Annotated in this window: 56 protein-coding genes and 1 pseudogene (2 of these 57 only partly in view); 41 read left to right on the top strand and 16 right to left on the bottom strand. The window is 70.3% G+C overall.

What is annotated here, in order from left to right:
• Both ACGFJ7_RS02225 and ACGFJ7_RS02220 read right to left on the bottom strand, forming a co-directional pair.
• A protein-coding gene (locus tag ACGFJ7_RS02225; RefSeq protein WP_360242023.1) for a PQQ-binding-like beta-propeller repeat protein crosses the window boundary here: on the bottom strand, positions 1–506 show its beginning. The gene continues 835 nt to the left of window position 1, outside the view; 506 of the gene's 1,341 nt are visible here — the first part of the coding sequence; it begins with the start codon at positions 504–506; its stop codon lies beyond the left edge, outside the window.
• Positions 496–1,002 (bottom strand): SigE family RNA polymerase sigma factor, encoded by a 507-nt coding sequence (locus ACGFJ7_RS02220; RefSeq protein WP_360242020.1) that lies wholly within the window; start codon positions 1,000–1,002, stop codon positions 496–498. Before ACGFJ7_RS02220 ends, ACGFJ7_RS02225 begins: the two co-directional genes overlap by 11 nt.
• Positions 1,003–1,077: 75 nt before the next feature.
• Here ACGFJ7_RS02220 and proS point away from each other — a divergent pair, with 75 nt between their 5' ends.
• From proS to ACGFJ7_RS02155, 13 genes and pseudogenes are all read left to right on the top strand, one after another.
• Positions 1,078–2,484, top strand: coding sequence for a proline--tRNA ligase (proS, locus tag ACGFJ7_RS02215; RefSeq protein ID WP_360242017.1), 1,407 nt, complete (start codon positions 1,078–1,080; stop codon positions 2,482–2,484).
• Positions 2,484–3,140 carry a DUF402 domain-containing protein gene (locus tag ACGFJ7_RS02210; RefSeq protein ID WP_360242014.1) on the top strand — a complete coding sequence of 219 codons (657 nt, stop codon included), beginning with the start codon at positions 2,484–2,486 and terminating at the stop codon, positions 3,138–3,140. The genes proS and ACGFJ7_RS02210 overlap by 1 nt, the downstream gene beginning before the upstream one ends.
• A 170-nt stretch (positions 3,141–3,310) precedes the next feature.
• A complete protein-coding gene (gene rpsP, locus ACGFJ7_RS02205) occupies positions 3,311–3,826 on the top strand; it encodes a 30S ribosomal protein S16 (protein WP_360242011.1) in 516 nt (171 codons plus the stop codon).
• Positions 3,804–4,061 carry an RNA-binding protein gene (locus ACGFJ7_RS02200; RefSeq protein WP_014447131.1) on the top strand — a complete coding sequence of 86 codons (258 nt, stop codon included), beginning with the start codon at positions 3,804–3,806 and terminating at the stop codon, positions 4,059–4,061. Before rpsP ends, ACGFJ7_RS02200 begins: the two co-directional genes overlap by 23 nt.
• Before the next feature lie 3 nt (positions 4,062–4,064).
• Positions 4,065–4,631: a ribosome maturation factor RimM gene (gene rimM / locus ACGFJ7_RS02195; RefSeq protein ID WP_360242008.1), complete on the top strand. Its 567-nt coding sequence runs from the start codon at positions 4,065–4,067 to the stop codon at positions 4,629–4,631.
• Positions 4,631–5,389, top strand: a complete 759-nt coding sequence (gene trmD, locus ACGFJ7_RS02190) for a tRNA (guanosine(37)-N1)-methyltransferase TrmD (RefSeq protein WP_360242005.1) — start codon at positions 4,631–4,633, stop codon at positions 5,387–5,389. Before rimM ends, trmD begins: the two co-directional genes overlap by 1 nt.
• Positions 5,390–5,512: 123 nt before the next feature.
• Entirely contained in the window at positions 5,513–5,869 is a 357-nt protein-coding gene (gene rplS, locus ACGFJ7_RS02185; RefSeq protein ID WP_360242002.1) for a 50S ribosomal protein L19, read from the top strand.
• Positions 5,870–5,964: 95 nt separating this feature from the next.
• On the top strand, positions 5,965–6,852 hold the full coding sequence (lepB, locus tag ACGFJ7_RS02180) for a signal peptidase I (RefSeq protein ID WP_392640326.1): 888 nt from the start codon (positions 5,965–5,967) through the stop codon (positions 6,850–6,852).
• Positions 6,849–7,490: a signal peptidase I gene (gene lepB / locus ACGFJ7_RS02175; RefSeq protein WP_360241999.1), complete on the top strand. Its 642-nt coding sequence runs from the start codon at positions 6,849–6,851 to the stop codon at positions 7,488–7,490. Before lepB (ACGFJ7_RS02180) ends, lepB (ACGFJ7_RS02175) begins: the two co-directional genes overlap by 4 nt.
• Positions 7,491–7,534: 44 nt before the next feature.
• Entirely contained in the window at positions 7,535–7,978 is a 444-nt protein-coding gene (locus ACGFJ7_RS02170) for an NUDIX domain-containing protein (RefSeq protein WP_360241996.1), read from the top strand.
• Positions 7,978–8,793: a ribonuclease HII gene (locus ACGFJ7_RS02165; RefSeq protein ID WP_360241993.1), complete on the top strand. Its 816-nt coding sequence runs from the start codon at positions 7,978–7,980 to the stop codon at positions 8,791–8,793. The genes ACGFJ7_RS02170 and ACGFJ7_RS02165 overlap by 1 nt, the downstream gene beginning before the upstream one ends.
• Positions 8,790–9,113: a DUF2469 domain-containing protein gene (locus tag ACGFJ7_RS02160; protein ID WP_097318465.1), complete on the top strand. Its 324-nt coding sequence runs from the start codon at positions 8,790–8,792 to the stop codon at positions 9,111–9,113. Before ACGFJ7_RS02165 ends, ACGFJ7_RS02160 begins: the two co-directional genes overlap by 4 nt.
• Positions 9,114–9,167: 54 nt before the next feature.
• Positions 9,168–9,479: pseudogene (locus tag ACGFJ7_RS02155) on the top strand (murein hydrolase activator EnvC family protein); the annotation flags it as partial.
• 90 nt (positions 9,480–9,569) lie between these two features.
• On the opposite strand, the gene ACGFJ7_RS02150 reads toward ACGFJ7_RS02155, so the two are convergent.
• Both ACGFJ7_RS02150 and ACGFJ7_RS02145 read right to left on the bottom strand, forming a co-directional pair.
• A complete protein-coding gene (locus ACGFJ7_RS02150; RefSeq protein ID WP_360241988.1) occupies positions 9,570–10,757 on the bottom strand; it encodes an aminotransferase class V-fold PLP-dependent enzyme in 1,188 nt (395 codons plus the stop codon).
• Between the two features lie 17 nt (positions 10,758–10,774).
• Positions 10,775–11,761, bottom strand: coding sequence for a tyrosine recombinase XerC (locus ACGFJ7_RS02145; RefSeq protein WP_392640320.1), 987 nt, complete (start codon positions 11,759–11,761; stop codon positions 10,775–10,777).
• A gap of 77 nt (positions 11,762–11,838) precedes the next feature.
• Here ACGFJ7_RS02145 and ACGFJ7_RS02140 point away from each other — a divergent pair, with 77 nt between their 5' ends.
• On the top strand, positions 11,839–12,333 hold the full coding sequence (locus ACGFJ7_RS02140; protein ID WP_392640317.1) for a DUF6636 domain-containing protein: 495 nt from the start codon (positions 11,839–11,841) through the stop codon (positions 12,331–12,333).
• A gap of 40 nt (positions 12,334–12,373) precedes the next feature.
• On the opposite strand, the gene ACGFJ7_RS02135 is transcribed toward ACGFJ7_RS02140, so the two are convergent.
• A complete protein-coding gene (locus ACGFJ7_RS02135) occupies positions 12,374–12,778 on the bottom strand; it encodes a winged helix-turn-helix domain-containing protein (RefSeq protein WP_360243565.1) in 405 nt (134 codons plus the stop codon).
• Positions 12,779–13,368: 590 nt separating this feature from the next.
• On the opposite strand from ACGFJ7_RS02135, the gene ACGFJ7_RS02130 reads away from it, so the two are divergent.
• Together ACGFJ7_RS02130 and ACGFJ7_RS02125 are read left to right on the top strand one after the other, a co-directional pair.
• Positions 13,369–13,524 carry a hypothetical protein gene (locus tag ACGFJ7_RS02130; RefSeq protein ID WP_392640314.1) on the top strand — a complete coding sequence of 52 codons (156 nt, stop codon included), beginning with the start codon at positions 13,369–13,371 and terminating at the stop codon, positions 13,522–13,524.
• A 1,347-nt stretch (positions 13,525–14,871) separates the two neighbouring features.
• The gene (locus tag ACGFJ7_RS02125) at positions 14,872–15,057 is read left to right on the top strand and encodes a DNA-binding protein (protein WP_097318473.1); all 186 of its coding nucleotides are present in this window, start codon (positions 14,872–14,874) and stop codon (positions 15,055–15,057) included.
• Between the two features lie 71 nt (positions 15,058–15,128).
• Here the strand turns inward: ACGFJ7_RS02125 and dprA are convergent, their stop codons facing one another.
• From dprA to ACGFJ7_RS02110, 3 genes are read right to left on the bottom strand one after another with little or no spacing between them, the layout of a single operon-like run.
• Entirely contained in the window at positions 15,129–16,346 is a 1,218-nt protein-coding gene (gene dprA / locus ACGFJ7_RS02120; protein WP_360241977.1) for a DNA-processing protein DprA, read from the bottom strand.
• Positions 16,339–17,850 (bottom strand): YifB family Mg chelatase-like AAA ATPase, encoded by a 1,512-nt coding sequence (locus tag ACGFJ7_RS02115; RefSeq protein ID WP_360241974.1) that lies wholly within the window; start codon positions 17,848–17,850, stop codon positions 16,339–16,341. Before ACGFJ7_RS02115 ends, dprA begins: the two co-directional genes overlap by 8 nt.
• On the bottom strand, positions 17,850–18,209 hold the full coding sequence (locus ACGFJ7_RS02110) for a YraN family protein (RefSeq protein ID WP_360241971.1): 360 nt from the start codon (positions 18,207–18,209) through the stop codon (positions 17,850–17,852). Before ACGFJ7_RS02110 ends, ACGFJ7_RS02115 begins: the two co-directional genes overlap by 1 nt.
• A gap of 145 nt (positions 18,210–18,354) precedes the next feature.
• On the opposite strand from ACGFJ7_RS02110, the gene ACGFJ7_RS02105 reads away from it, so the two are divergent.
• From ACGFJ7_RS02105 to ACGFJ7_RS02070, 8 genes are all read left to right on the top strand, one after another.
• Positions 18,355–18,969, top strand: a complete 615-nt coding sequence (locus tag ACGFJ7_RS02105; RefSeq protein ID WP_392640309.1) for a hypothetical protein — start codon at positions 18,355–18,357, stop codon at positions 18,967–18,969.
• A 210-nt stretch (positions 18,970–19,179) separates the two neighbouring features.
• Entirely contained in the window at positions 19,180–20,094 is a 915-nt protein-coding gene (rpsB, locus tag ACGFJ7_RS02100) for a 30S ribosomal protein S2 (protein ID WP_392640306.1), read from the top strand.
• Positions 20,095–20,129: 35 nt separating this feature from the next.
• On the top strand, positions 20,130–20,960 hold the full coding sequence (gene tsf / locus ACGFJ7_RS02095) for a translation elongation factor Ts (protein ID WP_360241962.1): 831 nt from the start codon (positions 20,130–20,132) through the stop codon (positions 20,958–20,960).
• A gap of 104 nt (positions 20,961–21,064) precedes the next feature.
• The gene (gene pyrH / locus ACGFJ7_RS02090) at positions 21,065–21,781 is read left to right on the top strand and encodes a UMP kinase (RefSeq protein WP_360241959.1); all 717 of its coding nucleotides are present in this window, start codon (positions 21,065–21,067) and stop codon (positions 21,779–21,781) included.
• A gap of 53 nt (positions 21,782–21,834) precedes the next feature.
• Positions 21,835–22,392, top strand: coding sequence for a ribosome recycling factor (frr, locus tag ACGFJ7_RS02085; RefSeq protein ID WP_360241956.1), 558 nt, complete (start codon positions 21,835–21,837; stop codon positions 22,390–22,392).
• Positions 22,392–23,360, top strand: a complete 969-nt coding sequence (locus tag ACGFJ7_RS02080) for a phosphatidate cytidylyltransferase (protein ID WP_360241953.1) — start codon at positions 22,392–22,394, stop codon at positions 23,358–23,360. The genes frr and ACGFJ7_RS02080 overlap by 1 nt, the downstream gene beginning before the upstream one ends.
• Positions 23,361–23,391: 31 nt before the next feature.
• Complete coding sequence (gene rlmN, locus ACGFJ7_RS02075) at positions 23,392–24,567, top strand: 23S rRNA (adenine(2503)-C(2))-methyltransferase RlmN (protein WP_360241950.1); 1,176 nt, start codon at positions 23,392–23,394, stop codon at positions 24,565–24,567.
• 37 nt (positions 24,568–24,604) lie between these two features.
• Positions 24,605–25,828, top strand: a complete 1,224-nt coding sequence (locus ACGFJ7_RS02070; protein WP_392640300.1) for a DivIVA domain-containing protein — start codon at positions 24,605–24,607, stop codon at positions 25,826–25,828.
• Positions 25,829–25,873: 45 nt separating this feature from the next.
• Here the strand turns inward: ACGFJ7_RS02070 and ACGFJ7_RS02065 are convergent, their stop codons facing one another.
• Positions 25,874–26,110 (bottom strand): DUF2631 domain-containing protein, encoded by a 237-nt coding sequence (locus ACGFJ7_RS02065; protein ID WP_392640297.1) that lies wholly within the window; start codon positions 26,108–26,110, stop codon positions 25,874–25,876.
• A 133-nt stretch (positions 26,111–26,243) separates the two neighbouring features.
• On the opposite strand from ACGFJ7_RS02065, the gene ACGFJ7_RS02060 reads away from it, so the two are divergent.
• Positions 26,244–27,812: a Rieske 2Fe-2S domain-containing protein gene (locus ACGFJ7_RS02060; protein WP_360243561.1), complete on the top strand. Its 1,569-nt coding sequence runs from the start codon at positions 26,244–26,246 to the stop codon at positions 27,810–27,812.
• A gap of 106 nt (positions 27,813–27,918) precedes the next feature.
• Here the strand turns inward: ACGFJ7_RS02060 and ACGFJ7_RS02055 are convergent, their stop codons facing one another.
• On the bottom strand, positions 27,919–29,523 hold the full coding sequence (locus ACGFJ7_RS02055; RefSeq protein ID WP_392640294.1) for a phytoene desaturase family protein: 1,605 nt from the start codon (positions 29,521–29,523) through the stop codon (positions 27,919–27,921).
• Between the two features lie 41 nt (positions 29,524–29,564).
• On the bottom strand, positions 29,565–30,377 hold the full coding sequence (locus tag ACGFJ7_RS02050) for a YhjD/YihY/BrkB family envelope integrity protein (RefSeq protein WP_392640291.1): 813 nt from the start codon (positions 30,375–30,377) through the stop codon (positions 29,565–29,567).
• Between the two features lie 68 nt (positions 30,378–30,445).
• Between ACGFJ7_RS02050 and dxr the strand changes: the two genes are divergently transcribed.
• The 3 genes from dxr to ispG are packed head-to-tail and all read left to right on the top strand — an operon-like array spanning position 30,446 to position 34,114.
• Positions 30,446–31,654 (top strand): 1-deoxy-D-xylulose-5-phosphate reductoisomerase, encoded by a 1,209-nt coding sequence (dxr, locus tag ACGFJ7_RS02045; protein WP_360241935.1) that lies wholly within the window; start codon positions 30,446–30,448, stop codon positions 31,652–31,654.
• Positions 31,654–32,934 (top strand): M50 family metallopeptidase, encoded by a 1,281-nt coding sequence (locus tag ACGFJ7_RS02040; protein ID WP_392640287.1) that lies wholly within the window; start codon positions 31,654–31,656, stop codon positions 32,932–32,934. Before dxr ends, ACGFJ7_RS02040 begins: the two co-directional genes overlap by 1 nt.
• 7 nt (positions 32,935–32,941) lie before the next feature.
• Complete coding sequence (gene ispG / locus ACGFJ7_RS02035; RefSeq protein ID WP_360241929.1) at positions 32,942–34,114, top strand: flavodoxin-dependent (E)-4-hydroxy-3-methylbut-2-enyl-diphosphate synthase; 1,173 nt, start codon at positions 32,942–32,944, stop codon at positions 34,112–34,114.
• A gap of 94 nt (positions 34,115–34,208) precedes the next feature.
• Here the strand turns inward: ispG and ACGFJ7_RS02030 are convergent, their stop codons facing one another.
• Entirely contained in the window at positions 34,209–34,808 is a 600-nt protein-coding gene (locus ACGFJ7_RS02030; RefSeq protein ID WP_392640284.1) for a PadR family transcriptional regulator, read from the bottom strand.
• Between the two features lie 124 nt (positions 34,809–34,932).
• Between ACGFJ7_RS02030 and ACGFJ7_RS02025 the strand changes: the two genes are divergently transcribed.
• Together ACGFJ7_RS02025 and ACGFJ7_RS02020 are read left to right on the top strand one after the other, a co-directional pair.
• Positions 34,933–35,772: a GNAT family N-acetyltransferase gene (locus ACGFJ7_RS02025; RefSeq protein WP_360241923.1), complete on the top strand. Its 840-nt coding sequence runs from the start codon at positions 34,933–34,935 to the stop codon at positions 35,770–35,772.
• A gap of 106 nt (positions 35,773–35,878) precedes the next feature.
• On the top strand, positions 35,879–36,460 hold the full coding sequence (locus ACGFJ7_RS02020) for a hypothetical protein (RefSeq protein ID WP_392640281.1): 582 nt from the start codon (positions 35,879–35,881) through the stop codon (positions 36,458–36,460).
• Positions 36,461–36,464: 4 nt separating this feature from the next.
• On the opposite strand, the gene ACGFJ7_RS02015 is transcribed toward ACGFJ7_RS02020, so the two are convergent.
• Complete coding sequence (locus ACGFJ7_RS02015) at positions 36,465–37,427, bottom strand: LLM class F420-dependent oxidoreductase (RefSeq protein WP_360243558.1); 963 nt, start codon at positions 37,425–37,427, stop codon at positions 36,465–36,467.
• Between the two features lie 129 nt (positions 37,428–37,556).
• Here ACGFJ7_RS02015 and ACGFJ7_RS02010 point away from each other — a divergent pair, with 129 nt between their 5' ends.
• From ACGFJ7_RS02010 to ACGFJ7_RS02000, 3 genes are read left to right on the top strand one after another with little or no spacing between them, the layout of a single operon-like run.
• Positions 37,557–38,138 carry an ATP-binding cassette domain-containing protein gene (locus tag ACGFJ7_RS02010; protein WP_360241917.1) on the top strand — a complete coding sequence of 194 codons (582 nt, stop codon included), beginning with the start codon at positions 37,557–37,559 and terminating at the stop codon, positions 38,136–38,138.
• Complete coding sequence (locus tag ACGFJ7_RS02005) at positions 38,135–40,279, top strand: YhgE/Pip domain-containing protein (RefSeq protein ID WP_360241914.1); 2,145 nt, start codon at positions 38,135–38,137, stop codon at positions 40,277–40,279. The genes ACGFJ7_RS02010 and ACGFJ7_RS02005 overlap by 4 nt, the downstream gene beginning before the upstream one ends.
• Positions 40,280–40,316: 37 nt before the next feature.
• On the top strand, positions 40,317–40,901 hold the full coding sequence (locus ACGFJ7_RS02000) for a TetR family transcriptional regulator (protein WP_360241911.1): 585 nt from the start codon (positions 40,317–40,319) through the stop codon (positions 40,899–40,901).
• On the opposite strand, the gene ACGFJ7_RS01995 is transcribed toward ACGFJ7_RS02000, so the two are convergent.
• A complete protein-coding gene (locus tag ACGFJ7_RS01995; RefSeq protein WP_360241908.1) occupies positions 40,898–41,953 on the bottom strand; it encodes an ABC transporter permease in 1,056 nt (351 codons plus the stop codon). The genes ACGFJ7_RS02000 and ACGFJ7_RS01995 overlap by 4 nt on opposite strands.
• The gene (locus ACGFJ7_RS01990; RefSeq protein ID WP_392640276.1) at positions 41,953–42,846 is read right to left on the bottom strand and encodes an ABC transporter ATP-binding protein; all 894 of its coding nucleotides are present in this window, start codon (positions 42,844–42,846) and stop codon (positions 41,953–41,955) included. The genes ACGFJ7_RS01995 and ACGFJ7_RS01990 overlap by 1 nt, the downstream gene beginning before the upstream one ends.
• 39 nt (positions 42,847–42,885) lie before the next feature.
• On the opposite strand from ACGFJ7_RS01990, the gene ACGFJ7_RS01985 reads away from it, so the two are divergent.
• Positions 42,886–44,103, top strand: a complete 1,218-nt coding sequence (locus tag ACGFJ7_RS01985) for an MFS transporter (RefSeq protein ID WP_392640273.1) — start codon at positions 42,886–42,888, stop codon at positions 44,101–44,103.
• Between the two features lie 645 nt (positions 44,104–44,748).
• Here the strand turns inward: ACGFJ7_RS01985 and ACGFJ7_RS01980 are convergent.
• Complete coding sequence (locus tag ACGFJ7_RS01980; protein WP_360241899.1) at positions 44,749–45,123, bottom strand: MerR family transcriptional regulator; 375 nt, start codon at positions 45,121–45,123, stop codon at positions 44,749–44,751.
• Positions 45,124–45,841: 718 nt separating this feature from the next.
• Between ACGFJ7_RS01980 and ACGFJ7_RS01975 the strand changes: the two genes are divergently transcribed.
• The 7 genes from ACGFJ7_RS01975 to ACGFJ7_RS01945 form a co-directional block, all read left to right on the top strand.
• Entirely contained in the window at positions 45,842–47,365 is a 1,524-nt protein-coding gene (locus ACGFJ7_RS01975) for an amino acid permease (RefSeq protein ID WP_392640270.1), read from the top strand.
• 55 nt (positions 47,366–47,420) lie between these two features.
• Positions 47,421–48,767, top strand: coding sequence for a glutamine synthetase family protein (locus ACGFJ7_RS01970; RefSeq protein WP_360241893.1), 1,347 nt, complete (start codon positions 47,421–47,423; stop codon positions 48,765–48,767).
• Positions 48,768–48,943: 176 nt separating this feature from the next.
• Positions 48,944–50,305 (top strand): aldehyde dehydrogenase family protein, encoded by a 1,362-nt coding sequence (locus ACGFJ7_RS01965; protein ID WP_392640268.1) that lies wholly within the window; start codon positions 48,944–48,946, stop codon positions 50,303–50,305.
• The gene (locus ACGFJ7_RS01960) at positions 50,306–51,070 is read left to right on the top strand and encodes a 3-oxoacyl-ACP reductase (protein WP_360241887.1); all 765 of its coding nucleotides are present in this window, start codon (positions 50,306–50,308) and stop codon (positions 51,068–51,070) included.
• A 210-nt stretch (positions 51,071–51,280) separates the two neighbouring features.
• Complete coding sequence (locus tag ACGFJ7_RS01955) at positions 51,281–51,964, top strand: gamma-glutamyl-gamma-aminobutyrate hydrolase family protein (protein ID WP_360241884.1); 684 nt, start codon at positions 51,281–51,283, stop codon at positions 51,962–51,964.
• A gap of 21 nt (positions 51,965–51,985) precedes the next feature.
• Entirely contained in the window at positions 51,986–52,735 is a 750-nt protein-coding gene (locus ACGFJ7_RS01950) for a gamma-glutamyl-gamma-aminobutyrate hydrolase family protein (protein ID WP_392640265.1), read from the top strand.
• A 133-nt stretch (positions 52,736–52,868) separates the two neighbouring features.
• Positions 52,869–55,395 carry the 5' portion of a SpoIIE family protein phosphatase gene (locus tag ACGFJ7_RS01945; RefSeq protein WP_360243555.1) on the top strand. Its footprint extends 980 nt past the window's final position, so only the first 2,527 of its 3,507 coding nucleotides appear in the window; the start codon lies at positions 52,869–52,871; the stop codon falls past the right edge of the window.

Below are 55,395 nucleotides of genomic sequence, written 5' to 3'. Positions count from 1 at the left end.
CGGCGGATCGGGCTGCCGGTCGCCGGATCGTAGAAGGCGACCGACCTCTCCACCCGGACCATCACCGCGTCCGGCAGGGCGCGGACGTCGGTCACGGCGCCGGCGGCCTGTTCGGTGAACGTCCAGAGCACCGCCCCCGTGTGCAGGTCGGCCGCGTTCAGGCGCATCTCGCCGCCCGGCGTCGTCCAGGCCGAGAACAGCTTCCCGTCCCCGACCGCCTGGCCGACCGACGAGGCGGGGCCGCCGGTGTCGACCGGGGAGCCGACCTCGGTCAGGACCCGGCTCGACGGGGTCGGCGAGATCGTCCGGTCGGCGTCGTGCCGGGGGCGGGAGACGACCGCGCCCACGCCGACCGCGACCAGGCAGACCGCGAGGGCCGCCGAGAAGGCCGCCTGCCGGTGGGTGCGCTGCCGGCCGCGCCGGCGGGCCTGTTCGGCGCCGGCCAGCGGGATGGTGTCGGCCGCCCGGCCGAGACCGGTGAGCAGCTCGTCGAGGTCAGCGGGCATCGTGGCTCTCCTCCTTCGCCGGGACGGGGCCCAGGGCGGCGGCCAGGCCGGCCCGGCCGCGGGACAGCCAGGACTTGACGGTGCCGGTCGAGGTGCCGGTCTCGGCGGCGATCTCGGACACCGAACGGTCGAGCAGATAGTGCAGGGCGAGCGCCCGGCGGTGGATGGCGGGCAGGGTCTGCATGGCCTTCACCAGCAGCACGGTGTTCTCGGAGGGCGGCGGCGCGGGTGGTGGCGCCGGTGCGTTTCGGAGCCGGCTCCGGCGTACCCCCAATTGTCTCCACCGATCCGTGGCCAGACGGCTGACCACCAGGCGTAACCAGGCCTCAGGGTTCTCGTAGCCGGCTAACCGTCGCCAGCGTTGCCAGGCGCGGGCATAGGCCTCCTGCACAAGGTCCTGAGCCTCCGTGGCGTCGCCGGTGAGGCCGTACGCGTACCGGGCCAGCCGTCGCGAGGTGTCCCGGTAGAAGTCGTCGAAATCGTCTGTGGCCGTCATCCGCACCGCCCTTCCACCTAGGACACGGGATGCCTGTCGGAGTGGTTGCGCGACCCCTGACTAGAATGTCGCCTCGTGGCTCGAGTGCTCACTCCGCGTGCGGAGGACTTTCCTCGCTGGTACCAGGACCTGATCGCCAAGGCGAAACTGGCGGACAACGGCCCGGTGCGCGGCACCATGGTCATCCGACCGGTCGGTTACGCGATCTGGGAGCGGATGCAGGCGGACATGGACGCCCGCATCAAGCAGGCCGGCGTCCAGAACGCGTACTTCCCGCTCTTCATCCCGGAGAGCTACCTGCGCCGCGAGGCCGACCACGTCGAGGGCTTCTCGCCGGAGCTCGCCGTGGTCACCCACGCGGGTGGCAAGGAGCTGGCCGAGCCGCTGGTGGTCCGCCCGACCAGCGAGACCGTGATCGGCGAGTTCATGGCCAAGTGGGTCGACTCGTACCGTGACCTGCCCCTGCTGCTCAACCAGTGGGCCAACGTGGTCCGCTGGGAACTGCGCCCGCGGACCTTCCTGCGGACGACCGAGTTCCTCTGGCAGGAGGGCCACACCGCCCACGCCAGCGAGGCCGACGCCCGCGAACACGCCCGTGACGTGCACCGCAACGTCTACGAGGCGTTCATGACGGACTTTTTGGCCATCCCGGTCGTGCCGGGCCGCAAGACCCGCAAGGAGCGCTTCGCCGGCGCCACCAACACCATGACCGTCGAGGCCATGATGGGTGACACCAAGGCGCTGCAGATGGGCACGTCGCACGAGCTCGGGCAGAACTTCGCCAAGGCGTTCGACATCTCCTACTCGTCGGCCGCCGGCGGCGTCGAGCACGCGTGGACGACCTCGTGGGGCACGTCCACCCGCATGCTCGGTGGCCTGATCATGGTGCACGGCGACGACAACGGCCTGCGGCTTCCGCCGGTCATGGCGCCGGTCCAGGTCCAGGTCATGGTGGTCAAGGCCGGGGAGGGCGTGGCCGAGGCCGCGACTCAGCTGGTCAAGGACCTCAAGACGGCTGGTGTACGGGTGAAGCTCGACGACCGCTCCGACGTGCCGTTCGGCCGCCGCGCGGTGGACGCCGAGCTGCAGGGCATCCCGATCCGTATCGAGGTCGGCCCGCGCGACCTGGCCACCGGGAACGTCACGATCGCCCGGCGCGTCGACGGCTCGAAGACGCCGACCGCGATCGGCGACGTGGTGGGCGCGGTCACCAGCGCGCTCAAGGCCGACCAGCAGCGGCTCTACGACGAGGCGCTGGCCTTCCGCGCGGCCAACACGGTCGAGGTCAAGACGCTCGGCGACGCCATCGAGGCGGCGCAGACCGGCTGGGCCCGGGTGCCGTGGTCGGCGGTCGGCGAGGACGGCGAGGCCGAGGCCAACGGCAAGGCCGTGACCGTGCGCTGCCTGGTCCGCGAGGACGGCTCGATGCCGGACTCGGGCGACGAGGACGGCCTGGTCGCGATCCTGGCCCGCTCCTACTGATGGCGTTCGCTCCGGGCCGTCTGGTCCTGCACCGTGACACGCACCGCGGCCGGCTGGGTTTCGTGCACCCCGGCCGCGTCGTGTCGGACGACGACCGCGGGTTGCTCCTGTGGGTGGCCGAGTCGTCCGTGATCGCCGTGGAGACGGCTCTTGACGGGCGGGGCCCGCGGGATTTCCCCTCGTTCGCCGACTGGATCGCGGCGCCGCGTTCTCTTCAGCTCGCCGAGTGGCGTGGGCCGGGAGTGCTGCGGTTCTTTCCGCGCGACGCTTCACACTCTGTCTGGTTTTTCCGGGACGAACTGGACAATTTTGCGGCTTACTACGTGAACCTGGAAGAGGGCGCCGTCCGCTGGGACGACGGTGACGTGGCCGGCATCGACGTGATCGACCAGGACCTCGACATCGTTGTCTCCTCCGACCTCGAGTGGGAGTGGAAGGACGAGGACGAGTTCACCGAACGCCTGGAGAGCCCCGAGCTCTACTGGGTGCCCGACCCGGGCGCCGTCTGGGCCGAGGGCCACCGCGTGATCAAGCAGATCGAGGCGGCCGAGTTCCCCTTCGACGGCACGTGGACCGAGTTCCAGCCCGATCCGTCCTGGGAGACCCCCGTCGCGCTGCCTGAGGGCTGGGATCGGCCGGTCGTCGCGCGCGTTTGACGCCCGGTTTCCCGTCACCGCCGGTCATCTGGCAGAATGGTTCCTTGGTCGGTACACCGGAGCGCCCTCTAACCCTCCGGTGCAGCCAGTCCAGCGAGACATCGGTCCCCGCAACCCCACGTGGGTGGCCGTCGGCTCAAAAACTCACGCATTCAGGAGCGAAGACAACCGTGGCCGTAAAGATCCGGCTTCTGCGGATGGGCAAGATCCGCAACCCGCAGTACCGCATCGTCGTTGCCGACTCGCGCACCAAGCGCGACGGCCGTGCCATCGAGTACGTGGGCATCTACCAGCCGAAGGAACACCCCTCGGTGATCCAGGTCAAGTCCGAGCGGGTGCAGTACTGGCTCTCGGTCGGCGCGCAGCCGAGCGAGGCCGTGCAGCGCATCCTGGAGAAGACCGGCGACTGGCAGCAGTTCAAGGGCCTGCCGGCTCCGCCGCCGCTGCTGGTGGCCGAGCCGAAGCAGAGCCGCGCCGAGGTGTACGAGGCTGAGGCCAAGGCCGCCGCCGGTGTCGCCGAGACGCCCGCCAAGACCCCCAAGAAGGCTGACAAGGTCGCCGCCGCTCCGGAGGCCGCCGAGGCCAAGCCGGCGCAGACCAAGGCCGCCAAGCCCGACGAGCCCAACCGTGAGGCCGTCGCCGAGACCGCAGAGGACCCGGCCGGTGCCGGCGCCGACGCGAGCTGACGGGGCGCTCCGGCCGGCGCTGGAGCACCTCGTCAAGGGCATCGTCGACAACCCGGACGACGTCCGGGTCCGACTGGTCGACTCGCGCCGCGGCAAGCGGCTCGAGGTCCGCGTGCACCCCGAGGACCTGGGTACGGTCATCGGGCGCGGCGGGCGTACGGCCAAGGCCCTGAGGCAGGTCATCGGGTCGATCGGTGGGCGCGGCATCCGCGTGGACATCGTCGACGCGTACTGATCGATGCTTCTAGTAGTCGGCCAGATCGGTAAGCCGCACGGGATCCGGGGCGAGGTCTCGGTGGTCGTGCGTACCGATGAACCGGAAGAACGTTTCGTCCCCGGGTCGGTGTTCGTCACGGAGGTCCCCAAGGACCGCCGTGTCAGCACCGGCCCGGCGGCCGTTCCCGCCGGTGCCAAATATGAAGTGCCCAAGCAACTCGTGCTGGAGCAGATCCGCTGGCATCAAGGCCGCGGTATCGCCCAGTTCGAGAACGTCTACGACCGCAACGTCGCCGAGGCGCTGCGCGGGGTGTGGCTCCAGGTCGACAGCTCCGCCATCGCGGCGCCGGACGACCCGGACGAGTTCCACGACCACCAGCTGGTCGGCCTGCGGGTCGAGTCCGCTTCCGGTTTCGTCTACGGCGACGTGGCTCGCATCGATCATGCGCCGGCCTCGGATCTGATCGTTCTGAAGAAGACCGACGGCGGTACGGCGCTGATCCCGTTCGTGAGCGCGATCGTGCCCACGGTCGACCTCGCCGGCGGGCGCATCGTCGTCGATCTGCCCGAGGGCCTGCTGGACCTCTGATGCGCGTCGACATCATCTCGATCTTCCCGGAGTACTTCGCGCCGCTCGAGCTGTCGCTGATCGGCAAGGCGCGATCGACCGGGCTGCTCTCCGTGGACGTGCACGATCTGCGGAAATGGACCAGCGACGTTCATCGGACGGTGGACGACACGCCGTACGGCGGTGGGCCCGGCATGGTCATGCGGCCCGAGCCGTGGGGGCAGGCCCTCGACGCGGTCGGGCCGGGCACGCTCGTGATTCCGTCGCCGGTCGGCAAGCCGTTCACCCAGGCCGACGCGTACTCCCTGGCTTCTCTCGATCATTTGATCTTCGCCTGCGGGCGGTACGAGGGCATCGATCAGCGGGTGATCGACGACGCCGCCGCGCGGATGCCGGTGCTCGAGGTCTCACTCGGTGACTACGTGCTCTTCGGTGGCGAGGTCGCGGTCATCGTGATCATGGAGGCCATCACCCGGCTGCTGCCCGGGGTGCTGGGGAACGCCTCGTCGCTGGATGAGGAGTCGCACTCGGCCGGTTTGCTCGAAGCGCCCGTTTACACGAAACCTGCTTCGTGGCGCGATCGGGAAGTTCCGGAAATTTTGCGATCGGGAGACCATGGGCGAATTGCCCGGTGGCGCCGGTCGCAGAGCCTTCTGCGGACTGCCTCCCGCCGGCCGGACATGATGGCGGCGTACCCTTCGGAACTTTTGGACAAAAAAGACAGGGCGGCTCTGGACGAGGGCGGATTTCAGATCACGCCTCCCTCTGTGGCAAAGTAGGGAGGTTGCCGATTTCGCCCCGCGCCGTGGGGTGGGATCGAGGGCTCCTTGAAGTGGTGAGGGGCCAGGATCACCCGCCGCGCACCGAACTCCCGGTGCGCCTTTGAGTACGAGGATGCAGCGATGAACACGCTGGACGCTCTCGACGCCCAGTCGCAGCGCACCGACATTCCCGCTTTCCGGGCCGGCGACACCCTCAAGGTGTACGCGCGAGTCGTCGAAGGTAACCGTTCCCGCGTCCAGATCTTCCAGGGCGTCGTGATCGCCCGGCAGGGCGCCGGCCTCCGGGAGACCTTCAAGGTCCGGAAGATCAGCTTCGGCGTCGGTGTCGAGCGGACCTACCCGATCAACAGCCCGGCCATCGACCGCATCGAGGTCGTGAGCCGCGGTGACGTCCGCCGCGCCAAGCTCTACTACCTGCGTGAGCTCCGCGGCAAGAAGGCCAAGATCAAGGAGCTTCGCGAGAAGCAGACCGTCTGATCTTGATCGATCCTGTGCTACCGCCCGTAAGTTTCCCTAGGGAGATACTCGGGCGGTAGTGCTGTATCCGGGGCGGTTTCGGTCGGCGGCGGGAGATGCGAAGCGTGGAACCGATGGAGGGCTACCGGCCGTCCGAGCGACGGCGGCGGTCCATGATCCGGCGCAAGGAGATGCCGCTCTGGCAGGAGCTGCCGCTCCTGCTGATCGTGGCCTTCTGTCTCGCCGTGCTGATCCGCACCTTCCTGGTGCAGGCCTTCTACATCCCCAGTGGGTCGATGCAGAGCACCCTGGAGATCAAGGACCGGGTCCTGGTCAACAAGGTCGTGTACGACATGCGCGACCCGGTCCGCGGCGAGATCGTGGTCTTCCGCGGCACCGACAACTGGGCCCCCGAGGTGACCGAAGAGGTCAGCAACTCGTTCGTGGCCAAGCTCGGCCGCACCGTCGGCGACCTCGTCGGGGTGAGCCGGCCGGGTGAGCGCGACTTCATCAAACGGGTGATCGGGCTGCCCGGCGACAAGGTGGCCTGTTGCGACGCCAAGGGCCGGATCACCGTCAACGGCGTGGGGATCGACGAGTCGTACATCGCCGACGGCTTCAACTCCGACCTCAACCAGCCGCCCAACCCGAACCAGTGCACCAGCCGGCGCTTCACCGAGGTCACCGTCCCACCGGGTGAGATGTTCGTCATGGGCGACCACCGCGAGGTCTCGCAGGACGCCCGATGCCAGGGGCCGGTGCCGATCGACAACGTGATCGGCCGGGCCTTCGTGATCGTCTGGCCCAGCAGCCGGTTCACCAGCCTCTCGGTGCCCGACGTGTGGAAGACGTACGCCGAGAACCACCCCACCGCGGCCGGCCTCCCGGAGCGCCGGAACAGTCCTTCGACGGAACTTTTCGCACTTCCTTTTCTCTTAAGTGGGGCGTTATCCGCGCGTTCCGGACTGCCGTTCTCGATTCGGCGTCGTAGGCTCCCATCGTGATTGACGAGCAGACGGAGCCGAAGCGCAAAAGTTCCTTTTGGCGCGAACTTCCGATCCTCCTGGGTGTGGCGATCCTCGTCGCCGTACTGGTCCGCGCCTTCGTGCTGCAGACGTTCTACATTCCGTCCCCCTCGATGGAGCACACGCTCAACGTGCTCGACCGGGTGCTCGTCAACAAGCTCGTCTACGACTTCCGGGAACCGAAGCGTGGCGAGATCATCGTGTTCGAGGCGCCCAAGGAGTGGCAGTCCGGCGCCGAGGGCGAGGACTTCATCAAGCGCATCATCGGCACCCCCGGCGACCACGTGCAGTACACGGGCACCGGCAAGCTGATCGTCAACGGCGTGCCGCTCGACGAGCCGTACATCTACAAGGACTCCGACGGCACCCAGGACCCGCCGGCGAGCACCAACTTCGACGTCGTCGTGCCCGAGGGCCGGCTGTGGGTGATGGGCGACCACCGGGCCGCGTCCGGTGACTCCCTGGAGCACTACCAGGACAGCGACCACGACATCACCCAGGCCACGATCACCGAGGACTCGGTCGTCGGCCGCGCCTTCACGGTCTTCTGGCCGGTCAGCCGCGCGACCTGGCTCTCGGTGCCGGACGGCTTCGACGCCATCCCCGATGCGAAGTAACACCCGGTCGTAAGATCCACGCCGGGCGCAATAGGCTTGTTCGCGTGACCGTCATCAACCGACGCGCCGGTCGGGTGCTCCTCGTCGATCAGGCCGGGCGCACCCTGCTGCTGCACGGCGGTGACCCGGCCCGTCCGGGCCATCGCTGGTGGTTCACCCCCGGCGGGGGTCTTCTTGACGGCGAATCGCCGGCCGAGGGTGCTGCGCGCGAGTTGTTCGAGGAGACCGGTCTGCGCGTGTCCCCCGCCGATCTTGGGTCTTCGTACTGGCGCGAGGTCAGCGAGTTCAGCTACAGCGGCCGCGACTATCGGCAGGATCAAGACTTCTTCCTGCTGCGGGTCACCGAGATCCAGATCGACATGGCCGGCATGGACGACGACGAGCAGGAGACCATCACCGAGCACCGGTGGTGGTCGGCCGAGGAGATCGAGGCCAGCTCGGAGCTGATCTACCCGGTCGAGCTGCCCAAGTTGCTGCGGGGCCTGTGATGCTGTCTCCTCCCCGCACGGTGGTCCGCCGCGAGGGCGGTCTGTACGCGCTGGAGCGCGCGCTCCAGCGCCGGGGTTTCCGCCACGTGGCCGGGGCCGACGAGGCCGGCCGGGGCGCCTGCGCGGGCCCGCTGGTGGCCGCCGCCGCGATCTTGCCCGAGGGCAAGCGCGGCGAGATCGACGAGCTGGCCGACTCCAAACTGCTGACCGCGGCCGCCCGCGAGCGCGTCTACGACCAGGTCGTGGCCCGGGCCCTGGCCTGGTCGGTGGTGATCATCCCGCCCACTGAGGTCGACGCCCGCGGCCTGCACGTGTGCAACCTCGCGGCGATGCGCCGCGCCCTGGCCTCGCTGGCCACCCCGCCGGAGTACGTGCTGACCGACGGGTTCCCGGTCGACGGCCTGGGCGCCCCCGGCCTGGCGGTGTGGAAAGGCGACCGGGTGGCGGCGTGCGTGGCGGCGGCCAGCGTGCTGGCCAAGGTCACCCGGGACCGGCTGATGGTCGAACTGCACGACCAGTTCCCGGCGTACGGGTTCGCCGTGCACAAGGGCTACATCACCGACGAGCACACGGCCGCCCTGCGCGAGCACGGGCCGTGCGCCGAACACCGGTTCTCGTACGTGAACGTGGCCGCGGCCTCCGGGCGCGGCAACCGGCCGCCCCGGGCCCGCCGCCCCGTTCCGGCCGAGGCCCCGCCGGTACTGTTTGCGCCATCCGGCGTCGTTGGGGGTACCGTCGGCGTGGCGTCGGGCGACCAGCCTCAGCCGTCGCCGTGTGTGGGGGAAGATGAGGCCATGGAGGGCGAAAAGCGATGAGCGCAGAGGATCTCGAGAAGTACGAGACCGAGATGGAGCTGCAGCTCTACCGGGAGTACCGCGATATCGTCCGCCAGTTCTCCTACGTGGTGGAGACCGAGCGCCGTTTCTACCTGGCCAACCAGGTCGATCTGCACGTGCGTAACTCGGACGGCGAGGTCTATTTCGAGGTCGAGATGCACGACGCCTGGGTCTGGGACATGTACCGGCCGGCCCGGTTCGTCAAGAACGTCCGCGTGATGACCTTCAAGGACGTCAACGTGGAAGAGCTGGAGAAGCCGGACATCTCGCTGCCGGACGACGCGGGCTTCGGCAACTAGCGGGTTATCCACAGCCCCTTTTTTCGACCTTGGGGAGGCGGCAGGGTTTCGGCCATGCCTTTCCTCGGTCTCCTGCTCGCCGTCCTGTCCTTCGGCTGGCCCCTGGCGGCGCCCACGGTGGTGCGCCGGTTCGACCCGCCCGCGCAACCGTGGCTGGCCGGTCACCGCGGGGTCGATCTCTCCGGCTCGCCGGGCGCGCCCGTTCTGTCGGCCGGCCCCGGGACGGTGGTGTTCGCCGGTGAGCTGGCCGGGCGCGGCGTCGTGAGCATCGCCCACGCCGGTGGCCTGCGGACCACGTACGAGCCGGTGACCGCCTCGGTGGCCCGGGGTGACGTGGTGGCGGGCGGCGCGGTGATCGGCGCCCTGGAGGCCGGTCACCCGGGCCTGCACTGGGGTCTCCGGCGCGGTGAGCTCTACCTCGACCCGTTGGCGCTGCTCGGCCTGGGCCGGGTGCGGTTACTGCCGCTTCAAGCCATGCAACAGCTGTGGCAGCCGCTCGGCCAGCCGGTCGTACTCCTCGGCCCGGTTGTAGACCTGCGCGCTCAGCCGGAGCAGGCCGCGCCCGCCCCAGGCGTTCACAGCGGTCTCGGTGGCCAGCTTCTCGCTGATCAGGGTCCGCAGCGCGAACGCCTCGGGCGCGGTCGTGGCCAGACCCGACGGCAGCGGCACGATCCGCATGGCGACCTCCGGGTGGCCCGGGTGGGGAAGATCGGTCACGCCCAGAGCCTCACCCAGGACCCTTTGGCCGTACGCGGCCAGGGCCGCGTTGTGGCGGCGTACGGCCTCCCAGCCGAGCGTGCGGAGCGTGAAAAGCCCGGCCGGGGCGGCCAGCCAGGGCGTGTAGTCGATGGTGCCCTGATATTCGACGGCGGCCGGATAGCCCTGATCCTGCTCCCACGAGACGACCAGCGGCTCCATCCGCCGCCGCCACGGCGGGGTGACGGAGAGCAGGGCCGTGCCGCGCGGGGCGAAAGCCCACTTGTGCAGGTTGCCGACCCAGAAATCGGCGCCGATCGCGGCCACCTCGACCGGCAGCTGCCCCGGCACGTGCGCGCCGTCGACGAGCACCGGGATGTCGTGCTCGTGGGCGGCGGCGACGATCTCCCGCACCGGGAGGCAGGCGGCGGTGGCCGAGGCGATCTGGTCGACGACGAGCAGCTTGGTCTTGCCCGGCCGCAGCGCGGCTCGGATCCGCGAGACGACCTCGGCGCTGCTCGCCCCGAGCGGCAGGGCGACGGTCCGGGCGGTCGCGCCGGCCCGGCGGCACTGCCGGCGGGCGGCGAAGGCGACGGCGCCGTAACCGTGATCGGTGAGCAGCACCTCGTCGGCCGACTCGAGCCGCACGGACTGCAGGACGAGGGAGACGCCGGTGGTGGTGTTGGCGACCAGGGCGCTGCCGTCCGGGTCGGCGCCGAGGAAGGAGGCGAGGTGCCGTCGGGTATGGACGACCCGGTCCATCAGCCCCGCACCGGCGTAGAAGGCCATCGGGTTGGCGTCGACCTCGTCGCGGAGGCGCTGCTGGGCGCGCTGCACGCCGATCGGGACGGCGCCGAAGGAGCCGTGGTTGAGATAGGACACGCCCGGGTCGAGCGAGAAGAGAAGACGGGCGCCGGGAAGGGCTGCGGGCGGTTCTCCGGCGCTCACCCCCTGATCGTACGGGGTCACGCCCGGGGGTGCGCCTGTTTGAAGGCGGCCCGGAGCCGCTCGGTGGACACGTGCGTGTAGATCTGCGTGCTCGACAGCGAGGAATGCCCGAGCAGTTCCTGTACGGCCCGCAGATCCGCCCCACCGTCGAGCAGGTGCGTGGCGGCCGAGTGCCGCAGATCGTGCGGCCTGGTGTGCGGCAGCCCCGCCTCCCGAGCCGCCGCGTCGACGATCCGCCGGACGACGGTCGGCTGCAGCCGCCCACCCTTGACCCCCAGAAACAGAGCGTCCCCACCGCTCTCCGCTCCGGGTGCCCTCAGGCGGCCCTCCCTCGCCCCTCCCGCCTTGGTGCCGTCCCCCTTCGCGGCGGCCAGCAGGGGGCGGCCATGCTTGAGGTAGTCGTCGAGCGCTTTCTGGGCCGGGAGGCCATAGGGGACGGCGCGTTCCTTGGCGCCCTTGCCGAAGACCCGCACGAGCCGCCGCGACTCGTCGAGATCGGCGCGGTCGAGGCCGCAGAGCTCGCTGACCCGTACACCGGTCGCATAAAGCAGTTCCAGAACCGCCCGGTTCCGAAGCCCCTCCGCCGCCTCCGGTCCGTTCGTCTCCATCAGGGCGGTGGCCTGGTCGGCTCGAAGAACTGTGGGAAGAGTGCGGTGGGCCCGCGGACTGGACAGATGAGCGCCCGGGTCGGCGCCGATCCGCCCGCTGCGGGACGCCCACGCGGTGAACGTACGCGCCGCGGTCGCCCGCCTGGCCTGGGAGGTCCGGGCCGCGCCGTCTCGCATCCGGGACGCGAGCCACCCCCGCAGCACACCCAGGTCGAGGTCGCCGACCGAGAGCACGTCCTGACGGACGGCGTAGTCGAGCAGCGAGACGACGTCACCCAGATAGGCCCGTACGGTGTGGACCGACCGGTTGTCGACCTGCGCCAGATGGCGCCCGAAGTCGTCGACGGCCTGCCGCATCGCCTCCGGCAGCCGCTCGTGCATCTCCCGCGTATCCATCGCGTCGACCGTCATCGCTCCACCCGGCTCTCGTCAAGCACCCACGCTGGCCGATCGGCACTACACTGCCGAACACCATGGCACGCTTCCGTCGCTTCCTGGCCCTGGCCCTGCTGGCCGCACTCTCCGGTTGTTCCCTCTTCGAGGGTTCCGGCACCCCCTCACCCACGGATTCCTCCCCGGCGCCACTGCCGTCGGCGGTCGCCGGCCTGGGCAGCCCCGTGAAGGAGGTGTCCGACGCGACGTTCCAGTCGCCGTCGAAGAACATCGTCTGCGCCTTGACCACCGCCACGGTCCGCTGCGACATCCTCGACAAAAGCTGGTCCCCGCCACCGCAGCCCGAGGACTGCCAGCAGGCGTGGGGCAACGGCATGTTCCTGGAGTCCGGAAAGGCCGGCTTCACCTGCGCCGGCGACTCGTTGGCGGGCTCCGCCACCCAGACTTTGGAGTACGGCCAGGCCCTGCGCGCCGGCTCGATCCGCTGCGACAGCACAGCCAGATCCCTGACCTGCGAGGACAGCAAGTCGGGCCACGGTTTCGCCCTGGCCCGAGCCAACTACGACCTGTTCTGACGCGCTTTCCCACCCGCGTCCACCCGCGGCCCGGTGGCGGTCAGGGCCGGGTGAGCTGGACGCGGTCGGCGGGGTGAACGGTTTCGGTGCCGTCGGTGGCGGTGATCACGAGAACCGGCACGCCTTCGCCCAGCCGATACTTGCGGCGCTCGGCGTCGGTGGGCATGCGCGCCCCGGCCCGCTCACCGCGGCCCAGGGCGATCAGTTCGGTCGGTTCCGGCACCCGGACGAACGTGCCGCGCGGCCGATCGACGGTGACTAGCCCTTCCGTCCGCAGCTGGCCGATGGCTTGGCGAACAGTGGTGCGGCTGATCCCATACTCCTGCGCCAGGCGCAGCTCACTGGGCAGCGGTTCACCAGGCCCCAGCTCCCCAGACTCGATCTGATTGCGGAGCAGGTCAGCCAATTGGCGAAACACCGCGCGGTCCGCTGAAGGATCGATCATGTTCACAGTTTACGTGATCACATCGTTCCGTCATATTGTACGTACGAATGATCGTTAGTACGATGAATATGCCGCGCTTGAGAAGGCCGAGCTTGATCGCGCAGCAGGGCGGGCGACAGTCCACCGAGCGCACCAGCGCCGTCGGCCCCGGCCGTCGCCCGTTCAATCACACCCCGACCCGCGCCGCCCCAGACCGTTCAGTGCCGGCGTTGCCCCGCGCTGCGCTACCGCGCCCCGCGCCACCCTCTCGCGCTCCCGACCGTCCCGCGCCGCGCCCCAGGTTCCCGGCCGTCCCGCGCCCCGCGCCACCCTCTCGCGCTCCCGGCCGTCCCGCGCCGCGTCCCGGGTTCCCGGCCGTCCCGCGCCCCGCGCTCCCGCCGGGCTCCGCGTTCCCCCGCCGCACCCCGCGCTCCCGGCCGTCCCGCGCCGCGTCCCGGGTTCCCGGCCGTCCCGCGCCCCGCGCTCCCGCCGGGCTCCGCGTTCCCGCGCCGCACCCCGCGCTCCCGGCCGTCCCGCGCCCCGCTGGGGAAGTTAGGGCAGGTCGAACCCCGCTGGATCGGACTGGGCAGGACTTACCCAAGGCCGCGTGGGTGTGGATCGGCTTGGGCTGGATCGGCTTGGGCTGGATCGGCTTGGGCTGGATCGCCTTGGGCTGGATCGCCTTGGGCTGGATCGGCTTGGGCTGGATCGGCTTGGGCTGGATCGGCTTGGGCTGGATCGGCTTGGGCTGGATCGGCTTGGGCTGAAATGGTCTGGGCTGGATCGGTCTGGGCTGGATATGCCATGGGCTGAATCGGTCCGGGTTGGAATGGTCTGGGCTGGATGGGGCCTGGTCGGCCTAGCCGGAATGGGCTGGGCGGATGAGGGCGGATCGGCTTGGGGCGGACCGGCCTGGGCTGGATGGGGACTGATCGGCCTGCGCTGGACCGGCCTGGGCCCGGACGGACCTGATCGCCCTGGGTGGGGCCGAAAGTGCTCGGCCGGACGGCGCTGTGTCCGATGGTGACGGGAAGGGCTCGCGGTCTGGGCAGCAGCAGTCGGGGTGTGCTGCGCGGGTCGGCGTTCGCGTGGGTTGTGGTGCGCATGTTGGCGGCCTTGCTGTGGTCGCTGTTGGCGGCTGGTGCTGGACTGGCTCGGACCACCGGTGCAGGGCGGTGGTCCGAGCTGTGGCGGTGAGTGGGTCGCCTGCCATCCACCGCCGTTCCTCGGCGGGCGCCGACGGGGATCAGCGCCGGCGCCCGCCGAGGAGGTCGGCCTCCCGGGCGCCGCCAGACGTCGGGAAGCGGGGGTGGCCACTCGCGTGCGCCGCGGCCATTTATCTGGCGTCGCGCCGCTCGTCGGGTGGTTGTGATTCCGCTGTCGACGGGGCGGGGCGGCGCTCGGGTGGTGGGTCAGGGGGATCGGCCGCCGTCAGGCCGGCTGGAGTGACGGCGGCCGCCCCCGTTCGGTGTGGTCCAGGGGAACGGTGGGTCTGAGCGGTTGTGCATGAGGGGGTTGCCGCCCGGCGGGTTGGGGGCCTCCGGAGTGGAGGGCTGTGCCCGCCGGGCGGCATATGTGGCAGGGATACCGGGGATCGGCCTGATGACCTCCTCTGCTGTGTTGGAGCGTGATCGGGTGGGGATGGTTGGGGTTCTGCGGGTGGACGGGGCTGCGATAAGGCGGTGGCGCGAAGGCTTGTGGGGCTAAGGCGGGTGCGGGGAAGAGCTTGGGGTGGGGCGCCGTGGCAGCGGCCCGTGGGTGGAAAGGACTGCGGTAGGGGAGAGCGGGGGACGGTCGCGGGTGGAGGGGATCGCGGTCGGGAGGATCGGGGAGAGTTTGCAGGTGGGACGGGGTACGGACAGGGAAGGGCAGTGGTGGCGCGGGGACCAGGCGGTCGACGCAGGGTGCGGGCAGGCCGCAGGTGCATCGGCGCCAGAAAGTGCGCCACGTGCGTCGATGTGTGGGTGACACGGGCACCGGCGGGTGGCTCTGGCGTCGCCTAGTCATGATGACAGCATAGATGACTCATGACTAGGTGTCTCCTATCAACTTTATGACTGACTAATAGTCTCGCGCCTACGGTCGATCATGTGGCAGCGAAACCGATCCGGCTCATGGGGGCGCACGAGATCCGCATCCGACTGGGTGGGGTCAGCCGGCAGCGTGCGTACCAGATCACCAGCCGCGCCGACTTTCCCAAGCCGGTCGCCGACCTTGCTCAGGGCAAGGTGTGGATGACCGACGACGTCGAGGCGTGGATGAAGGTGCACCGCCGGGACCTGGACGACTCCGAAGACTGATCCGCCGGCGTGGACGTCGAGCCGCGCCGGAGGGAAATTCCGGGCGACCGGGCCGAAAGGCGCGGCGCCTCTCAGCCGTGCCGGTCGGGCGGCGAAGGATCTGGTCCGGGCGGCGTGGGTGACGCGCGGGAACGGACCAGCGCCACGCCCGCGGCCCCATGGCGTACGACCATGCCGGCCACCTCCAGAAGGGACAGTCGGCGCAGTACGGTCCGCAAGTCCAGGCCGGCTTTCGCCGCCAGTTCCTCCGGTGAGGCTGTGCCACGCCTCGGCACCGCCTCCAGCACCAGCGCCGATTCCTCGTCCAGCGAGTCCCGCGCGTGCGCGGGGCCGCGGGGCGGGTCGGCCAGATATTCGCCGACCCGGCCGACCGCCTCCAGCACCTGGCCGGCCCCGGTCACCAGGATCGCCTCCGGCCGCTCGCGCAGCAGCTCGTGGCAGCCCACCGACACCGCCGAGGTCACCGGGCCCGGCACCACCATCGCCGTCCGGTTCAGCGCCAGCACCCGGCTCATCGTCTGTGCCGCACCGCTGCGGGCCGCCGCCTCCACCATCACCGCGCCGACCGTCGCGGCCGCTATCACCCGGTTGCGGATCAGGAAGCGGTGCCGCAGCGGTTCCGCGCCGGGTGGCCACTCGCTGATCAGCAGGCCGGTTTCCGCGATGTGCTCGAACATCGCCGAATTACCCACCGGGTACGGCCGGTCGACCCCGCACGCCAGCACCGCGACCGTCCGCCCGCCCGCGGCCATCGCCGCCCGGTGCGCCGCCGCGTCGATGCCGAACGCCCCGCCCGAGACCACCGACCAGCCCTTTTCGGCCAGGCCGTAGGCGATCTCGCCGGTGACATGGGTGCCGTACGGCGTCGCCGCCCGCGCGCCGACCACCGCGACCGACCTTTCCAGCGTCTCGCCCAGCGGCCACGCCCCGCGCACCCAGAAACACAACGGCGGCCGTACGTCCTCGACGATCCGCCCGCGACCCTCCAGCGACAGCATGGCCAGCGACTCGACCCGGCGCGGCCACTCCTCGTCGGACGGCACCACGATCCGCGCCCCGAGCCGGCGGGCCCGCTCGACGGTCAGTTCCCGGAGGCGATCAGGACGGAGGTCGGCTTCTTTCACCCGTACGGCCGCTTGAATCGCCTTGCTCTCCACCTCGCCCCGCACCAGCCGGTCGAGGGCCTCGGGCGCCCCGACCGCCTCCACAAGCGACCACACCGTCCGGTTGCCCGGCTCGGCCAGCCAGGTCAGGGCGACGCGGGCGGCCCGCTCGATGTCGTCAGCCACGGCCTTCGCCCATCCGCAGCTGGATCGCCTCGATGACCTCGTCGCGGGCCGGCCGGTCCCGCCCGTCCAGGTCGGCGATCGTCCAGGCCAGCCTCAGCACCCGGTCGAAGCCGCGCGCCGACAACATCCCCCGGTCGAGGGCCTTCTGGAGCTCCGCGGTGTCCGAGGCCGGCAACTTCCACGGCGGCCGGCGCAGTTGTGGCCCCGGCACCTCGCCGTTGACTCGTTCCCAGCGCGCGGTCGAGGCCGCGCGAGCCTTCGCCACCCTCTCCGCGACCTCGGCCGAGGACGCCACGGGCTTGTTCGCCGTCAGCAGTTGAGCGGCCGTCAACGGCTGAAGGGTCAGCCGGATGTCGATGCGGTCGAGCAGCGGACCGGAGAGCCGGGCCAAGTAGCGCCGGCGCACCAGAGGCGTGCAGGTGCAGTGCTGGTCGCCGGCGGGATTCGCGCAGGGGCACGGGTTGGCCGCCGTCACCAATTGCACCCGGGCGGGATATTCGATCGTTCCCTGGGCTCGGGCCAGCACCACCCGTCCCGTCTCCAGAGGCTGGCGCAGAGCCTGAAGGGCCGCGCTGCGTACCTCCGCTGCCTCGTCGAGGAAGAGCACACCGCGGTGGGCGAGCGACAGCGCGCCCGGCCTGGCGAGCCCGACTCCACCTCCGACCAAAGCTGCTGTGGACGCCGTGTGGTGGGGCGCCTGAAATGGCGGCCGCCGGATGAGGCCGCCGCTCGGCGGCAGTATCCCGGCTATCGACTGCAGGGCCGTCACCTCGAGCGACGCCGAGTCGTCCAGCTCGGGCAGGATCGACGGCAGCCGTTCGGCCAGCATCGTCTTCCCGGCGCCGGGCGGTCCGAACAAAGACAGATGGTGACCGCCGGCCGCCGCGACCTCGAGGCCGTAGCGAGCCATCTCCTGGCCCGCCATGTCGGCCAGATCGGGGCCCGAAGAAGGGGGCGACGGGGCGACGGGTGGTGGTTCCAGGAGGTCGGCGCCCTCGCTGAGGAATCCGACGAGCCGATGCAGGCTGTCGACGGCCCGTACGGTCATGCCGGGCACCACGGTGGCCTCGCGGGCGTTGCCCAGCGGCACGATGACCCGGTGGATCCCGGCGCCGGCGGCCGCGGCGACCATCGGCAGTACCCCGCGCACCGGGCGCACGGCGCCGTCCAGGCCCAGTTCTCCGAGGACCACGACGCCGTCCATCGGGGCCAGCGGCAGCTCACCCGCACTGGCCAGGACGGCGGCGGCGATGGCCAGGTCGAAGGCGCTGCCATGTTTCGGCACGGCGGCCGGGAGCAGGTTGACCGTGATCCGGCGATTCGGCCACTGGCGACCCGAGTTGACCACGGCCGCCCGAACCCGATCGCGTGCCTCGTGCAGCGCCGTGTCCGGCAATCCGGTCAGCACCACCGCCGGGAGTCCGGGGGAGAGATCGGCCTCGACCTCGACGAGATGGCCCGTCATGCCGACCAGGCCGACGCAGAGCACGCGGGCGTAGCTCATCAGAACGCCCCTCGGGTGTGGTTGATCTGGGTGGCGCCCTTCTTCTGGGGCAGCACCTCGACGACGTCGAAGCGCACCTCGCGCGGATGCACCCCGCTCTCGTCGAGCCACTTGCGGGCGAGCTGCCTCAGCTTGCGGACCTTGCGCGGCGTGATGGCCTCGGCGGGCCGGCCGAAGGTGCCGCCGAGGCGGGTCTTGACCTCGCAGATGACGAGGTCGTCGCCGTCGCGCAGCACGATGTCGAGCTCGCCCTCGGGGCAGCGCCAGTTCTGGTCGAGGATCACGAGTCCCCGATCGCGGAGATGCTGGGCGGCGACCCGTTCGCCGTACGCGCCAACCGCCCGTCTTTGCGTCGTCATGGCGGACACCGTGCCGCGAACCGCGGCCTCGTGCGCCGGGCCCTGTGGACGCAGCGCGATTGTGGAAAACCGCAGAGTCACCGGATCGGTGTGTTATGGACCCACGTGTGGCATCGGCGACCGTGGTCACCTACGGTGCGACATCGTGGAAGGACACCGCTACGCCGACGATTCCGAGCCGAGCTGGTACTCGGGCGGTCAGTACTCCCGGAGCACCAGCCCCGAGGCCTCCGGGTCCCATCAGATCGGGAACCCGTACGACTCGGGCATTCATGAACGGCCGAGTGGCGCTTTCCGCCTGCCCGAACAGCGGCCGGAGACGACCGGTAGTCATGCCCGGCCGGCCGAGACGGATGTGCGGGTCCCGGTCCGCGGGCCGGAATATCCGACGATCAAGCCGCCCGCCGGCGTGGAGGAGAAGGTGGCCGAGCCCACCACCCTGGTGCCTCCGGTCACGCCGCGCGCTCCCGTCTATCAGAGCAAGCGGTCCACGACGTCCTTCCTTGTCGCGATCGTCATGATCGTCCTGTTGATCCCGGTCGTCCGTCTTCTCTTCGGTGCGACGTTCACCGGCACCCCGTCATCCGGCGCGATCGTTCCCGCCGTACTGCTGACGCTGGGCTTCACGCTGACCGGTATCGGACTGTTCGCGGTGGCCAAGGGCGGTTCGATCACCCGTGAGGCCTGGGTGCGGCCCCCGGTGGCGTACCTCCCGGTGGGTTTGATCTTGCTGGTCGCGGCCGGGCTGGCGACGGGATAAGAGGCCGCTCGAAGCTTGGCGTATGCTGGTTGCCGGCGACCGCCTAGCGCGGCCGACCTCGCGTGCCCTCTGCCGGGTCGATCAACAACTCGGCGGCGACGGCCCTCCCTGGTCTCGATCATCTCGGGTCCGACTGTGGCCGGCGACCGGGCACCAGGGCGTTCACCGCCGGTGAGCGCGCCAACCAGGGACGACAGGGAGCAACCCACCATGGCCGTCGTGACCATGCGCCAGCTGCTGGAAAGCGGTGTCCACTTCGGGCACCAGACCCGCCGCTGGAACCCGAAGATGAAGCGCTTCATCTTCACCGAGCGCAACGGTATCTACATCATCGACCTGCGCCAGACCCTCGACTACATCGAGAAGGCCTACGCGTACGTGCGTGACACCGTCGCCGAGGGTGGCCACATCCTCTTCGTCGGCACCAAGAAGCAGGCGCAGGAGGCCATCGCCGAGCAGGCGACCCGCGTCGGCCAGCCGTACGTGAACCACCGCTGGCTGGGCGGCATGCTCACCAACTTCCAGACGGTGTACAAGCGTCTGCAGCGCATGAAGGAGCTCGAGGCCCTGGGTGACCTGAGCGGCACCGCCGCCGGGTACACCAAGAAGGAGACCCTGCAGCTCTTCCGCGAGAAGACCAAGCTCACCAAGACCCTCGGCGGTCTGCGTGACATGACCAAGACGCCGTCGGCGATCTGGGTCGTGGACACCAAGAAGGAGCACATCGCCGTCGACGAGGCCCGCAAGCTGGGCATCCCGGTCATCGCGGTGCTCGACACCAACTGTGACCCGGACGAGGTCGACTTCCCGATCCCGGGCAACGACGACGCGATCCGCTCGGCCGAGCTGCTGACCAAGGTCATCGCCGCCGCCGTGGCCGACGGTCTGATCGCCCGCTCCGGCCGTGGCCGTGGTGGCGCCGACGAGAAGCCCGAGCCGGGCACCGTCGCCGCCGGCGAGCCGCTGCCCGAGTGGGAGCGCGACCTGTACGAGGGCGCCGAGAAGAAGGCCGCCGACGCTCCCGCCGCGGAGGCCCCGGCTGCGGACGCCCCCGCTGCGGAGGCCCCGGCTGCGGAGACCCCGGCTGCCGAGCCCGTGCCGGCCGCCGCCACCCCCGCCGAATAAGTCAGCCAAACCCGAACTGACATCGAGAGAGAGTCATGGCTAACTACAGCGCCGCGGACGTGAAGAAGCTCCGCGATCTGACCGCTGCCGGCATGATGGACTGCAAGAAGGCCCTCGACGAGGCGGACGGCGACTTCGACAAGGCTGTCGAGTTCCTGCGCATCAAGGGTGCCAAGGACGTCGGCAAGCGTGCCGGCCGCACCGCGGCCAACGGCATCGTGTCGCACTTCGAGAACGCGCTTCTCGAGCTCAACTGCGAGACCGACTTCGTCGCCAAGACCCCCGACTTCGTCGCGCTGGGTCAGCGTCTGGTCGAGTTCGGCGCGAAGAACAAGCTCGCCGACGCCGCCGCCCTCTCGGCCGCCGTGCTCGAGGACGGCAAGTCGGTCGCCGACACGATCCAGGACTACGCCGCCAAGATCGGCGAGAAGATCGTCCTGAACCGCTTCGTGATCGTCGACGGCACCGTCGCGGTCTACCTGCACCGCAAGGCGCAGGACCTCCCGCCGCAGGTCGGCGTCCTGGTCGCGTACTCGGGCAAGAACGACGAGGCGGCCGACGCGGACGCCCGTGGCATCGGCATGCAGATTGCCGCCATGCGGCCGCGCTTCCTCACCCGTGAGGACGTGCCGGCCGAGGTCGTCGAGTCCGAGCGCCGCATCGCCGAGGAGACCGCCAAGGAGGAGGGCAAGCCCGAGAAGGCTCTGCCCAAGATCGTCGAGGGCCGGGTGAACTCCTTCTTCAAGGACTTCGTCCTGCTCGAGCAGTCGTCGGTCGTCGACAACAAGAAGACGGTCAAGCAGATCGCGGACGAGGCCGGGCTGAACATCACCCAGTTCGTCCGGTTCGAGGTCGGCCAGGAGTAATCCGGCCACCGAGCTAGAGGCTAGGGAGGCCGGGAACGCGGTACCGCGTCCGGCCTCCTCCTCACATAAGGTCTCAGCTGAGTACTAACGGAAGGCGGGTCTCGATGGTGACCGACAAGCCCAAGCGCGTCGTGCTGAAGCTCTCCGGCGAGGTGTTCGGCGGTGGCGCGGTCGGCGTCGACCCCGACGTCGTGCAGGGCATCGCCGGCCAGATCGCCACCGTCATCCGCCGGGGCATTCAGGTCGCCGTCGTGGTCGGCGGCGGCAACTTCTTCCGCGGCGCCGAGCTGCAGAAGCGCGGCATGGACCGCAACCGGGCCGACTACATGGGCATGCTCGGCACCGTGATGAACGCGCTCGCCCTCCAGGACTTCCTGGAGAAGGAGGGCATCGAGACGCGGGTCCAGACCGCGATCACGATGGCCCAGGTCGCCGAGCCGTACATCCCGCTGCGCGCCATCCGCCACCTCGAGAAGGGCCGCGCGGTCATCTTCGGCGCCGGCGCCGGCATGCCGTACTTCTCGACCGACACCGTCACCGCCCAGCGCGCCCTCGAGATCCACGCGGACATCGTGCTGATGAGCAAGAACGGTGTCGACGGCGTCTACACGGCCGATCCGCGCATCGACCCCACCGCGCAGAAGCTCGACAGTGCCACGTACCAGGAGATTCTTCAGCGCGGGCTGCGCGTCGCCGACCAGGCCGCCTTCAGCCTCTGCGAGGAGAACAAGCTGCCGATGCTCGTCTTCGGCGCCGAGGGTGAGGACACCATCGTGCGCGCCGTCAGCGGCGACAAGATCGGCACCCTGATCACCGCCTAGAGCCCCCGGATATCCCCGCACCACCGAGACAAGCTAGGAGGCGAGAAGAGCCGGTGATCGACGAGACCCTCTTCGAGGCCGAGGAAAAGATGGAGAGCGCGGTCGAGCACGCCAAGGAGGAGTTCGCCGCCATTCGTACGGGGCGGGCCACTCCGGCCATGTTCTCCAAGATCCTGGTGGACTACTACGGCGCGCCCACGCCGGTGACGCAGATGGCCTCGGTCGGCGTCCCCGAGCCGCGCATGGTGATCGTGAAGCCCTACGACAACTCGCAGCTGGGGCCGATCGAGCGGGCGATCCGTGACTCGGACCTCGGTGTCAACCCCAACAACGAGGGCACCCAGCTGCGCATTCACCTGCCGCAGATGACCGAGGAGCGCCGCCGCGAGATGATCAAGGTCGCGCGGACCAAGGCGGAGGAAGGCCGGGTGGCCATCCGTAACGTCCGCCGCAAGGCCAAGGAGCAGATCGACCGCCTGGTCAAGGACGGCGAGACCGGTGAGGACGACGGCCGCCGCGCCGAGAAGGAGCTCGATGACGTGACCCACCGTTACGTCGCCGTCGTGGACGAGCTCGTCAAGCACAAGGAAGCCGAGTTGCTCGAGGTCTGATGTCTTACCTCGATCCGCGTGCCGGGCGCACTTCCGGCGACGAAACGGCCTGGCACGCGGCCGAGGATGTGCCCACGGGCCACCTGCCAGTGGTCGAGCCCGCCAAGAAGGGCCCCGGCAAGCGCCGCGCCAAGGGAGGCGAGCCCACGACCAGCCGTGCGGGGCGCAATCTGCCGGCGGCCATCGGGGTCGGCGTCGGCCTCGTCGTTGTGGTTCTCGTCTCCCTGCTGTTCTGGGAGCCGGCCTTCTTCGCCGTGATCGCTGTCGCGTCCGGCGTCGGCGTCTGGGAGATGACCCGGGCCCTGCGCTCGGCCGGCGCCAACGCGCCGGTCGTCCCGCTGATCGGCGGCTCGGTCCTGATGAGCGGCCTGGCCTGGTACAGCGGCACCGACGCCCTGCTGGTCGGCCTGGTGGTCACCGTGCTGGCCGCGATCGTCTGGCGGCTCGCCGACGGCGCCGAGGCCTTCCGGCGTGACCTGACGGCGAGCGTGCTGGTCGCCGTCTACGTGCCGTTCCTGCTCAGCTTCGGCATCCTGCTCTTCCTCCCGGACCACGACAAGGGCCAGTGGCGGGTGCTCTGCACGCTGCTGGCGGTTGTGCTCTCCGACACCGGCGGATACGCGACCGGGGTGTTCTTCGGCAAGCACAAGATGGCCCCGTCGATCAGCCCCGGCAAGACCTGGGAGGGCTTCGCCGGTTCGGTCTGCGCCTCGGCGATCGGCAGCGCGCTGCTGCTCTACTTCCTGCTCGACATCCAGGTGTACTGGGGCCTGCTCTTCGGCGCCGTGCTCTCGGTCGTCGCGGTCGTCGGCGACCTCGCCGAGTCGATGCTCAAGCGCGACCTCGGCGTCAAGGACATGAGCAACCTGCTGCCCGGCCACGGCGGCCTGATGGACCGGCTCGACTCGATCCTGTTCGCCGTGCCCACCGCGTACCTCCTCTTCGCCCTGATCGCGTGGGCCCAGTGAACTTCCCCGAGCGTGCGAGACTTGTTCTGCCATGACGATTCTTCCGGTCATCCCGACCAGCCCCGACAAGCCCGATGCGGTAGCCACCCGTCGCCGCCCCGCCATGCCCCCGCGCCACCTGGCCGACATGGATCTCGCCGCCCGCCAGGCCGCGGTGACCGCGCTCGGCGAGCCCGCGTTCCGCGCGAAGCAGCTCTCCACCCACTACTTCGGCCGGCTCGTGCGCGACATCGACGAGATGACCGACCTGCCGGCCAAGACGCGGGCCCGGCTCACCGGTGACCTGCTGCCCACGCTGCTGACCCCGGTCCGCGAGCTGGCCTGTGACGAGGGCGCCACCCGCAAGGCGCTGTGGCGGCTGCACGACGGCGCGCTGGTCGAGAGCGTCCTCATGGGCTATCCCGACCGGGTGACCGCCTGCGTCTCCAGCCAGGCCGGCTGCGGCATGGCCTGCCCGTTCTGCGCGACCGGCCAGCAGGGCCTGACCCGCAACCTGTCGGTGGCCGAGATCGTCGACCAGGTCGTCTACCTGGCCGGTGTCGCCGCCTCGGGCGCGGTCACCGGGTCACCGCCGCGGCTGTCGCGCGTCGTCTTCATGGGCATGGGCGAGCCGCTCGCCAACTACCCCCGCGTGATCGAGGCGGTCCGCCGGCTGACCACCCCGGCGCCGGAGGGCCTCGGACTTTCGCAACGGCACATAACCGTCTCCACCGTGGGACTAGTGCCCGCTATGCGCCGGCTGACGGCCGAAGACCTGAACGTGACCCTTGCGCTGTCCCTGCACGCCCCCGATGATGATCTGCGCGATGAGCTAGTGCCCGTCAACCAGCGTTGGAAGGTGGCCGAGGTGCTCGATGCCGCGTTCGACTACGCGGCGCAGACGGGACGCCGGATCTCGATCGAGTACGCCCTGATCAGGGACGTCAACGATCAGCCCTGGCGTGCCGACCTGCTCGGCAAGCTCTTGCACGGCAAGCTGGCGCATGTGAATCTCATCCCGCTCAACCCGACCCCGGGCAGCAAGTGGGACGCAAGCCCGAAACCGGTCGAGCGCGAGTTCGTCCGCCGCCTCCGTGAGGCCGGAGTGTCGACGACGGTTCGCGACACCCGGGGCCGGGAGATCGACGGCGCGTGCGGCCAACTGGCCGCGGGCGAGCTTACGGAGGCGAGCGCTGGGGGCGCCGCCGACGCGGAGGTGGCACAGTGACTGGGCTCAGGTCCCAGCGAGCGGAGTGGGAGACGTTGTGACGAGTCAGGGGCAGCGTTTCCGGCGGCGTGCGCTGCGCCGCGGCTACAAGGTCGATGAGGTCGACGCCTTCCTGGACCGGGTCGAGGCCACCCTGGCCGGCGAGCAGTCCGGCCCGCCCGTGGGCGCGCAGGAAGTGCACGACGTGGTCTTCCGGGTGCGCTTCGGCGGCTACGACGAGTGGCAGGTAGACCTCCACCTGGACCGCGTCGAGCGCCAGCTGGCCGAGCTCGAGGACCGCGGCGGCCGTGGCGCCCCCGCGGCCGACCCGATGCGCGACTCGCTCCGCGGCGGCCTCACTACGGGCAGCTTCGCGCGCCCGCCGGCCGGCGCCAACACCGGCAGCGTCAACGCCGCCGCCGCGGGCCGGATGGCCCCGCCCACCGAGCGCCTGCCCGCCCCGCCGATCCGGGACGACCGCATGCCCGACCGCATGCCGCCGCCGGACCGGATGGCCCCGCCCGACCGGATGAGCCCGCCCGACCGGATGGGCCCGCCGGACCGGATGGGCCCGCCCGACCGCATGCAGCAGCAGCGCCCGCAGATGCCGGCGACCGACCCGTACGGTGGCCGCTTCGACGAGCCGACCGGTTACGGCCAGCCGCCGCAGCCCCAGCTGCCGCAGCGCCCGGCCCCGCAGCCGCCCGCGCCCGCGTACGACCCGCGCGACCCCCGTGGCTACGACCAGGGCGGTTACGACCAGGGCTTCGACAACACCGGTGGCTTCGACAACACCGGCGGGTTCGACAACACGGGTGGCTTCGACGGCTTCGAGGCCGGCCGGCACGGCAAGACCGACATGACCGCGGAGATCCGCATGCCGCGCGAGCAGGACCCGCGCGGCTACGGCGCCCCGCCGCCGATGGGCGGGCCGCCGCCCATGGGCAACGCCCCGATGAGCGGCGCGCCGCAGGGCGGGTACGGCGGGCCTCCGCAGCCGCAGCTCCCGCCGCCGATGGGCGAGCCGGGTGGCGAGCTGTACCGCGTCGACCAGCTGCGCCGCACGTTCCAGCCGCGGCGCTTCGGCAGCGGTTACGACCCGATGCAGGTCGACCGGCTGTTCGAGGGGATCCTGCAGGCGATGACCGGGCGGGGCCCGATGCCCGTACCGGAAAATGACCTGGACATGTTGCAGTTCGGCCTGGTGCCGGGTGGCTACTTCGAGGCTGAGGTGGACGCCGCGCTCCGTGAGGTCAAGGACATCCTCACCAGACGGCGGTAAACGGAAAAGGGGCCCTCACGGGCCCCTTTTTTCGTAGTCCGAAGACTACTGCTCGCTCGGGCGCAGACCCCGGCGGCGGAGCACGGCGTCGGCGATCACCGTGACGACCAGGCCGACCGCGAAGACGACGAGCCAGATGTTCTCGGTGTTGCCCTCGTGGTTGCCCCAGAAGAACAGCAGGATGACGATCGCCGAGATGATCGCGCCCTTCTGTCCCCGCCTCCGGTTGCCCGGCTTGAGCTGATCGGGCGCGTAGACCTCTTCATGTTCTTCCGCAGACACGCCGCAATCCTCCCTCGAAGGCGTCTTTACTCCTGATCAGTCTCGCACGGCGGCTCCGCGCGCGGCCCACCAACCCGGACCCGGTACCTTCGATGCGGTCGGGTTCTTGGATCGAGGGAGTAATACGGTGCGGATCACGGGCACTGGACACGCGAGCATGCGGATCGACACCGCCGCCGGCAGTATTCTGTGCGATCCGTGGGTTAATCCCGCATTTTTCGCATCATGGTTCCCATTCCCGGACAATTCCCAGCTCGACTGGGAGACCCTGGGTGACGTCGACTACCTGTACGTGTCGCACCTGCACCGCGACCACTTCGACGCCAAGCACCTCAAGCGCTACATCAACAAGAAGGCCACCGTCCTGCTGCCGGAGTACCCGACCAGCCAGCTCGAGGACGAGCTCCGCGAGCTGGGCTTCACCAGCTTCCTGCGGACGAAGTCGGACGAGGTGCACGAGCTCGACGGCGGCCTGAAGATCATGATCCAGGCGCTGATCAGCCCGACCGACGGCCCGATCGGCGACTCCTCGCTGTGGGTGGAGCACGACGGCATCCGGGTGCTCAACCAGAACGACGCGCGCCCGTCCGACCTGAGCCGCTTCGCCGAGCTCGGTCACGTGCACGCGCACATGCTGCAGTTCTCCGGCGCGATATGGTACCCGATGGTCTACGAGCTGCCCGACGCCGCCAAGACCGCGTTCGGCAAGCAGAAGCGCGACCGCCAGTTCGACCGCACCTGGCGCTACATCGACGACCTGAAGGCCGACCACGTCTTCCCGATCGCCGGCCCGCCCTGCTTCCTCGACGACGAGCTCTACCAGTTCAACGACATCTTCGGTGACGAGGGCAACATCTTCCCCGACCAGTCGGTCTTCCTGGAGGAGTACGCCAAGGTCGGCGGCACCAACGGCATCGTCCTGCTCCCCGGCTCAGTGACCTCCCTCGACACCGCGGGCCGAGCAGAGACCACGCACCCGACTCCGGTCGACGAGTTCTTCGCGAACAAGAAGGCGCACCTCGAGGAGATGCGCGAGCGCAAGGCCCCGATCATCGCGGCCGAGAAGGCGAGCTGGAAACACCCCGAGATCGACGTGCTGGGCGAGCTCAAGAAGCGCATCGAGCCCCTGCTCGAAGAGTCGATCTACATGGCCCAGGGCGTCGGCGGCCCGGTCCGCTTCGACTTCACCGACTCGTTCGGCCCGACCGGCGAGATCCTCGAGTCGATCGTGGTCGACTTCCCCGGCAAGCAGGTCCGCCCCTACGCCGGCGAAAAGGTGCGCTACCGCTTCAAGACCGGCCGCGCCCTGGTCGAGCACCTGATCCACATCGACGAGGGTGACTGGGTCAACAGCCTGTTCCTGAGCTGCCGCTTCTCCGCCGCCCGCATCGGCCAGTACAACGAGTTCGTCTACGCCTTCTTCAAGTGCCTCTCCGAGGAGCGCCTGCAGTACGCCGAGGGCTGGTACGACGAGCACGAGAAGGCCGTCGAGGCCGAGGACACCCAGTTCGGCGACTGGACCGTTCAGCGCCGCTGCCCCCACCTCAAGGCCGACCTCAGCCGCTTCGGCATGGTCGACGGCAACGTCCTGACCTGCCAACTCCACGGCTGGAAGTTCGACCTCCCCAGCGGCCGGTGTCTGACGAGTGTCGGCCACAAGATCCGGGCGACGAAAAACCCCGAACAAGAGCAGATGTCGTAGGCGGGTGGGGCGTACAGACCGTCGCTCCCGCCGAGGGCTCGGCCGGGGTGAGCAGGGCGCTGCGCGCCCAGAACGCTCACCCCGCCCGAGCGACGTGCGTAAGTGGTTACGCTCGGAAAACCCCGAGGTCCTTCAGGATGCGCCGGGCCACGTTGTGGCCGGCGGCGCCGATGACGCTGCCGGCCGGGTGGGTGCCGGCTGAGCCCGCGTAGAGGCCGTCCAGGCCGGTGAAGTAGGGCATGCGCTCGTTGAAGGCGACCGTGTTGTCGACGTGGTGGATGTGGCCGCCGGTGATGCCGAAGTGCTTCTCGATGCCGGGTGGGGTGAGGGGCATCGTGTCGACGACCAGGTCGCGGGTGCCGGGGGCGTAGCGCTCGGCGATGTCCAGCATCTTGTCGACGTAAGCCGGCAGCTCGGCCTCCCACGACGAGCCGGCCGGCTGGTAGGGCACCGACTGCACGAACAGCGCCGACGAGTGGTGGCCCTCGGCGTCGCGCAGCGACGGGTCGACTGTCGTGTGCAGGTACCACTCGATCGTCGGCTCGTCGGGCAGCCGCCCGGCCTGCACGTCGGCCCACATGGCGCGCAGGGCGGCCATCGGCGAGTCGGTGCCGGGCACGCCGGCCAGGCCGGCCGAACCGGGCAGCAGGTGGATGGTCGAGCCGAACGGCGACGGGCTGCCGGCCGGCAGGCACGAGAACTGCGGCAGGCCCCGGAGCGCCAGGTTGATCTTCAGGGTGGTGCCCGTCCTGCGTACCGACGCCATGTGGCCGGTCAGCGACGAGGGCAGCGCGCCTGAGGGCACCAGGTCGATCAGGCGGTACGGGTCGCAGCTGCCGAGCACGACCCGGGCCGCGATCGAACGCCCGTCGGCCAGCACGACGCCGCTCGCGGCCCCGCCGTCGACGGTCACCGAGGCCACCGGCGCGTTCGTGAGGATCTGTGCCCCGGCGGCCCGCGCGGCGTCGGCGAAGACGCGGGACACCGTGCCCATGCCGCCCTCGGCGATCATCCAGGTGCCGTCCGAGCCGGGCAGGCGGCACATGTTGTGGACCAGGAAGTTGTGACCGGTGCCGGGGTCGTCCGGTCCCGCGTTCAGGCCGGAGAGCCCGTCGGTCACCGCGTACATGCTCATCAGCAGTTCGCTCTTGAAGCCGAACCGGGCCAGATAGTCGGCGACCGAACCGCGTACGAGATCGACGAACGTGCTCTGCAGCTGGGGCCGGATGTGCCGGTCGGCGATCTCCTCGACCGTGCCCGGCTCCTCGAGCCAGGCCGGGGCCAGGTCGGCCCGCAGCGCGGCGATCTCACAGGCCAGCTGCTCGTCGGCCGCCACGTCGCGGCGCGAGAAGAAGCGCTCGAGCTGGGCCCGGGTGGCCGCCTGGTCGCGGCCGAACAGCAGGTGAGGAGAGCCGGCCGGCCCGGGCGTGGGCAGGAAGTAGTGCGGGTCCCGGCGCAGCATGGGGATGTCGACGTCGAGGGTGCGCAGCAGCTCGGGCGGCATCAGCCCGAGCAGGTAGGAACCGGTGGACTGACCCAGTCCGGGCGCGGCGGGGAAGGGCCGCTCGGTGCGCGCGGCGCCGCCGATCACATCTGCCGCCTCGAGCACGGTGACGCTCAGGCCGGCGCGCGCCAGCAGGATCGCGGAGACGAGGCCGTTGTGGCCCGCTCCGATGATCACCACGTCGGAGCGCTGGGGGAGAGTGGTCATGGCTTGGGAGCGTAGCGCGCTGTTATATGAAGATCACTCCGTCAATCGGCGCGAAATCTCCTCGTCTGATACGCGCTGGCACTCCGTGTGGCCGCATATCCGGCGAGCACGATCACATGGAACAGGTAGAGCCAGAGCCCGACGGCGATCGTTCCGCCGATCGCGTCGAAGCCGCCGAAGGGTGCCCCCAGATCCAGTGGCAGGGAGCAGAACAGCACGAAGCCGTGCAGAAAGCCGGAGAGGTTGGCCGCGGTGAAGGACCCGATGAGGATGGTCGACAGCCACCGGGGGCGGCCCGGGGCCACGTACCGGTAGACCCAGATCACGACCGGCGTGAGCAGCAGCCAGCAGGCCAGGAAGGACAGGATCACGCCGAGCACCGAGTACCAGCCGCCGCGTACCCAGAGGCCGCTGGTCGACGGCAGCGCCAGGAACATCGCCAGCAGCAGGGCCGGGGCGGCGGCCAGGATCGGCAGCCAGAGCAGGCGCCCCCGCCAGCCGACCAGCGGCTCGCTGCCGGGCGCGCGCAGGGAGACGAAGGCCCGGCGCAGCCCCTCGCCGTAGAAGGTGGCCGGGAGCAGGCTGGCCAGCGCCAGCAACGGCGTCAGGTGCAGCCCGGCGTCGATCAGGGCGGACAGGGCCCGCGGCGCGCCGATCTCGTCCGGCAGCGCGTCGATGGTGTGGCCGGTGAGACGGCGTACCCGGTCGGCTCCGGCGATCCACCCGGTCACCCAGATGGCCAGCAAAGCGATCGGCACCACCGCGATTCCGGCGTAGAAAGTGACAGCGGCGGCGTGCAACGCCAGGTCACGCCCCTTTAAAGGCCGAAAGAGGGAGATCAACCAGCGGGGCATGCCGATGGCATACCCAGTTATCCACAGGCCGACGCGAGCGATCCCGGGCGATCCGGGAAGATGGGCGCATGCGCGACCTCGTCCTGCTCGGTTCGACCGGATCCATCGGCACTCAGGCCATCGACATCGTGCGCCGCAACCCCGACCGGTTCCGCGTGGTCGCCCTCGGCGCCGGCGGCGGCAACGTCGCGCTGCTCGCCGCCCAGGCTCTCGAGCTGGGCGTCGACGTGGTCGGCGTGGCCCGCTCCTCGGTGGTGCAGGACCTGCAGCTCGCCTTCTACGCCGAGGCGCAGCGGCGCGGCTGGGCCACCGGCGACTTCAAGCTGCCCAAGATCGTGGCCGGTCCCGACGCGATGACCGAGCTCGCCCGCTGGCCGTGCGACGTCGTGCTCAACGGTGTGGTCGGCAGCCTGGGCCTGGCGCCGACGCTGGCCGCCCTCGAGTCCGGGCGTGTGCTCGCCCTGGCCAACAAGGAGTCCCTGGTGGCCGGCGGCCCGCTGGTCCGCCGGGTGGCCAAGCCGGGCCAGATCGTCCCGGTCGACTCCGAGCACTCGGCGCTCGCGCAGTGCCTGCGCGGCGGCGCCCGCGACGAGGTGCGCCGGCTCATCCTGACCGCCAGCGGGGGCGCGTTCCGCGACCGCCGGCGCGAGGAGCTGACGAATGTCACACCGGACGAGGCGCTGAAGCATCCGACGTGGGACATGGGCCCGGTCGTGACGATCAACTCGGCCACGATGGTCAACAAGGCGCTCGAGGTGATCGAGGCGCACGAGCTGTTCGGCGTGGCCTACGACGACATCGAGGTCATGGTCCACCCGCAGTCGGTGATCCACTCGATGGTCGAGTTCACCGACGGCTCGACGCTGGCCCAGGCCAGCCCGCCCGACATGCGGCTGCCCATCGCGCTGGCCCTGGCCTGGCCCGAGCGGGTGCCCGGCGCGGCCGCCGGCGTCGACTGGAGCCTGGCCCACAACTGGGAGCTGCGCCCGCTCGACGAGGAGGCGTTCCCGGCCGTCCGGCTGGCCAAGCAGGCCGGCCGCGAGGGGCGCTGCCGCCCGGCCATCTACAACGCGGCCAACGAGGAGTGTGTGGCCGCTTTCGCCGCCGGTCGGCTACCTTTTCTGGGCATCGTCGACACGCTCGCGGAGGTGCTCGCGGCGGCCCCGGATTTTGCCGAGCCGGGTACCGTCGAGGAAGTGCTCGCCGCCGAGAATTGGGCGCGCGCCCAGGCGCATGACGTGATCGCCAGGCATGATACTGCGGCAAAAGGAGCTTGATGCTGTACTGGCTGGGTGTCGCCGCGTTCGCGCTGGCCATCCTGATCTCGGTGAGCCTCCACGAGGCCGGTCACATGATCACCGCCAAGCGTTTCGGCATGAAGGTGACCCGGTACTTCGTGGGCTTCGGCCCCACGGTCTTCTCGTTCCGGCGCGGTGAGACGGAGTACGGGCTCAAGGCGATCCCGCTCGGCGGTTTCTGCAAGATCGTCGGGATGACCCCGCAGGACGACGACGTCGCCCCCGAGGACCAGCCGCGGGCCATGTGGCGGTTCCCGGTCTGGAAACGGACCATCGTCATGTCGGCGGGCTCGATCACCCACTTCCTGCTGGCCCTGGTGGCCACCTGGATCGCCGCCTTCACCTTCGGCCTGCAGAACACGTCGTACCCGGTGACCACCGCCGACCAGCTCAAGGAGCGGCCGGTCATCGACGCCCCGGCCTGCGTCTGGGCGGGCACGGCCCCGGCCGGCGCCACGGCCGACAACTGCAAGCCCGGGGTGAACGGCGCCATCGCCGGCCCCGCCTACGCGGCCGGCATCCGCGACGGTGACCTGATCACCAACGTCGGCGGCACGACGATCACCACGTACGGCGACCTGGTCAACAAGATCCGTTCGTTGCCGGCGGGCAAGGTCGCCTTCGAGTACACCCGTGACGGCGTCCCCGGCAAGGCCGAGGTGAACCTGGTCAGCGCCGAGCGGGCCGCGATCACCGACGAGAGCGACGACGCCAAGACCACCACCGTGTCGATCGCCGCCATCGGCTGGGACGACCCGGCCGTGCCCGGCATCATCAAGTACAACGCGGCCTCGGCCGTGCCGGCGACCTTCGACTACGGCTGGTACCTGGTCGAGAACACGTTCGAGGCGTTGAAGCGGATCCCCGACAAGATCCCCGCCCTGTGGCACTCGATCACCGGCGACGAGCGCGACCCGAACACCCCGATCAGCGTCGTCGGCGCGAGCCGGCTCGGCGGTGAGGCGCTGGCCAACGGCGTACCCCAGCTGTTCCTGACGATCTTCATCTCGCTCAACGTGTTCATCGGCATCTTCAACCTGCTGCCGCTGCTTCCGCTCGACGGCGGGCACATCGCCATCGCCTGGTACGAGCGGGCGCGGTCGTGGCTCTACGCGCGGCTCAAGAAGCCCGACCCGGGCCGCGTCGACTACTACAAACTGATGCCTGTCACCTATGCAGTCATCTTGATCGGTGGCGCGTTCACTCTGCTGACCGTCACCGCCGACATCGTCAACCCGATCACGATCTTCAACAGGTGATGTGAAAGTGACCGCCATCAGTCTCGGTATGCCGGCCGTGCCCCCGCCGCCGCTGGCCCCCCGCCGCAAGAGCCGCCAGATCATGGTGGGCAACGTGCCGGTGGGCGGAGGCGCGCCGGTGAGCGTGCAGTCGATGACCACCACGCTCACGGCCGACGTCAACAAGACCCTCCAGCAGATCGCGGAGCTGACCGCCTCGGGCTGTCAGATCGTCCGCGTCGCCGTGCCGTCGCAGGACGACGTGGAGGCGCTGCCCGCGATCGCCAAGAAGTCCGGCATCCCGGTGATCGCCGACATCCACTTCCAGCCGAAATACGTCTTCGCGGCGATCGACGCCGGCTGCGCGGCGGTCCGGGTCAACCCGGGCAACATCCGCCAGTTCGACGACAAGGTGAAGGAGATCGCCAAGGCGGCCTCCGACGCCGGCATCCCGATCCGGATCGGCGTGAACGCCGGCTCGCTCGACAAGCGCCTGCTGGAGAAATACGGCAAGGCCACGGCCGAGGCGCTGGTCGAGTCGGCGCTGTGGGAGTGCTCGCTGTTCGAGGAGCACGGCTTCCGCGACATCAAGATCTCGGTCAAGCACAACGACCCGCTGGTCATGATCCGCGCCTACCGGCAGCTCGCCGAGCAGTGCGACTACCCGCTGCACCTGGGCGTCACCGAGGCCGGGCCGGCCTTCCAGGGCACGATCAAGAGCGCTGTCGCCTTCGGCGCGCTGCTGGCCGAGGGCATCGGCGACACCATCCGGGTGTCGCTGTCGGCCCCGCCGGTCGAGGAGATCAAGGTCGGTAACGCGATCCTCGAGTCGCTGGGCCTGCGCGAGCGCGGCCTCGAGATCGTCTCCTGCCCGAGCTGCGGCCGGGCCCAGGTCGACGTCTACACCCTGGCCGAGCAGGTCACGGCGGCCCTCGACGGCTTCCCGGTCCCGCTGCGGGTGGCCGTCATGGGCTGCGTCGTCAACGGCCCCGGCGAGGCCCGCGAGGCCGACCTAGGTGTGGCCTCCGGCAACGGCAAGGGCCAGATCTTCGTCAAGGGCCAGGTCATCAAGACAGTGCCCGAGGCGATCATCGTCGAGACCCTGGTCGAGGAGGCCCTGCGCCTGGCCGACGAGATGGGCGCCGACCTGCCCGAGGAGCTGCGCGACCTGGTCCCCGGCCCCCGCGTGACCGTGCACTGACCCCCTCGAGAGACGAAAGGCCCCGCCGATTTCGGCGGGGCCTTTCTCGTGTCCGAAGACCGTCTGCGAAGACCGTCGGTGAGGGCGGGCCTTCTCACTCGCTGTCGGCGAGGATGGCGTACAGCTTGCGCTTCGTCTCGTTCAGGACCTCGAGGGCCTTCTGGCGCTGCTCGTCGGTGCCCGAGAAGCCGACCTGCTTCAGGGCGCCCAGGATGCCGGCCGCGGCGTCGCGGAAGTCCTGCACCTGAGACATGGTGTCGTCGCCGATGCGGGCCCACGGCGGGTTCTCCGCGGCCGCCTCGGCCTCGGGGCGGCCGTCGGCGGTCAGGTGGTAGCTCTTGCGGCCACCGTTCGCCTCCGCCTCGATCAGGCCCTCGTCCTCCAGCAACTGCAGCGTCGGGTAGACCGAGCCGGGGCTCGGGCGCCAGATGCCGTTCGTCCGGGAGTCGAGCTCCTGAATCATCTCGTAGCCGTGCATCGGGCGCTCCAGGAGCAGCGCGAGCAGGGCCGGGCGGACGTTGAGTCGCTGACCGCGACCACCGCGGCGCTGACCGCGACCACCGGGGCCGCCGAACGGGCCGCCGGGACCGAAGCCGCCGAAGTCGGAACCGCCGCCGCCGAACGGGAAGCCGCCCGGGAAACCGAAGCCGCCGCGGTGGCGACGTCCCTGATGAGTCTCGTGGGGGTACCTCATGACTATCTCCAATCTGTTGTCGATAGGTAGACGATATATCGGCAACGCATCGGCGACAAGGGTTTCTTCAACGGAGGGGGTTGCCACGGGTGTGGGCCGGGGTGGATCTGGCAATGTGATACCTGTGCTGACGGTGCCGATTCGCCAGCTCGGTGAGTCCGAGCGCGCGGCGGTCGAGAAGATCCTCGACCGCGACCCCTACGCCGGCGCCCAGATCGCCGAGCGGGTGGCGGCGCATGGCCTGAACTGGTGGCGCTCCGACGGGCGGATCTTCGGGTATGGTCCCGGCCGCCGCGTCGAGTCCATCATCTGGTCGGGCGCCCACCTGGTGCCGCTCTGCGCCACCCCGCCGGCGACCGCCGCGTTCGCCGACATGCTGGGGGCCGAGCCGCGCATCTGTTCGTCCATCATCGGCCGGTCCGAGCAGGTCCTCGATCTGTGGGACCGGATCGGCGGCCACTGGGGCAAGGCGCGCGAGGTGCGTCCCAACCAGCCGCTGCTGGTGGCCGACCGTGATCCGGTCGTGCCGCCCGACCCCGAGGTGCGCCTGGTCCGGCCGGGCGAGGTGGATCAGCTCTTCCCGGCCGCCGTCTCCATGTACACCGAGGAGGTCGGCGTCTCGCCGCTGCTCGACGACGGCGGCCGCGGCTACCGGCGGCGGATCGCCGAGCTGGTCAAGGGCAAGCGGGCGTACGCGCGTTTCGTCGGCGACCGGGTCATCTTCAAGGCCGAGCTGGCGATCGTCACCCGGCGCACCACCCAGGTCCAGGGCGTGTGGGTCGACCCCGAGTACCGGGGCCGCGGCCTGGCCGCGCCGGCCATGGCGGCCGTCGTCCGCGACGCGCTGCGGCGGGTGGCCCCCACGGTCAGCCTTTACGTGAACGACTACAACGCGCCGGCCCGCCGGGTCTACGAGCGGTGCGGTTTCGTCTCGGCCGGCAGTTTCGCCACGGTCCTTTTCTGAAACGGGGTCGTGCGATCATCCATATCGCTTCCCGTTCGGATTAAGGGCGCCGAAAGAACAGGGAGTCCGCTCGTATAGTCATCCCATTCTCAATGGGGAGGACGCCTTGTTCAATTCTCGTCGATTGCTGGTGGTCGCGCTGTCCGCGACCCTGGTGATATCAGTAGCCTCGCCCGCGTCGGCCGCCGGCACGCAATCCATGGTCGGCTCGCAGTACGCCGCGGGCTACCGGAACGGCTGGTACCAGAGCCGGTACGCCACCGAGGTGGCGCTCGACCTGCTCGTGAAGCACAGTGGAACGATCCTGCGCTGTGCCCCGTCGGCCTTCACCTGGGTGCTGCCCGGCATCGGGCCGCTCAAGACCCTCTCCTACGTCGCCACCGGGCGCGTCAAAGCCCTCGGGCGGGTGTTGCAACAGCAGACTTTGACCCAGCGGGTCGGAACAATGGCGCAGCACATTCCGGTCCGGGGAGGTGGATGCGCCGCCGCCCGCCAGGTCGTGAAATCGGCATTCCTGATTTTCGCGGTCGGGCAGCGGGCGAGTCACGTGTATTACGCCGATTACAGCACCTATCGCGGCGCGGGAATCGTCAGCGGCGTCTGCGTGATCGATGTCCGGGTGTCGCAGCAGGGTTATCTGCCGGCCCGGCATTACGCCCAGTACCGGGTCTGCGGCCCGACCTGGTGACCGGTCAGCGGCCCAGGCTGGTCAGCACCCCGCGGATGGTCGCGAAGTCGCCGGAGTTCAGGGCCGGGGTGGGCAGCAGGGCCATCACGGGGACGGTGACGCCGGCCGCGGCGTAGGCCTCGACTCGTGCACGGCACTGCTCCGGGGTGCCGTGCACGATCAGGTCGTCGACCACCTCGTCCGGGATGGCGGCCAGGGCGCCCTTGCGGTCGCCGGCCGACCAGGCGTCCCACATCGGCTTCAGGATCTCGTCACGGCCGAGCCAGCGGTGGAAGGCCGCGTACGCGGGCACCGTCAGATAGGACGTGATCATGCGCCGGGCGACCGTGCGCGCGTAGGCGGCGTCGTCGGTCGGGCAGACGAAGATGCGGGCGGCGACCTCGAAGTCCGGGCCGGCGCCCTTGACCTCGGCCAGAGTGGTCGGCACGTCACCCGGCGAGAGCCAGTTCAGGATGACGCCGTCGGCCTCGGCGGCGGCCAGGCGCAGCATCTGGGGACGCAGTGCGGCCAGCAGGATCTCCGGCGGTGTCGCGGGCGGGCGCTCCAGGCGGAAGCGGCGCACCGTGAAGGTGTCGAACTCGCCGTCGATTACCTCGCCGGCCAGGGCGGCGCGCAGGAAACGGAGCATGTCGCGGCTGCGGGCGTACGGCTCGGTGAAGTCGGCCGCGTTCCAGTCACCCACCACCACCGGCGACGACGCGCCGATGCCCAGCTGGAAGCGGCCGGGCGCGGTCTCGGCGAGGGCGGCCGCGGTCATCGCGAGCAGGCCGGGCCCGCGGGTGAAGACCGGCGCGATGGCCGTGCCCAGCCCGAACGAGGGCGCCCAGGCGGCGGCCAGGGTCAGCGGGGTGAAGGCGTCGGAGCCGTTCACCTCGGAGCTCCACACGTCGGTGAAGCCGGCCTCCTCGAGGGCCGCGTAGACGGCGGCGTGATCAGCGAGCGGAACTCCGGCCAGCGGAACGGTCATGCCCCATCGCGTCGACATGACCACGATCCTGCCGTGGGGCCACCCGTGAGGTCCATCACTTGTGACGGATCCCGGCAAACACGCGGGTATGTTTTTGAACTGACCAGTCAGTTTAAATGGAGGCCGGACATGTCGGTTGTCACCGCGCGCGGGGCGGGCGTGCGCCACCGGCGCCGCTGGCTCTTCCAGGACCTCGACGTCAGCGTCGAGCCTGGTGAGCTGGTCGCCGTGGTCGGGCCTCCGGGCAGCGGGCGCACCACCGCGCTGCTCGCGCTGGCCGGACGGTTCCGGCTCAGCGCCGGGTCGGTCCAGGTCACGGGCACCGCCTCGCTCGGCTACGTGCCCGACGTCGAGGGACCCGAACCTGTCTTCACCGTCACTGAGCACGTGCGGGAAAGGCTCGCGCTGCTCGGGCGGTCGCGCTCCGGGGCGGCCGGCATCCCCCTGCTCGGGCTGGAGGCCGACCGGCAGGGACGGGACCTTTCCCCGTACGGGAAACAGATCCTGGGTCTGATCCTGGCCCGTCTCGAGGACCCCGCGGTGATCGCGCTGGACGGGGTGGACGACGGCCTCGACCGCCGGGAGCGCGAGGAGCTTTGGCAGCTGATCGACGAGATCACCGCGAGCGGTACGGCCGTGCTGGTCACCGCCCGCGAGATCGATCCGGAGCGGGGCGCGACAGTGATCCGGCTCCGCGAGGAGGAGCGATGAGGGGTCTGTCCACACTGTCCCTGGCCGGCCTGGAGATCCGCCGCTTCCTGCGCGGCCGTCTCACCACCGCCGCCCTGGTCGTGATCGCGGTCATCCCGCTGCTCTACGGCGCGCTCTACCTGTACGCGTTCTGGGATCCGTACGGGCGTCTCAGCCACATCCCGGCCGCCCTCGTCGTCGAGGACCGCGCCGCCACCGCCCAGGACGGCACCAAGCTGCACGCCGGTCAGGACCTCGCCCGGAAGCTCGAGGACCGGCAGGTCTTCGACTGGCACGTGACCGACGAGGCGGGCGCCGAGCAGGGCCTGGCCGACGGGAAGTACCAGCTGCTGCTGCGCATCCCGGCCGACTTCTCGGCCGACCTGGCCACCCCGCCCAACGCCGGCGTCGCGCCCAAGGCGGCCCAGCTCGTCGCGGTCAGCGACGACGCCAACAACTACCTGTCCGGCGTCTTCGCCCGCTCGGCCTTCCAGGAGGTGCAGGCGGCCGCGTCGGCCAGCGCCTCGGCCGGCTACTACGACAAGATGCTGATCGGCTTCACCGATCTCAAGACGCAGACGCAGAAGGCGGCCGACGGCGCGCACAAGGTCGACGACGGCGCGAAGTCGGCCCGCTCGGGCGCGAACCAGCTGTCCGGCGGCATCGACGACGCCGAGGGCGGCGCCCGGACGCTGAGCAACGGCCTGACCAAGGCCGGCGGCGGCGCCGACGACCTGGCCGACGGGCTGGCCCAGCTCAGCGCGGCCGCCGACCAGATCGCGACCGGCACCGCCCAGGCCGCGAGCGGCGGCCGTCAGCTCGCCTCCGCCGTGGACGCCGCCGCCGACAAGGCCGAGCCGCTGCTGCGCGAGAACGCCGAGCGCCTCCAGACCGCGGCCACCCTCGTGGCCCGCGGCGCCGACGCCCTCGCCGCCAACATCAAGACCATCGACACCGCCGCCGGCCAGGCGGTCGACAACGCCAAGCAGCTTCAGCGCTATCTGAACACCCTGCCCGCCGGAACCGAAGGACTGTCCGAGGCCAAAGCCCTGGCCGCGCGGCTGGTCACGGCGGCGGAGAAGGTAGAGAGCACGGTCGCCGGCACCGACCTGGACGCCCTCCGGGCCGACCTGAAAGAGACGGCCGCGACCGCCCGGCAGATCGCCGCCGCCGCGCCCCACCTGGCCGACGACGTGGCGACCGCGCGGTCCAAGGTCGACCAGCTCGCCGCCGGGCTGGACCGCCTCGCCACCGGCACCAGGAAGCTGAGCACCGGCACCGACCAGGCCGAACAGGGCGCTATCGACCTCAAGAACGGCATCTACCGGCTGTCCGACGGCGCCCGGCAACTCAGCGGCGGGCTCGCCACCCTCTCCTCGGGCGGCCACAAGCTCGCCGACGGCCTCGGCGACCTGCAAGCCGGCGCCGGGCAACTCGCGGCCGGTCTGACCGACGGGGCCAAGCAGATCCCGGGGTACGGCGACGACACCAGCGACCGCGCCGGCGTGCTCGCCGACCCGGTCTCGCTCGACCGCAGCGTCCGCAACCCGGCCGCCACGTACGGGGTCGGCTTCGCGCCGTACTTCCTGGCCCTGGCCCTCTGGGTCGGCGCGATGATCACCTTCTTCGTCCTGAAGCCGCTGAACCGGCGCTACCTGATGTCGAAGGCGCCGACCCTGCGTGTGGTCTTCGCCGGGCTGCTCCCGGCGGTGGCGATCGGACTGATCCAGGCGACGATCCTGTTCGCGGTGGTGCACTTCGGGCTCGGCCTCGACCCGGTCCACCCGATGGTCACCTGGGGACTTCTCCTGCTGACCGGCGCCGTCTTCGCGGCGATCATCCAGATGCTGGGCGCGGTCTTCGGCGCGCCCGGGCGCATCCTGGCCCTCGCGCTGCTCATGCTGCAGCTCACCTCGTCCGGCGGTACCTACCCCGTACAGACCTCGCCCGGCTTCTTCCAGGCCGTTCATCCCCTGCTGCCGATGACGTACGTGGTGGGGGCCGCGCGCCACGCGATCGACGGCGGCCCGTGGGGCACCGTCGTGCAGGGGGTTCTGCTGCTTCTGGCGTACGGAATCGGCGCCGTCACCCTGACCTGGCTGGCCGCCCGGCGCGGCCGGCGGATGACCGCCTCGGACCTCCATCCGGAGCTCGTGCTGTGATGGACCCGCACAATGCGGGCGGACGAAGGTGACTCAGATGGCGGACGGGCGCACGCGGCGCCGGGAGGACACCCGGCAACGCCTCTTCGAGGCGGCCGTCGAGCTCATCGCCGAGCAGGGCTTCTCGGCCACGACGGTCGACGACATCGCGCTGCGGGCCGGGGTCGCCAAGGGCACGGTCTACTACAACTTCAAATCCAAGACCGATCTCTTCGAGGAGCTTCTGCGGTACGGGGTGGGACTGCTCACCGCGGAGTTCCGGGCGGCCGTCGAGGGTCTGCCGCCGCGCGAGGCGGTGGCCGCCCTGGTCCGCAGCCAGCTGGAGTACATCCGGCGCTACCGCGCCTTCGCCCAGCTGCTGCTCTCCGAGATGTGGCGCACCAACCGCGAGTGGCAACAGACCCTGATCCTGCTGCGCGAGCAGGCGATCGGGGTGATCGCCGAAACCCTGCGGGACGGGGTCGACTCCGGCGACCTCCCGGCCGACCTCGACGTCCGGGTCGCGTCCTCGGCCCTGTTCGGTGTCGGCCTGGTGGTCGCCGTGGACTGGTTGGTCTTCATGCCGGAGCGCCCGATCGAGGACGTACAGGAATCGCTCCTGGCCATCGTTCGCCGCTTCTAGACCGACTTCCACGCCGTGGCCAGCGACGTGCGGCCGTTGGTGCGCAGCAGCGAGCCCTCGTAGATGCGGGCGCCGACCGCCAGCAGAGCCACCGCGGTCGCCGCCAGGATCAGCAGCGAGACCACCGGTTCCCAGGCGGCCACGTCCGAGATGAAGAGCCGGACCGGCATCGCCACCGGCGCCGAGAACGGGATGTACGACAGGACGCGCATCGCCGCGTCGTTGTCGATCAGGATGATGGTGGCCAGGAACGGGAGCATCACCAGCATCTGCACCGGGGCCGAGGCGCCGCTGATGTCCTCCTGCCGGGCCGACAACGCCCCCACGCCGGCCCAGAGCGTGGCCAGCATGACGAAGCCGAACACGAAGAACACCAGGAACCAGCCGATGGTCGGCTCGAGCAGCGACAGCACGCCGGCGTCGACGTCGGCGAACCGCGCCCCGAGCACGGACACGATCGCGATCAGCGCCACCTGGCCGAACGCGAGCAGGGTGAGCGCCGCGACCTTGCCGGCGAGCAGCGCCCGCGTGGGCACGCTGGCGACCAGGATCTCCACGATCCGGGTCTGTTTCTCCTCGGTGACGCTCTGCGCGATCTGCACACCGAACAGGAACGACGTGAAGAAGAAGACGAAGGCGATCGCGAACGGCACGGCGAACTGGAGGAACGGGTCGACATCGCTCGGATCGAGCAGCTGGACCGGCGGCTCGGTGCTCAGCGCCCGCACCACCTCGCCCGGACTGTCGTCCAAGGCCAGCACGGTCGGGCCGGCGACGACGGCCGCGTCCACGTCCCCGTCACGTACCAGCTGTTCGGCCGCCGCGTCGTCGGCCACCGGCCGCACGTCGAGGCCGGCCTGCCGCAGGACGACAGCGGTCGCCTGGTCGGCCACCGCCACCGACGACGGCCCACCGGCGAACAGGGCCGGCAGTACCGTCGAGGCGACCGCCGTGAGCAGGAAGAAGACGGTGCTGAACAGGAACGTACGGTCGCGCAGCTTGACCCGGATCTCCCGGGCCGCGACGACACGCGCGGCAGACAACGTGCTCATCAGCGGATCACCTCTCGGAAGATCTCGGCCAGCGACGGGGTGACCGGCCCGAACGAGCGCACCGGCCCGCGGTCGAGCGCCGCCCGCAGCAGCTCCTGGTCGTCGGCGCCGTCGGCCAGGTCGATGACGGCGCGGTTGCCGTCGAGCTCGACCACGGTGACGCCGGCCCGCTCGCGCACCCACTCCACGGTGGCGTCGGTGTGCAGCTCGAAGCGCGGCTGGGCGTACGCCCGGCGCAGTTGGGAACGGTCGCCGGCGGCCCGGATCGTGCCGCCCGCGATGATCACGAGGTCGTCGCAGAGCCGCTCGACCAGCTCGAGCTGGTGACTGGAGAACAGCACCGGCACGCCGCTGGTGGCCCGCTCCCGCAGCACGTCGACGACGACGTCGACGGCCAGCGGGTCGAGACCGGAGAACGGCTCGTCGAGCACGAGCATCTCGGGGTCATGCACCAGGGCGGCCGCCACCTGCGCTCGCTGCTGGTTGCCGAGCGACAGCTTCTCCAGTTTCTCACCGGCCCGCTCACCCAGGCCGAGCCGGTCGAGCAGCTTCCGTGTCCGCTCGACGGCCGCGGGCCGGGTCAGCCCGTGCAACTGTCCGAGATAGACGATCTGTTCGGTCACGGTCATCTTCGGGTAGAGGCCCCGCTCCTCGGGCATGTAGCCGAATCGCTGCCGGACCTCCCGGCTGAGCCGTTCACCCTGCCATCGCACCTCCCCGCTGTCCGCGGCGAGCACGCCGAGAATGATCCGCATGGTGGTCGTCTTGCCGGCGCCGTTGGCACCGACGAAGCCCGTCATCCGACCGCCCGCCACCTGGAACGAAACGTCCGAGAGAACTGGCCGGCCGTCGAACGCGCGGCTGACGCCATCGACGTTGAGCACGCTGGTCATGTCACACAGCCTAGGTGGATCAAGCTAAGGTCGCCGGTTATGAAGATCCGGTACGACCGCGACTTCGTGAAGTACTGGCTCGCGAGCATCATCTCGAGCGCCGGGTCGCGGCTCACCTACGTCGCCATGCCGGTCCTGGTCTTCGACCTCACCGGCTCGCCGTTCCTCACCGGCCTGGTGGTCGCCTTCGAGGCCATGGCGTACGTCCTGGTGGGGCTCCTCGCGGGAACGGTGGCGGACCGGGTCGACCGCAAGCGGCTGCTGGTCGGCGGCGACCTGGTGAACGCGGTGGCGCTGGGGTCGGTACCGGTCGCGGCGGCCCTGGACGCGCTCACCGTCGGGCACGTCTTCGTGGTCGTGGCGGTCAGCGGGGTGGCCACGGTCTTCTTCGACGCCGCGAACTTCGCCTCGCTGCCCATGCTGGTCGGCCGGGAGCGGATGGCCGCGGCGTACAGCGTCCTCTACGGCCCGCTGACGGTGGTCGGCATCGTGGCCCCCGGTCTGGCCGGCCTGCTGCTGGCCACGATGACACCGGCCGGCGTGCTCGCGGTCGACGCGGTCAGCTTCCTGGCCTCGGCCGTACTGCTGAGGGCGATCGGCCGGGCGATGTCGGGGGAGCGGGACGCGACCACCCGCCGGTCGCTGTTCGCCGAGGCCCGCGAGGGCCTGGTCTTCCTCTGGAACCACCCGACCATCCGCCCGATGACCATCATGAGCTTCGCCCAGAGCGCGAGCGGCGGCGCCGCCCTGGGCCAGTTCGTCCCGGTGGCCCACAACCTGTTCGGCCCGGCCCGGGCCGCGTGGTCGGCGTCGGTGATGTTCCTGGCCTTCAGCGTGGGCGGCCTGATCTCCACGGTGGTCTACCCCCGCCTGCGCAAAAGGGTCGCGGCCGGCCGGGTCGCCCTGGCCAGCACCCCGATCGCGGCGATCCTGGCCCTGCTCTGCGGCCTGCCGTCGAGCTTGGTCCCACTGGCGGTGCTGATCGCCGCCTGGGCCACGATCTACACCACGAACGCGAGCAACAGCATCGTCTTCCGCCAGTCCGAAACCCCGGAGCCCTTGCTGAGCCGCGTGAACGCCGCCGGCCGCATGCTGGCCTGGGGCGTGGGCACCCCGGCGGGCGCCTTCGTCAGCGGCCTGGTGGCATCGGCCTGGGGCCCTCGCTGGGCTTTCGCCGTAGCCGCGTCCTTCGGCGTGCTCGCGACGGCCCTGGCTTGGCTCTCACCCCTGCGATCCCAGCCCCAACCGGCCCACTGACACCGCCGCCCAGCCCTCGTCGATCGCCACTCACCCGGCGTCGTCCCCGCTTCCGCGTCGGGCCGGCAGACTCCGGCTGCCCATCGCTCTTGGCCTTGCGCCCACCTGCCCGGCTGCCCATCGCTCTTGGCCTTGCGCCCACCTGCCCGGCTGGCCCTCCATCTTGGTCTTGGGCCGGCGGCACCGGGATGCGCGCCGCTTTCCCCTTTCCGCCATGGTCCGGCGGTGTGCGGATACGGGTCGCCTTCCGCTTTCCAGTCTGGGCCGACCGCTTTCCGCCCTGGGGCGGCGGTGTCCGGCCGCGCTCCGCCTTCCGTCCCGCTTGCGCAGCCCGTTGCCGTCTGCCTTGCGCCTCGTGTCGCCAGCTGTCCGGCTGCCTCCTCTTGGGGCGATGACTCTCGCGGCGGAACCCGAGGGCCAGGGCGGCGAACAGCGGTCAAAAGGCGCGGCGAACGTAACGGGCGGCTGACAGCCGAGGAGGGGCGAGGAAGGTCATCGGGCGGGCTGGCGGTCGAGGAGGTGTGGCCAGGGCCGAAGGTGGGGCGGCGGTCGAGGAGGTGTGGCGGAGGTCGGAGGGTGGGGCGGCGGTCGAGGGTGGCGGCGTGGGATACCGGCCGGGTCGACCGTTGAAGGGCGGGATGAGCGTCAGGGGGCTCGGTAGTACTGGGTCTTGGCGATGTCGGGGTGGGTCTGGGTGGGGATGTCGGCGTTGTCGTCGGGGGTCAGGGTTCCGCCCAGGTCGAGGATGCGGCGGTGGGCGGCGGCCAGGCGGTCTTCCAGCTTGACGATGCGGCAGGCGGCGGTGAGAGGCATGCCCTCGTCGAGGAGCTGGCGTACGCGGGTGGCCAGCTGGAGTTGGTGGCGGGAGTAGCGGCGGTGGCCGCCCAGGGAGCGTTCGGGCTCGATCAGGCCCGCGGCGCCGAGGCTGCGGAGGAAGGCCGGCGTCACGCCGATCATGTCGGCGGCGCGGCCCATCGTGTACGCCGGGAAGTCGGCGTCGTCGAAGGACGTGTTGTTCATCGTGCCTTCCGTGGCGAGGGGAAGCGCCCTTGTGGGGCGAAGGGGGGTGCGGGGGACACACAGTCCAAGGCCCCGGCGGGTAACCGGGGCCCTGGATTTTCAATTCTGGTGCCGACCGTCGTCGGCGAATGCGGTCGTCCGCTTGCGTGCCGCTAGCGGGCCACCTGAGTGATGGGCATCGGCTGCGATCACCTCTTGTCGGGTCGGGGACGTTGTGATGACGCGTTGCTGCGGTATCTCGTCCTCCTTCTCCAACTGAGCCCGTCGAGCTAGGCCCGAAGGGGCGTCGGTTGCCAGTTGCGTGTCGGCTGTGCGTGGCCGACACCACAGAGACTATGCCCATCACCAGCGAATTTCTAGTACCGGCGCTACAGATTTTTTGGACAAATCGTCAGACAGTAGGCAGCGGAGGGTAGCGCACGGAGTACTACGCGTAAGGGTGCGGCGGTGCGGGACGGGCGCCGGGCACGGCGATGCCGTGTGAGAGAGAGGTGACCGCGCCCCGCACCGCCGCGGGAGGGGGGCGCCGCAATGCGCCCCATGGTTCGCGACGTCTGCCGAGGACTCGCGAATGCCTGAACTGTCCTGAGTGTGCGGGAGTGCCGCGGCCGGGAGCAACGCAATTAACGTTGATCATTGACGCGCGTAACAGTCCGGCGAGATCATCACGGCACGCCGTGGCCCAGGTCACAGCAACCCCTCGGTAAGGGAGCCGCACATGAGCGTCAACCCCGCACCCAGCACCGACGAAGAACGCCTTGCCCAACTCGGCTACCAGCAGGAGCTGCACCGCCGACTGTCCGGCTTCTCGAACTTCGCGGTCTCTTTCTCGATCATCTCCATTCTGGCCGGTGCCATCACGTCGTACGGCATCGCCATGGCCGCCGGCGGCCCGGTCGCCATCACCCTGGGCTGGCTCTTCGTCGGCATCATGGTGACCTTCGTGGCCCTGGCCATGGCCGAGGTCTGCTCGGCCTATCCGACCGCCGGCGCCCTGTACTGGTGGGCGGCCGCGCTGGCCAAGCGCAACAAGGCCGCGTGGGCCTGGTTCGTCGGCTGGTTCAACTTCCTCGGCGAGGTCGCCGTGACCGCCGCCATCGACTTCGGCGCGGCCATCACCACCTCGGCCTTCCTCAGCCTGACCTTCGACTGGGAGGTCACCACCGGGCGGACCTTCCTGGTCTTCCTCGTGATCATCATCGTGCACGGCCTGCTGAACACGTTCGGCGTGAACCTCGTCCGGGTCCTCTCCGACGTCAGCGCCTGGTGGCACCTGGTCGGCGTCGCGGTCATCGTGGGCGTGCTGGCCATCGTGCCGGACAACCACAAGCCGATCTCCGAGGTCTTCACCGAGGTGCACAACTCCACCGGCTTCACCTTCGCCGGGGCCGGGGTGTACGCGGTGCTGCTCGGCCTGCTGATGGCCCAGTACACGTACACCGGATACGACGCCTCGGCCCACGTGGCCGAGGAGACGCACGATGCCGCCCGGGCCGCCCCGCGCGGCATCGTGTTGTCAGTGGTGGTCTCGGTGATCGCCGGTTTCGTGCTGCTGTTCGCGATCACCTGGTCGATCCAGGACTACGAGGGCGCCCTCGGCACCGACCTCGGCCTGCCACCGGCGCAGATCTTCATCGACGCCGCCGGCCACGACCTGGGAACGTTCCTGCTGTTCATCTGCGTGGTGGCGCAGTGGTTCTGCGGCATGGCCTCGGTCACCGCCAATTCCCGGATGTCGTACGCCTTCGCGCGGGACGGCGCGCTGCCGGGCTCGCGGCTGTGGAAGAAGGTCAACCCCCGTACCGGCACGCCGACCAACTCGATCTGGCTCTGCGTCACCTGTTCCACGCTGCTGGTCCTGCCGTCGTTGTGGAACACCACCGCCTATCTGGCGGCCACCTCGATCGCCGTCATCGGCCTCTACATCGCGTACGTCGTGCCGGTCTTCCTGCGCCGGGTCAACCCCGACTTCGAGCGGGGGCCGTGGCACCTGGGCAAGTGGAGCCCGCTGGTCGGCTGGCTGGCCATCATCTGGGTCGTGATCATCTGCGTCCTGTTCGTGCTGCCGACGTCCAGCCCGATCAAGGCGTCCACCTTCAACTACACGATCGTCGCGGTGATCGTTGTGCTCGGCCTGGCCACGATCTGGTGGTTCGCGAGCGCCCGCAAGTGGTTCACCGGCCCGAAGCAGAACCTGATCGACAAAGCCGCACACGGCGAACAGACCATGCCCACGGAATGATCTGAGAAGCCGGGCCTTTCGAAGGCCCGGCTTCTTCGGCGAGAAGGAGAACCGCATGGATCTCGAGGAACTGGACGTCTCGGTCGACAACGGCAGCATCGACACCGTGCTGCTGGCCCTCACCGACATGCAGGGGCGGCTGCAGGGCAAGCGCCTGCACGGCCGCTACTTCATGGACGAGGTCGCCACCGGCGGCAGCGAGGGCTGCAACTACCTGCTCGCGGTGGACGTCGACATGAACACCGTGGACGGGTACGAGATGTCGTCCTGGTCCAGCGGCTACGGCGACTTCGTGATGAGACCCGACTTCACCACCCTGCGGCGCGTGCCCTGGCAGCCGGGTACCGCGCTGGTCCTGGCCGACCTCGAGACGACCGGTGGCGAACCCGTCTACGCGTCGCCCCGGCAGATCCTCAAGCGGCAACTGGATCGGCTCGCCGGGCACGGCCTGACCGCGTACGCGGGAACCGAATTGGAATTCGTCCTTTACCGCGACAGCTATGAGCAGGCCTTCGACAAGGGCTACCGCGACCTGGTCCCGGCCAACCAGTACAACGTGGACTACTCACTGCTGGGGACGGCCCGGGTGGAGCCGCTGCTGCGGCGGATCCGCAACGACATGTACGGGGCGGGACTGCTGCCGGAAAGCGCCAAGGGCGAATGCAACTTCGGCCAGCACGAGATCGCGTTCCGCTACGCCGACGCGCTCACCGCCGCCGACAATCACGTGATCTACAAGAACGGCGCCAAGGAGATCGCCGCCCAGGAGGGCATGTCGCTGAGCTTCATGGCCAAGCCGAACGCCCGCGAGGGCAACTCCTGCCACATCCACTTCTCGCTGCGCGGTTCCGACGGCAAGTCGGCCATGCTCGGCGACGGACCGGCGCACCTCAGCGCGACCGGGCAGCGGGTGCTGGCCGGGCTGCTGGCCACGATGCGCGAGTTCAGCCTGCTGTTCGCGCCGAATATCAACTCGTACAAGCGGTACCAGCCCGGCTCGTTCGCGCCGACCGCGCTGCGCTGGGGCGTCGACAACCGCACGTGCGCGCTGCGGATCGCCGGTCACGGCCAGGGGATGCGGGTGGAGAACCGGGTGCCGGGCGGGGACGTCAATCCCTACCTGGCGGTGGCGGCGCTGGTCGCGGGCGCGCTGCACGGCATCGAGAACGAGCTCGAGCTGGAGCCGGAGACGCCGGGGAACGCGTACGAGGACGCGAGCGCGGAGCGGGTGCCGACGACGCTGCGCGAGGCCCAGCAGTTGTGGCTGGGCAGCGAGGTGGCGCGGGAGGCGTTCGGCGCCGATGTGGTCGGCCACTACGCGAACATGGCGCAGGTCGAGTTGGCCGCCTTCGACGCCGCCGTCACCGACTGGGAGCTGCGGCGCGGCTTCGAGCGGATGTGACGCCCCACCCCACCAGGGGGCGGGCCCATTCTTATCCCGCGCAGGGCGCCACCGCCGCGTTTTCCACAGCGGCGGGGTTATCCACAGGGTCGCGCCCACCTCACTCTGACCTGTGTAAGCCCGTCCAACCACCCCGCCGCCGCCCTTGACAGGACTGAAGGCCTACTTTGGCAACTGTGACGACAACTGACGTGATCAATCCTTCGACCGGCGCGGTGTTCACGACCGTACCGTCGCTGGATCTGGCCGCCACCGACGCGGCGATCGATCGCGCGCACAAGGCCTTCCCGGCCTGGCGGGCGATCGCGCCCGGCGACCGGGCCCGGCTGCTGCGCCGCTTCGCCGCGGTGGTCGACCAGCACCTCGACGAGCTGGCCGAGCTCGAGGTGCGCAACGCCGGCCACACCATCGGCAACGCCCGCTGGGAGGCGGGCAACGTGCGCGACGTCCTCGACTACTACGCCGGCGCGCCGGAGCGGCTCAGCGGCCGCCAGATCCCGGTGCCGGGCGGGCTCGACGTGACGTTCCACGAGCCGCTCGGCGTCGTCGGGATCATCGTGCCGTGGAACTTCCCGATGCCGATCGCCGGCTGGGGTTTCGCCCCGGCCCTGGCGGCCGGCAACACGGTCGTGCTCAAGCCGGCCGAGCTCACCCCGCTGACCGCGATCCGGCTCGGCGAGCTGGCCCTCGAGGCCGGCCTGCCCGAGGACGTGTTCCAGATCGTGCCGGGCAAGGGCTCGGTGGTCGGGCAACGGTTCGTCACCCATCCGGCCGTACGCAAGATCTGCTTCACCGGCTCGACCGAGGTCGGCAAGTCGATCATGGCGGGTGCGGCCGACCAGGTGAAGCGGGTGACCCTGGAACTGGGCGGCAAGAGCGCCAACATCGTCTTCGCCGACGCCGACCTGGAAAAGGCGGCCGCGTCGGCTCCGTCGTCGGTCTTCGACAACGCGGGACAGGACTGCTGCGCCCGGTCGCGCCTGCTCGTGCAGGAGTCGGTCTACGACAAATTCCTGTCGCTGCTGGAGCCGGCCGTCAAGGCGTTCCGGGTCGAGGAGCCGTCGAACGCGACCGCCGAGATGGGACCGCTGATCTCCGCCGGTCATCGGGAGGCCGTCACCGCGTACGTCGAAGGGTCCGACGTCGCCTTCGCCGGGCAGGCGCCGAGCGGGGACGGGTGGTGGTTCCCGCCGACCGTGCTGCTGGCCCATTCGGCCGAGGACCGGCACTGGCGCGAGGAGGTCTTCGGGCCGGTGCTGTCGGTGCTGCCGTTCAAGGACGAGGCCGACGCCCTCCGGCTGGCCAACGACACCGAGTACGGGCTGTCCGGCTCACTCTGGACCCGTGACCTGGGCCGGGCGCTGCGGGTCTCGCGAGCCGTGGAGACCGGCGCGCTGAGCGTCAACAGTCACTCGTCGGTGCGCTACTGGACGCCGTTCGGCGGGATGAAGCAGTCCGGGCTGGGGCGCGAGCTCGGGCCGGACGCGCTGCTCAGCTTCACCGATGTGAAGAACGTGTTCCTTGCGATGGGAGAGTAAGTGGAGCGTTTGCGGGACCGGGTCGCCGTGATCACCGGCGCCGGCAGTGGGATCGGGCTGGCCACCGCGCGGCGCTTCGCCGCGGAGGGTGCCAAGGTCATCGCCGTGGACATCTCGGAGGACGCCGGCAAGGCGGTCGCCGAGGAGGTCGGCGGCGAGTTCGTGGCCTGCGATGTCAGCGACGAGGAACAGGTCAAGGCGCTTTTCGACGGCGTGGTGGCGCGTCATCACCGGGTCGACATCGCCTTCAACAACGCCGGCATCTCGCCGCCGGACGACGACTCGATCCTGGTCACCGGGCTGGACGCGTGGGAGCGCGTACTCAAGGTCAACACCACGTCGGTCTTCTTCTGCTGCAAGTACGCGATCCCGCACATGCAGCGGCAGGGCAAGGGATCGATCATCAACACGGCCTCGTTCGTGGCGCTGCTCGGGGCGGCGACCTCGCAGATCGCGTACACCGCGAGCAAGGGCGGCGTGCTGGCGATGACCCGCGAGCTGGGCGTGCAGTTCGCCCGCGAGGGCATCCGGATCAACGCGCTCTGCCCGGGGCCGGTGGCGACGCCGCTGCTGATGGAGCTGTTCGCCAAGGATCCGGAGCGGGCCGCCCGGCGGCTCGTGCACGTGCCGATGGGGCGGTTCGCCGAGCCCGACGAGATCGCGGCGGCGGTCGCGTTCCTGGCCAGCGACGACGCCTCGTTCATGACCGCCGCGCAGTTCGTGGTGGACGGCGGAATCACGGGAGCCTATGTAACTCCGCTGTGAACGTTTGAAGGATCGTTTCCACGGGCACGTCCCTTTTACGCCCGAGAGGGGTGAAGGGGTCGAATCCCCGCCCGCACGGGTCGATCCCCGCGTGGGTGGGACAGAAGGGCCCGTGGCGCGGCGTCATCTCCCCGTGAGGTGGCGTCGCGCCCCTCTAAATTCCGCCAAATTGGCGATGGAACAGAAACATGATCTGGTTACGGTGGTGCGATGCGCCCGATCATCGGCATCACGACCTATGTGGATAACGCCACGTGGGGCGTCTGGCAGGACCTGCCGACCGCGTTCGTGCCCGAGGACTACGTCGCCGCCGTGTCCCTGGCCGGTGGACGGCCCGTGCTGATCCCCCCGGAAGATGACACGGACGTGTTGCGGGCGCTGGACGGCCTGGTGCTCTCCGGCGGACCCGATCTGGGACCGGAGATGTACGGGCAGGAGCCCGGCCCGCACACGGTCGTACGCCCCGCGAGGGACAAGGCGGAATTGCGGCTCGTCCGCGAGGCGTTGGAAAGAGACGTGCCGGTGCTCGGCATCTGCCGCGGCATGCAACTGCTGACCGTCGCCGCCGGTGGGTCCCTGCACCAGCACCTGCCCGACGTGCTCGGGCACGAGAAGCACCGCCCGGCGCCGGCCGTCTACGGCGAACACGACGCGACGTTCGAGCCGGGCAGCCGCGTCGCCACCCTGATGGGTGACGACCTGGCCATCCGGTGCTTCCACCACCAGGGGGTCGCCGACCCCGGCACGCTCACCGTCACCGGGCGGGCCGAGGACGGGCTCCCCGAAGCCGTGGAGGATCCGGGCCGCCGGTTCGTCCTCGGCGTCCAGTGGCACCCCGAAGTGGTACGTGACCGGCGCCTGTTCGGGGCGCTGGTCACAGCGGCACAGAACTGAGACACAGGAGGAAAACACCGCATGCGCAGGCCCCTGATCGGCATGACCGCGTACTCCCGGCAAGTGCAGTACGACGGCAACGACCTCATGGCGGGCATGCTCCCCATGACGTACGTGCGAGCCGTGCACGCCGTCGGTGGACGGGCCGTGCTGATCACCCCGGACGAGCCCGGAACCGACGTCGTGGAGTCGCTGGACGGCATCGTCTTCAGCGGCGGCAACGACATCGATCCGGCCTACTGGGGCGCCGAGCGGCATCCGGAGACCGAGGTCGACAAGGAACGCGACACCGCCGAGCTGATGCTCATGAAGGCCGCGCTCGAGGCCGACCTGCCGGTGCTCGGCGTGTGCCGGGGCATGCAGGTGATGGCCGTGGCCGGCGGCGGCACCCTGCACCAGCACCTGCCCGACCTGCTCGGCAGCGACCACCACCGCGGCGCGCCCGGCACCGACCCGCTGGCCGCGGGCTCGGCCGCGTACGGGCGGCACGACGTGACCGTCCGGCCCGGCTCGCGGGCGCACGAACTGCTCGGCGAGACGCTGACTGTGAACTCTTTCCACCACCAGGCGGTCGACGACCCGGGATCGTTCACGGCCACCGGCTGGTGCCCCGACGACCAGGTCATCGAGATCATCGAGGACCCGGTCCTGACGTACGCCATCGGCGTGCAGTGGCACCCGGAGCGCACCAACGACCTCCGCCTCTTCTCGCGCCTGGTCGAGGCGGCGGCCCGGCGCTCCGGCCTCAGCGCGGAGGCACTCGCCGTGTGACACCGATGGCCCGGTGTTACGGTGCCTAACCGTACGGAAACGGGTCGCTGAAACGCGGGAGGTCCCCTTGGCCGACGGTCGGGACGACGTCCTTCCGGGTCAGTTGCGTACGGCGTTCGAGCGCGGCGGCGAGATGGGCCGCCGCCTGCTCGAGTTCGACTGGTCCTCCAGCCCGCTCGGTCATCCCTCCGGCTGGCCGTCCGAGCTGCGGACGGTCGTGGCCACGATGCTCGCCTCGCGGGCGCAGATCGCCCTCCTCTGGGGCCCGGAGTACTGCGTGCTCTACAACGACGCGTACATCTCGGTCCTGGGTGGCAAACATCCCGGCTATCTCGGCCGGCCGTGCCGCGAGATGTGGTCCGAGACCTGGTCCGTGCTCGAGAAGCTCTTCGCCGGTGTCGTCGAGAAGGACGAGGCGTTCTGGGGGGCCGACTTCGCCTTCCTGCTGGAACGGCACGGCTTCCTCGAGGAGGCCTACTTCGATCTCTCGTACGATCCGATCCGCACCGGGCCGGGCGAGATCGGCGGCATCCTCTGCATCGTCAGCGACACCACCGGCCGGGTGCTCAGCACGCGCCGGGTGCGCACGCTGAGCGCGCTGGGCTCCCGGCTCGCCGACTCACCCGACCAGGCGGCGCTGGCCGCCGAGGCCGTCGCGGTGCTGGCCGAGAACGCGGCCGACGTGCCGTTCGCCCGGCTCGTCCTCGACGAGGACGAGGGTGCCTTCCCGGTCGCGCGGCAGGTGATCGAGAGCGGGAAGCCGGCCCGGGTGCCGCTGGCCGAGATCGCCCGGCCGCCGGAGAGCGCGGCCGCCGAGGCGCTGGTGCTGCCGATCACGGTCGGCACCACCACGGTCGGCGCGCTGGTGGTCGGGGTCAGCCGGTACCTCTCGCTGAGCGGCACCTACCGCGACTTCCTCGAGCTGGCGGCGGCGCAGATCTCCCGGGCCGTGGGCAACCTGCGGGCGTACGAGCAGGAACGCTCCCGCGCCGCCGAGCTGGCCATCCTCGACCAAGCCAAGACCAACTTCTTCTCGAACGTCAGCCACGAGTTCCGTACGCCGCTGACGCTCATCCTCGGCCCGCTCGAGGATCTGCTCGACGACCCGGCGCTGCCCGCGGCCCAGCGCGAGCGGCTGCTGCCGATGCGGCGCAACGGCCTGCGGCTGCTCAAGCTGGTCAACACCGTGCTCGACTTCTCGCGGCTCGAATCCGGCCGGGTGCAGGCGGCCTACCGGCCCACCGATCTCGCCGACTACACGTACCGGCTGGCCAGCACCTTCCGGGCCGCGGCCGAGCGGGCCGGCCTGGAACTGGTGGTGGAGACGCCGCCGCTGTCCGCGCCGGTCTACGTCGACCGCGAGATGTGGGAGAAGATCGTTCTCAATCTGCTCTCGAACGCGGTCAAGTTCACCCCGGCCGGGCGCGTCGAGGTACGGGTCGGATCGGACGCCGGCTACGCGGTGCTGTCCGTCAAGGACACCGGCGTCGGCATCCCGGCCGACCAGCAACCACTGCTGTTCGACCGCTTCCACCGGGTCACCGGCGCCTGGTCACGCAGCCACGAGGGCACCGGCATCGGCCTGGCGCTCGTCCGCGAGCTCGCCGAGATGCACGGCGGCTCGGCCGCCGCCACCAGTGAGCCGGGGATGGGCAGCGTCTTCACGGTCCGGATTCCCTTCGGTACGGCGCATCTCCCGGCCGACCGCGTCATCCAGCGCGGAGAGCCGATCATGCCCGAGCTCGGTTCCCGGCCGTACGCCGAGGAGGCCGAGCACTGGTGGACCGGCGACGAACCGGTCACCCTGCCGCCGGCGCCCGCGGGCAACCGCCGGGCCGGCCGGATCCTGCTCGTCGACGACAACGCCGACCTGCGCGACCACGTGGCCCGGCTGCTGCGCCCGCATTGGGACGTGACCACCGCCGTCGACGGCCGGGCCGCCCTCGAGCTGGTCCGGCGCAGCCGCTTCGACCTGGTGCTGACCGACGTGATGATGCCCCGGCTGGACGGCTTCGGGCTGATCGCCGCGCTGCGGGACGACGAACGCACCCGTGACGTGCCGATCGTCGTGCTCTCGGCCCGGGCCGGGGAGGAGTCGTCGGTCGAGGGTCTCGCCGCCGGCGCCGACGACTACCTGGTCAAGCCGTTCTCGGCCCGTGACCTGGTGGCCCGGGTCCGGGCCAACCTCGACCTCGGGCAGGCCCGCCGCCAGATCATCAGCCGGCTCCGCGGACTGGTCGACGTGGCCGCCGCGGTCAACGCCGTGCGCACCACGGCCGAGGTGCTCGACGTCGCGGCCCGGCACGTGCGGGCGATGACCTCGGCCGGCCGGGTCGTCGTGTCGGTGCCCGGCGCACGGTCCGAGGCGGACGGTGGCGCCGATCCCGCGGTCGACGCCGACGCCGTCCTGCCGTTGCCCGACACCTCCGGCGCGACAGTGGGTGAGCTGCGGGTCTGGTCGGCGCCGGGCGCCGCGCTCGAGCCGGCCGTGCTGGCCCAGCTGGCCCGGCTGATCGGGTTGCGGCTGGAGAACGCGCGGCTCTACGAGGCCGAACACCGGATCGCCAGCACGCTCCAGCACAGCCTGCTGCCGCAGTCCCTGCCGCGGATGCCGGGGGCCATCGTGGCCAGCCGCTACCTGCCCGGCAGCCGCGAGGCCG

Origin of the sequence: Actinoplanes sp. NPDC048988 (genome assembly GCF_043197815.1) — a bacterium.
Taxonomy (GTDB): domain Bacteria; phylum Actinomycetota; class Actinomycetes; order Mycobacteriales; family Micromonosporaceae; genus Actinoplanes.
This window is presented reverse-complemented; position numbering and strand designations above follow the sequence as displayed.

Coding starts and splice junctions, on each gene's coding strand:
- ACGFJ7_RS01990 (WP_392640276.1), bottom strand. CDS start 42,846: ATGACCAGCGTGCTCAACGTCGATGGCGTCAGCCGCGCGTTCGACGGC.
- ACGFJ7_RS02080 (WP_360241953.1), top strand. CDS start 22,392: ATGTCTTACCTCGATCCGCGTGCCGGGCGCACTTCCGGCGACGAAACG.
- ACGFJ7_RS02145 (WP_392640320.1), bottom strand. CDS start 11,761: ATGGATACGCGGGAGATGCACGAGCGGCTGCCGGAGGCGATGCGGCAG.
- lepB (WP_392640326.1), top strand. CDS start 5,965: ATGCGAAGCGTGGAACCGATGGAGGGCTACCGGCCGTCCGAGCGACGG.
- rpsB (WP_392640306.1), top strand. CDS start 19,180: ATGGCCGTCGTGACCATGCGCCAGCTGCTGGAAAGCGGTGTCCACTTC.
- ACGFJ7_RS02140 (WP_392640317.1), top strand. CDS start 11,839: ATGGCACGCTTCCGTCGCTTCCTGGCCCTGGCCCTGCTGGCCGCACTC.
- rimM (WP_360242008.1), top strand. CDS start 4,065: ATGCTTCTAGTAGTCGGCCAGATCGGTAAGCCGCACGGGATCCGGGGC.
- ACGFJ7_RS01980 (WP_360241899.1), bottom strand. CDS start 45,123: ATGAACAACACGTCCTTCGACGACGCCGACTTCCCGGCGTACACGATG.
- ACGFJ7_RS02040 (WP_392640287.1), top strand. CDS start 31,654: ATGCTGTACTGGCTGGGTGTCGCCGCGTTCGCGCTGGCCATCCTGATC.
- ACGFJ7_RS01970 (WP_360241893.1), top strand. CDS start 47,421: ATGGATCTCGAGGAACTGGACGTCTCGGTCGACAACGGCAGCATCGAC.
- ACGFJ7_RS02125 (WP_097318473.1), top strand. CDS start 14,872: ATGGGGGCGCACGAGATCCGCATCCGACTGGGTGGGGTCAGCCGGCAG.
- pyrH (WP_360241959.1), top strand. CDS start 21,065: ATGGTGACCGACAAGCCCAAGCGCGTCGTGCTGAAGCTCTCCGGCGAG.
- ACGFJ7_RS02110 (WP_360241971.1), bottom strand. CDS start 18,209: ATGACGACGCAAAGACGGGCGGTTGGCGCGTACGGCGAACGGGTCGCC.
- ACGFJ7_RS02210 (WP_360242014.1), top strand. CDS start 2,484: ATGGCGTTCGCTCCGGGCCGTCTGGTCCTGCACCGTGACACGCACCGC.
- ACGFJ7_RS02010 (WP_360241917.1), top strand. CDS start 37,557: ATGTCGGTTGTCACCGCGCGCGGGGCGGGCGTGCGCCACCGGCGCCGC.
- ACGFJ7_RS01975 (WP_392640270.1), top strand. CDS start 45,842: ATGAGCGTCAACCCCGCACCCAGCACCGACGAAGAACGCCTTGCCCAA.
- ACGFJ7_RS02015 (WP_360243558.1), bottom strand. CDS start 37,427: ATGACCGTTCCGCTGGCCGGAGTTCCGCTCGCTGATCACGCCGCCGTC.
- ACGFJ7_RS02030 (WP_392640284.1), bottom strand. CDS start 34,808: ATGAGGTACCCCCACGAGACTCATCAGGGACGTCGCCACCGCGGCGGC.
- ACGFJ7_RS02050 (WP_392640291.1), bottom strand. CDS start 30,377: ATGCCCCGCTGGTTGATCTCCCTCTTTCGGCCTTTAAAGGGGCGTGAC.
- ACGFJ7_RS02005 (WP_360241914.1), top strand. CDS start 38,135: ATGAGGGGTCTGTCCACACTGTCCCTGGCCGGCCTGGAGATCCGCCGC.
- ACGFJ7_RS02160 (WP_097318465.1), top strand. CDS start 8,790: ATGAGCGCAGAGGATCTCGAGAAGTACGAGACCGAGATGGAGCTGCAG.
- ACGFJ7_RS02135 (WP_360243565.1), bottom strand. CDS start 12,778: ATGATCGATCCTTCAGCGGACCGCGCGGTGTTTCGCCAATTGGCTGAC.
- ACGFJ7_RS02000 (WP_360241911.1), top strand. CDS start 40,317: ATGGCGGACGGGCGCACGCGGCGCCGGGAGGACACCCGGCAACGCCTC.
- tsf (WP_360241962.1), top strand. CDS start 20,130: ATGGCTAACTACAGCGCCGCGGACGTGAAGAAGCTCCGCGATCTGACC.
- trmD (WP_360242005.1), top strand. CDS start 4,631: ATGCGCGTCGACATCATCTCGATCTTCCCGGAGTACTTCGCGCCGCTC.
- ACGFJ7_RS01955 (WP_360241884.1), top strand. CDS start 51,281: ATGCGCCCGATCATCGGCATCACGACCTATGTGGATAACGCCACGTGG.
- rlmN (WP_360241950.1), top strand. CDS start 23,392: ATGACGATTCTTCCGGTCATCCCGACCAGCCCCGACAAGCCCGATGCG.
- dxr (WP_360241935.1), top strand. CDS start 30,446: ATGCGCGACCTCGTCCTGCTCGGTTCGACCGGATCCATCGGCACTCAG.
- ACGFJ7_RS02220 (WP_360242020.1), bottom strand. CDS start 1,002: ATGACGGCCACAGACGATTTCGACGACTTCTACCGGGACACCTCGCGA.
- ACGFJ7_RS02055 (WP_392640294.1), bottom strand. CDS start 29,523: ATGACCACTCTCCCCCAGCGCTCCGACGTGGTGATCATCGGAGCGGGC.
- ACGFJ7_RS02165 (WP_360241993.1), top strand. CDS start 7,978: ATGCTGTCTCCTCCCCGCACGGTGGTCCGCCGCGAGGGCGGTCTGTAC.
- ACGFJ7_RS01985 (WP_392640273.1), top strand. CDS start 42,886: ATGAAGATCCGGTACGACCGCGACTTCGTGAAGTACTGGCTCGCGAGC.
- ACGFJ7_RS02115 (WP_360241974.1), bottom strand. CDS start 17,850: ATGAGCTACGCCCGCGTGCTCTGCGTCGGCCTGGTCGGCATGACGGGC.
- ACGFJ7_RS01950 (WP_392640265.1), top strand. CDS start 51,986: ATGCGCAGGCCCCTGATCGGCATGACCGCGTACTCCCGGCAAGTGCAG.
- rplS (WP_360242002.1), top strand. CDS start 5,513: ATGAACACGCTGGACGCTCTCGACGCCCAGTCGCAGCGCACCGACATT.
- ACGFJ7_RS01995 (WP_360241908.1), bottom strand. CDS start 41,953: ATGAGCACGTTGTCTGCCGCGCGTGTCGTCGCGGCCCGGGAGATCCGG.